At 68.9% G+C, this 57,145-nt stretch carries 55 protein-coding genes (1 of these 55 cut by a window edge); 34 read left to right on the top strand and 21 right to left on the bottom strand.

All coding sequences use genetic code 11. From position 1 onward, the window contains the following. From ABZ717_RS09635 to ccsB, 6 genes are all read left to right on the top strand, one after another. On the top strand, positions 1 to 504 hold the 3' portion of the coding sequence (locus ABZ717_RS09635) for a phosphatase (protein ID WP_358507729.1). It extends 294 nt beyond the left edge of the window; 504 of the gene's 798 nt are visible here — the last part of the coding sequence; its start codon lies off the left edge, out of view; its stop codon occupies positions 502 to 504. Positions 505 to 761: 257 nt separating this feature from the next. Continuing rightward, complete coding sequence (locus ABZ717_RS09630) at positions 762 to 965, top strand: helix-turn-helix domain-containing protein (protein ID WP_013155995.1); 204 nt, start codon at positions 762 to 764, stop codon at positions 963 to 965. Positions 966 to 1,195: 230 nt separating this feature from the next. Continuing rightward, positions 1,196 to 1,951: a TlpA disulfide reductase family protein gene (locus ABZ717_RS09625; RefSeq protein WP_358507727.1), complete on the top strand. Its 756-nt coding sequence runs from the start codon at positions 1,196 to 1,198 to the stop codon at positions 1,949 to 1,951. Further along, positions 1,951 to 2,751 carry a cytochrome c biogenesis protein CcdA gene (locus tag ABZ717_RS09620; protein WP_358507725.1) on the top strand — a complete coding sequence of 267 codons (801 nt, stop codon included), beginning with the start codon at positions 1,951 to 1,953 and terminating at the stop codon, positions 2,749 to 2,751. Before ABZ717_RS09625 ends, ABZ717_RS09620 begins: the two co-directional genes overlap by 1 nt. A 112-nt stretch (positions 2,752 to 2,863) precedes the next feature. Next, positions 2,864 to 4,363, top strand: a complete 1,500-nt coding sequence (locus ABZ717_RS09615) for a cytochrome c biogenesis protein ResB (RefSeq protein WP_358507812.1) — start codon at positions 2,864 to 2,866, stop codon at positions 4,361 to 4,363. Further along, positions 4,360 to 5,352 (top strand): c-type cytochrome biogenesis protein CcsB, encoded by a 993-nt coding sequence (gene ccsB / locus ABZ717_RS09610; protein ID WP_358507723.1) that lies wholly within the window; start codon positions 4,360 to 4,362, stop codon positions 5,350 to 5,352. Before ABZ717_RS09615 ends, ccsB begins: the two co-directional genes overlap by 4 nt. Positions 5,353 to 5,439: 87 nt before the next feature. Here the strand turns inward: ccsB and ABZ717_RS09605 are convergent, their stop codons facing one another. Further along, positions 5,440 to 6,435: a LacI family DNA-binding transcriptional regulator gene (locus ABZ717_RS09605; RefSeq protein ID WP_358507721.1), complete on the bottom strand. Its 996-nt coding sequence runs from the start codon at positions 6,433 to 6,435 to the stop codon at positions 5,440 to 5,442. Between the two features lie 228 nt (positions 6,436 to 6,663). On the opposite strand from ABZ717_RS09605, the gene ABZ717_RS09600 reads away from it, so the two are divergent. Further along, positions 6,664 to 7,995 carry a pectate lyase gene (locus ABZ717_RS09600; RefSeq protein ID WP_358507719.1) on the top strand — a complete coding sequence of 444 codons (1,332 nt, stop codon included), beginning with the start codon at positions 6,664 to 6,666 and terminating at the stop codon, positions 7,993 to 7,995. Positions 7,996 to 8,093: 98 nt separating this feature from the next. Here the strand turns inward: ABZ717_RS09600 and ABZ717_RS09595 are convergent, their stop codons facing one another. Both ABZ717_RS09595 and ABZ717_RS09590 read right to left on the bottom strand, forming a co-directional pair. Beyond that, positions 8,094 to 8,447 (bottom strand): PLD nuclease N-terminal domain-containing protein, encoded by a 354-nt coding sequence (locus ABZ717_RS09595; RefSeq protein ID WP_358507717.1) that lies wholly within the window; start codon positions 8,445 to 8,447, stop codon positions 8,094 to 8,096. A gap of 107 nt (positions 8,448 to 8,554) precedes the next feature. Then, positions 8,555 to 8,755, bottom strand: a complete 201-nt coding sequence (locus ABZ717_RS09590) for a BldC family transcriptional regulator (RefSeq protein WP_017603819.1) — start codon at positions 8,753 to 8,755, stop codon at positions 8,555 to 8,557. A 412-nt stretch (positions 8,756 to 9,167) separates the two neighbouring features. On the opposite strand from ABZ717_RS09590, the gene ABZ717_RS09585 reads away from it, so the two are divergent. After that, the gene (locus tag ABZ717_RS09585) at positions 9,168 to 9,566 is read left to right on the top strand and encodes a DUF4229 domain-containing protein (RefSeq protein ID WP_358507715.1); all 399 of its coding nucleotides are present in this window, start codon (positions 9,168 to 9,170) and stop codon (positions 9,564 to 9,566) included. 63 nt (positions 9,567 to 9,629) lie between these two features. Here the strand turns inward: ABZ717_RS09585 and ABZ717_RS09580 are convergent, their stop codons facing one another. Then, complete coding sequence (locus ABZ717_RS09580) at positions 9,630 to 10,898, bottom strand: hypothetical protein (protein WP_358507713.1); 1,269 nt, start codon at positions 10,896 to 10,898, stop codon at positions 9,630 to 9,632. A gap of 336 nt (positions 10,899 to 11,234) precedes the next feature. On the opposite strand from ABZ717_RS09580, the gene ABZ717_RS09575 reads away from it, so the two are divergent. The 17 genes from ABZ717_RS09575 to ABZ717_RS09495 all read left to right on the top strand — a co-directional run bounded on the left by ABZ717_RS09575 (position 11,235) and on the right by ABZ717_RS09495 (position 31,025). Beyond that, on the top strand, positions 11,235 to 11,945 hold the full coding sequence (locus ABZ717_RS09575; protein WP_358507711.1) for a demethylmenaquinone methyltransferase: 711 nt from the start codon (positions 11,235 to 11,237) through the stop codon (positions 11,943 to 11,945). A gap of 417 nt (positions 11,946 to 12,362) precedes the next feature. After that, positions 12,363 to 13,667 carry a geranylgeranyl reductase family protein gene (locus ABZ717_RS09570; protein WP_358507709.1) on the top strand — a complete coding sequence of 435 codons (1,305 nt, stop codon included), beginning with the start codon at positions 12,363 to 12,365 and terminating at the stop codon, positions 13,665 to 13,667. A gap of 211 nt (positions 13,668 to 13,878) precedes the next feature. Beyond that, positions 13,879 to 14,238 carry an NADH-quinone oxidoreductase subunit A gene (locus ABZ717_RS09565; RefSeq protein ID WP_067597535.1) on the top strand — a complete coding sequence of 120 codons (360 nt, stop codon included), beginning with the start codon at positions 13,879 to 13,881 and terminating at the stop codon, positions 14,236 to 14,238. A 70-nt stretch (positions 14,239 to 14,308) separates the two neighbouring features. Continuing rightward, on the top strand, positions 14,309 to 14,854 hold the full coding sequence (locus tag ABZ717_RS09560; RefSeq protein WP_067597538.1) for an NADH-quinone oxidoreductase subunit B: 546 nt from the start codon (positions 14,309 to 14,311) through the stop codon (positions 14,852 to 14,854). Positions 14,855 to 14,856: 2 nt separating this feature from the next. Beyond that, the gene (locus ABZ717_RS09555) at positions 14,857 to 15,603 is read left to right on the top strand and encodes an NADH-quinone oxidoreductase subunit C (RefSeq protein ID WP_358507706.1); all 747 of its coding nucleotides are present in this window, start codon (positions 14,857 to 14,859) and stop codon (positions 15,601 to 15,603) included. Between the two features lie 55 nt (positions 15,604 to 15,658). Continuing rightward, positions 15,659 to 16,954, top strand: coding sequence for an NADH-quinone oxidoreductase subunit D (locus ABZ717_RS09550; protein WP_358507704.1), 1,296 nt, complete (start codon positions 15,659 to 15,661; stop codon positions 16,952 to 16,954). Further along, positions 16,951 to 17,700, top strand: coding sequence for an NADH-quinone oxidoreductase subunit NuoE (gene nuoE, locus ABZ717_RS09545; RefSeq protein ID WP_358507702.1), 750 nt, complete (start codon positions 16,951 to 16,953; stop codon positions 17,698 to 17,700). Before ABZ717_RS09550 ends, nuoE begins: the two co-directional genes overlap by 4 nt. Continuing rightward, positions 17,697 to 19,019, top strand: a complete 1,323-nt coding sequence (gene nuoF / locus ABZ717_RS09540) for an NADH-quinone oxidoreductase subunit NuoF (RefSeq protein ID WP_358507701.1) — start codon at positions 17,697 to 17,699, stop codon at positions 19,017 to 19,019. Before nuoE ends, nuoF begins: the two co-directional genes overlap by 4 nt. Continuing rightward, positions 19,016 to 21,475: an NADH-quinone oxidoreductase subunit G gene (locus ABZ717_RS09535; RefSeq protein WP_358507700.1), complete on the top strand. Its 2,460-nt coding sequence runs from the start codon at positions 19,016 to 19,018 to the stop codon at positions 21,473 to 21,475. Before nuoF ends, ABZ717_RS09535 begins: the two co-directional genes overlap by 4 nt. After that, positions 21,472 to 22,845, top strand: coding sequence for an NADH-quinone oxidoreductase subunit NuoH (gene nuoH, locus ABZ717_RS09530; protein WP_358507698.1), 1,374 nt, complete (start codon positions 21,472 to 21,474; stop codon positions 22,843 to 22,845). The genes ABZ717_RS09535 and nuoH overlap by 4 nt, the downstream gene beginning before the upstream one ends. Then, complete coding sequence (gene nuoI, locus ABZ717_RS09525; protein ID WP_358507696.1) at positions 22,838 to 23,386, top strand: NADH-quinone oxidoreductase subunit NuoI; 549 nt, start codon at positions 22,838 to 22,840, stop codon at positions 23,384 to 23,386. The genes nuoH and nuoI overlap by 8 nt, the downstream gene beginning before the upstream one ends. After that, positions 23,383 to 24,330: an NADH-quinone oxidoreductase subunit J gene (locus ABZ717_RS09520; RefSeq protein ID WP_358507694.1), complete on the top strand. Its 948-nt coding sequence runs from the start codon at positions 23,383 to 23,385 to the stop codon at positions 24,328 to 24,330. The genes nuoI and ABZ717_RS09520 overlap by 4 nt, the downstream gene beginning before the upstream one ends. Then, positions 24,318 to 24,617, top strand: a complete 300-nt coding sequence (gene nuoK, locus ABZ717_RS09515; RefSeq protein WP_013156051.1) for an NADH-quinone oxidoreductase subunit NuoK — start codon at positions 24,318 to 24,320, stop codon at positions 24,615 to 24,617. Before ABZ717_RS09520 ends, nuoK begins: the two co-directional genes overlap by 13 nt. A gap of 14 nt (positions 24,618 to 24,631) precedes the next feature. Next, positions 24,632 to 26,575: an NADH-quinone oxidoreductase subunit L gene (nuoL, locus tag ABZ717_RS09510; RefSeq protein ID WP_358507810.1), complete on the top strand. Its 1,944-nt coding sequence runs from the start codon at positions 24,632 to 24,634 to the stop codon at positions 26,573 to 26,575. 1 nt (position 26,576) lies between these two features. Continuing rightward, on the top strand, positions 26,577 to 28,235 hold the full coding sequence (locus tag ABZ717_RS09505) for an NADH-quinone oxidoreductase subunit M (protein WP_358507693.1): 1,659 nt from the start codon (positions 26,577 to 26,579) through the stop codon (positions 28,233 to 28,235). Further along, a complete protein-coding gene (nuoN, locus tag ABZ717_RS09500) occupies positions 28,232 to 29,881 on the top strand; it encodes an NADH-quinone oxidoreductase subunit NuoN (protein WP_358507691.1) in 1,650 nt (549 codons plus the stop codon). Before ABZ717_RS09505 ends, nuoN begins: the two co-directional genes overlap by 4 nt. Positions 29,882 to 30,020: 139 nt before the next feature. Then, positions 30,021 to 31,025: a polyprenyl synthetase family protein gene (locus ABZ717_RS09495; protein WP_358507689.1), complete on the top strand. Its 1,005-nt coding sequence runs from the start codon at positions 30,021 to 30,023 to the stop codon at positions 31,023 to 31,025. Between the two features lie 71 nt (positions 31,026 to 31,096). Here ABZ717_RS09495 and ABZ717_RS09490 read toward each other — a convergent pair whose 3' ends face one another. From ABZ717_RS09490 to rarD, 4 genes are all read right to left on the bottom strand, one after another. After that, the gene (locus ABZ717_RS09490; protein ID WP_358507687.1) at positions 31,097 to 32,119 is read right to left on the bottom strand and encodes a hypothetical protein; all 1,023 of its coding nucleotides are present in this window, start codon (positions 32,117 to 32,119) and stop codon (positions 31,097 to 31,099) included. 194 nt (positions 32,120 to 32,313) lie between these two features. Then, positions 32,314 to 33,396: a hypothetical protein gene (locus ABZ717_RS09485; RefSeq protein WP_358507685.1), complete on the bottom strand. Its 1,083-nt coding sequence runs from the start codon at positions 33,394 to 33,396 to the stop codon at positions 32,314 to 32,316. A 231-nt stretch (positions 33,397 to 33,627) separates the two neighbouring features. Further along, positions 33,628 to 34,458, bottom strand: coding sequence for a hypothetical protein (locus ABZ717_RS09480; RefSeq protein WP_358507683.1), 831 nt, complete (start codon positions 34,456 to 34,458; stop codon positions 33,628 to 33,630). A gap of 114 nt (positions 34,459 to 34,572) precedes the next feature. After that, on the bottom strand, positions 34,573 to 35,526 hold the full coding sequence (gene rarD / locus ABZ717_RS09475; protein WP_358507681.1) for an EamA family transporter RarD: 954 nt from the start codon (positions 35,524 to 35,526) through the stop codon (positions 34,573 to 34,575). Positions 35,527 to 35,595: 69 nt separating this feature from the next. On the opposite strand from rarD, the gene msrA reads away from it, so the two are divergent. The 3 genes from msrA (at position 35,596) to ABZ717_RS09460 (ending at position 38,624) form a co-directional block, all read left to right on the top strand. Next, entirely contained in the window at positions 35,596 to 36,261 is a 666-nt protein-coding gene (gene msrA, locus ABZ717_RS09470) for a peptide-methionine (S)-S-oxide reductase MsrA (protein WP_358507679.1), read from the top strand. 188 nt (positions 36,262 to 36,449) lie between these two features. Then, complete coding sequence (locus tag ABZ717_RS09465) at positions 36,450 to 37,196, top strand: phosphotransferase (protein WP_358507677.1); 747 nt, start codon at positions 36,450 to 36,452, stop codon at positions 37,194 to 37,196. 402 nt (positions 37,197 to 37,598) lie between these two features. Then, complete coding sequence (locus ABZ717_RS09460) at positions 37,599 to 38,624, top strand: acyltransferase family protein (RefSeq protein WP_358507675.1); 1,026 nt, start codon at positions 37,599 to 37,601, stop codon at positions 38,622 to 38,624. A gap of 143 nt (positions 38,625 to 38,767) precedes the next feature. Here ABZ717_RS09460 and ABZ717_RS09455 read toward each other — a convergent pair whose 3' ends face one another. The 3 genes from ABZ717_RS09455 to ABZ717_RS09445 all read right to left on the bottom strand — a co-directional run bounded on the left by ABZ717_RS09455 (position 38,768) and on the right by ABZ717_RS09445 (position 41,942). Next, positions 38,768 to 40,318, bottom strand: a complete 1,551-nt coding sequence (locus ABZ717_RS09455; protein WP_358507673.1) for a tripartite tricarboxylate transporter permease — start codon at positions 40,316 to 40,318, stop codon at positions 38,768 to 38,770. Next, positions 40,318 to 40,884 (bottom strand): tripartite tricarboxylate transporter TctB family protein, encoded by a 567-nt coding sequence (locus ABZ717_RS09450; protein WP_358507808.1) that lies wholly within the window; start codon positions 40,882 to 40,884, stop codon positions 40,318 to 40,320. The genes ABZ717_RS09455 and ABZ717_RS09450 overlap by 1 nt, the downstream gene beginning before the upstream one ends. A gap of 65 nt (positions 40,885 to 40,949) precedes the next feature. After that, positions 40,950 to 41,942 (bottom strand): tripartite tricarboxylate transporter substrate-binding protein, encoded by a 993-nt coding sequence (locus ABZ717_RS09445; protein ID WP_358507671.1) that lies wholly within the window; start codon positions 41,940 to 41,942, stop codon positions 40,950 to 40,952. Positions 41,943 to 42,153: 211 nt separating this feature from the next. On the opposite strand from ABZ717_RS09445, the gene ABZ717_RS09440 reads away from it, so the two are divergent. Beyond that, a complete protein-coding gene (locus ABZ717_RS09440; RefSeq protein ID WP_358507669.1) occupies positions 42,154 to 43,818 on the top strand; it encodes a sensor histidine kinase in 1,665 nt (554 codons plus the stop codon). After that, entirely contained in the window at positions 43,815 to 44,498 is a 684-nt protein-coding gene (locus ABZ717_RS09435; RefSeq protein ID WP_358507667.1) for a response regulator, read from the top strand. The genes ABZ717_RS09440 and ABZ717_RS09435 overlap by 4 nt, the downstream gene beginning before the upstream one ends. 33 nt (positions 44,499 to 44,531) lie before the next feature. On the opposite strand, the gene ABZ717_RS09430 is transcribed toward ABZ717_RS09435, so the two are convergent. Next, entirely contained in the window at positions 44,532 to 44,696 is a 165-nt protein-coding gene (locus tag ABZ717_RS09430) for a hypothetical protein (RefSeq protein ID WP_358507666.1), read from the bottom strand. Positions 44,697 to 44,947: 251 nt separating this feature from the next. Between ABZ717_RS09430 and ABZ717_RS09425 the strand changes: the two genes are divergently transcribed. Further along, a complete protein-coding gene (locus ABZ717_RS09425) occupies positions 44,948 to 46,612 on the top strand; it encodes an IS200/IS605 family accessory protein TnpB-related protein (RefSeq protein WP_358507665.1) in 1,665 nt (554 codons plus the stop codon). Here ABZ717_RS09425 and ABZ717_RS09420 read toward each other — a convergent pair. Beyond that, complete coding sequence (locus ABZ717_RS09420) at positions 46,564 to 46,668, bottom strand: hypothetical protein (RefSeq protein WP_358507806.1); 105 nt, start codon at positions 46,666 to 46,668, stop codon at positions 46,564 to 46,566. The genes ABZ717_RS09425 and ABZ717_RS09420 overlap by 49 nt on opposite strands. Before the next feature lie 415 nt (positions 46,669 to 47,083). Between ABZ717_RS09420 and ABZ717_RS09415 the strand changes: the two genes are divergently transcribed. After that, the gene (locus ABZ717_RS09415; protein ID WP_358507663.1) at positions 47,084 to 47,479 is read left to right on the top strand and encodes a VOC family protein; all 396 of its coding nucleotides are present in this window, start codon (positions 47,084 to 47,086) and stop codon (positions 47,477 to 47,479) included. Positions 47,480 to 47,507: 28 nt separating this feature from the next. Here the strand turns inward: ABZ717_RS09415 and ABZ717_RS09410 are convergent, their stop codons facing one another. Continuing rightward, on the bottom strand, positions 47,508 to 48,665 hold the full coding sequence (locus ABZ717_RS09410; protein ID WP_358507661.1) for an NAD(P)-binding protein: 1,158 nt from the start codon (positions 48,663 to 48,665) through the stop codon (positions 47,508 to 47,510). Between the two features lie 4 nt (positions 48,666 to 48,669). Further along, positions 48,670 to 49,578, bottom strand: a complete 909-nt coding sequence (sigJ, locus tag ABZ717_RS09405) for an RNA polymerase sigma factor SigJ (RefSeq protein WP_358507659.1) — start codon at positions 49,576 to 49,578, stop codon at positions 48,670 to 48,672. Positions 49,579 to 49,741: 163 nt separating this feature from the next. Here sigJ and ABZ717_RS09400 point away from each other — a divergent pair, with 163 nt between their 5' ends. After that, positions 49,742 to 50,281 carry a GNAT family N-acetyltransferase gene (locus ABZ717_RS09400; RefSeq protein WP_358507658.1) on the top strand — a complete coding sequence of 180 codons (540 nt, stop codon included), beginning with the start codon at positions 49,742 to 49,744 and terminating at the stop codon, positions 50,279 to 50,281. A 96-nt stretch (positions 50,282 to 50,377) separates the two neighbouring features. On the opposite strand, the gene ABZ717_RS09395 is transcribed toward ABZ717_RS09400, so the two are convergent. The 6 genes from ABZ717_RS09395 to ABZ717_RS09370 form a co-directional block, all read right to left on the bottom strand. Continuing rightward, on the bottom strand, positions 50,378 to 50,590 hold the full coding sequence (locus tag ABZ717_RS09395; RefSeq protein ID WP_358507656.1) for a hypothetical protein: 213 nt from the start codon (positions 50,588 to 50,590) through the stop codon (positions 50,378 to 50,380). Between the two features lie 80 nt (positions 50,591 to 50,670). Next, positions 50,671 to 50,883 (bottom strand): hypothetical protein, encoded by a 213-nt coding sequence (locus tag ABZ717_RS09390; RefSeq protein ID WP_358507654.1) that lies wholly within the window; start codon positions 50,881 to 50,883, stop codon positions 50,671 to 50,673. Between the two features lie 345 nt (positions 50,884 to 51,228). Then, the gene (locus tag ABZ717_RS09385; protein ID WP_358507652.1) at positions 51,229 to 51,768 is read right to left on the bottom strand and encodes a hypothetical protein; all 540 of its coding nucleotides are present in this window, start codon (positions 51,766 to 51,768) and stop codon (positions 51,229 to 51,231) included. Positions 51,769 to 51,940: 172 nt separating this feature from the next. Then, positions 51,941 to 52,603: an NAD(P)H-binding protein gene (locus ABZ717_RS09380; RefSeq protein WP_358507651.1), complete on the bottom strand. Its 663-nt coding sequence runs from the start codon at positions 52,601 to 52,603 to the stop codon at positions 51,941 to 51,943. Positions 52,604 to 52,746: 143 nt separating this feature from the next. Then, positions 52,747 to 53,826, bottom strand: a complete 1,080-nt coding sequence (locus tag ABZ717_RS09375; RefSeq protein ID WP_358507649.1) for a 2-oxoacid:ferredoxin oxidoreductase subunit beta — start codon at positions 53,824 to 53,826, stop codon at positions 52,747 to 52,749. Continuing rightward, positions 53,819 to 55,669 carry a 2-oxoacid:acceptor oxidoreductase subunit alpha gene (locus ABZ717_RS09370; RefSeq protein WP_358507647.1) on the bottom strand — a complete coding sequence of 617 codons (1,851 nt, stop codon included), beginning with the start codon at positions 55,667 to 55,669 and terminating at the stop codon, positions 53,819 to 53,821. The genes ABZ717_RS09375 and ABZ717_RS09370 overlap by 8 nt, the downstream gene beginning before the upstream one ends. Positions 55,670 to 56,159: 490 nt before the next feature. On the opposite strand from ABZ717_RS09370, the gene ABZ717_RS09365 reads away from it, so the two are divergent. Next, positions 56,160 to 57,020, top strand: coding sequence for a M48 family metalloprotease (locus ABZ717_RS09365; protein WP_358507646.1), 861 nt, complete (start codon positions 56,160 to 56,162; stop codon positions 57,018 to 57,020). Positions 57,021 to 57,145: the final 125 nt, after the last annotated feature.

Raw genomic sequence — 57,145 nt, 5'->3', positions numbered from 1 at the left:
TTGGCCGCGGAACGCCGTGAACGCGTCATGTTCGCCACCGGTCACCCCCGCAACCTCCGGGAGACCTACGCCGCGTGGAAGGACGCCCTGGTCGAGCGCGGCTGCACCGTGCTCACCGCGGCCGGCGGGTACTCCTACGAGGTGACCACGGAACGCCCGCCCAACCGAAGGATCGTGGTCTGGCGGGACGACGTCGCCATGGTGACCGACGGCCGACTGCCCCGGCACAGCCACCATCCGTTCGCCATGCGGGCGATCCTGAACGAGCTCGGAGGCCGCGGTGAGGCATGGCCGCAGTTGGTCATCGCCGATCATGGATTCGCCGGGGCCGCGGGGGAGATGGGGGTCCCGACGGTGGGCTTCGCCGACTGCAACGACCCGGCCCTCTTCCTCGCCGAACACGAGGGAAAGCTACTGGTCACGGTGCCTTTGGACGACGGTTATCTGACCGAGGACTACGCCCCTCTCCGGGATTACGTTCTCCGCCGAGCCGGGTTCCTCTGAGCAGGGTGGGCCATTTATACCCACCGTTAAACCTCATCCGACCCGTGCTCAACGTATAACCCGGAAGCGGGCGCGAACGACCTTCCCTAGACGGGAACTCGGCTCTACTCTGAAAACGGACGTGTCAGTAGTGACAGCATGACACGCCGGCGTGTCGGTGGGACGAACACGGTTTCCGGGGTCGTCCGACCAACGTCCGGTGTGCCAGGGCTGAAGGGTAGACAATTGATCACGTCCGGGAATGAGGGCGTCGCAAGATGAACGGGAGCAAGCCGCCTCTCGAAGAGGTCAGGTTCTTGACCGTGGCGGAGGTCGCCACGATCATGCGCGTATCCAAGATGACCGTTTACCGAATGGTGCACTCGGGAGTTCTCCCCGCAATCCGTGTGGGGCGGTCCTACCGGGTCCCCGAACGTGCCGTGCACGACTACCTCCGCGAGGCTTTCGTCGAGGCCGGTTGATCGGTGGGATCCGGGTGTGGGGCGGACACGCTCGACACCCGGTCCACCACCTGAGGGACGGCGCGCCCCCGGCGCCGTCCCCCACGGTGACCTTCCCTCGTCGGCGGTCGCTCCGGGAACGGGCCGAACGGCTCTTGCCCCGGGGCGACGAAGGGCATGGCAGGGCATCTACTACACTTTGTCGTTGTTGTAGTCCGCCCTGATCACACCCCGTTCGCGAGGTTGCCTGGATGCCCAGTACCAGTACGGGTACGCGACCCGGTCGCGCCGTGCCGCGCCTGTCGGCCGCCGCTTTGGCCGCCGTCCTCGCTTTGTCCGGCTGCGCCGGGGGAACCGAGATCGAGAGCGGTGGCGAAGAGGACCGCTTCATCTCCGGTGACGGCAGCGCCACCGTCTTCGAGACCGGCGAACGCGAACCCGCGCCCGACGTCGAGGGAAACACCTTCGAGGGCGACGACCTCGCCCTCTCGGACTACGAGGGGCAGATCCTCGTCCTCAACGTGTGGGCCAGCTGGTGCGGTCCCTGCCGTGCCGAACAACCGGTGCTCGACGAGGTGCACACCGAGTACGAGGGCCTCGGTGTGGACTTCCTCGGCGTGAACATCAAGGACAACGAGACCGCCGCGCGGGCCTACACCGAGAACAAGGGCGTGGCCTACCCGAGCCTGCACGACCAGCCGGGAGAGATCCCACAGGCGTTTCGGGAGACGGTCCCGCCGCGCGCCATCCCGAGCACCCTGATCCTGGACCCGAACGGCGACATCGCCGCCCGCGTGATCGGCCCCACCACCTATGGGCAGCTCACCGAACTCCTCGACCCGCTGGTCGTCGAGTTCGACCTGGGCGACCCCGAGGAACGTCCTCGGGTCGCCGAGGAGGAGAGCGGTGACGACGGGGCCGAGGACGCGGAGAGCGCCGAGGCCACCGACGGCACGGAGGACGGCGACGAGGCGGACGCCGAGGGCTCCGCCGAGGACGATGGCTGATGGATCCCATCGGCACCACGATCCTGTCCGGTTCGCTCCTGCTCGCCGCTCCGCTGGCCCTGGCCGCGGGGCTGGTCTCCTTCCTCTCCCCGTGTGTCCTGCCCCTGGTACCCGGATACCTCTCCTACGTGTCCGGGATGAGCGGCTCGCACGTGCGGGAACGCCAGGAGGCGGCGGGAGACGGCGGAACCGTCACCGACATCGACACCGAACTCGCCTCCCGGCGCTGGACGATGGTCACCGGAAGCGTCCTGTTCATCGTCGGGTTCAGCCTGGTGTTCATCGCCGTGGGCGGGTTCATCGGCTGGCTCGGCGACCTGTTCATGGCCTACACCGACCCCATAACCCGGGTGCTCGGCGCGCTCACGATCGTGCTCGGTCTGGCCTTCATGGGGTTCATGCCGGGGATGGGCCGCGAGTTCCGGTTCCACCGCCTGCCCCGGGCCGGCCTGGCGGGCGCGCCCCTGCTCGGGATCCTGTTCGGGCTGGGTTGGACCCCCTGCATCGGGCCGACCCTGGCCGCCGTGCAGACCCTCGCCTTCGTCGAGGGCGGTGCCGGCCGCGGCATGCTCCTGTCCCTGATCTACTGCGTCGGCCTGGGGCTGCCCTTCATCCTGGCCTCGCTGCTCTACCGGCGCGCGCTCAATTCCTTCGACCGACTCAAGAGGCACACCCGCACGGTCACGATGGTCGGCGGGGTCATGCTCGTCCTGGTCGGCCTGGCCATGGTGACGGGGTTGTGGACCGAGATGACCATCGCCATGCAGGGATGGGCCGCGAACTTCCAGACGGTGATCTGACTTGACCACGACCAAGACCGACACACCGACGAACCCCGAGGAGAAGCCGCGCGCCGCCAAGGGCCTGGGCGTCCTGGGTTGGGCGCGCTGGATCTGGCGCACGCTCACTTCTATGCGCACCGCGTTGATCCTGTTGTTCCTGCTGGCGCTGGGGGCGATCCCCGGATCGATCCTGCCGCAGAACGTGGTGAGCGTCGACGAGGTCGCCTCCTACTTCCAGGAGAACCCGGAGCTGGCCCCCTGGCTCGACCGGTTCTACCTCTTCGACGTGTTCTCCTCGCCCTGGTACGGGGCCATCTACCTGTTGCTCTTCGTGTCGCTGGCCGGGTGCGTCATTCCGCGCGCCATGGTCCACGCCAAGGCCGTGCGGGCCAGGCCGGTGGCCACGCCGCGCAACCTGGGCCGCATGCCGTACGTGGCACGGTTCAGCACCGACGCCACCCCCGACACCGCCCTGGAACAGGCGCGCAAGGTTCTCAAGGGGTACCGGACCGAGCGCTACGGCGACTCGTTGTCCGCGGAGACCGGCTACCTGCGCGAGGCCGGGAACGTGCTGTTCCACCTGGCCCTGCTCGGGTTGCTCTTGGCGCTGGCCGCCGGTTCCTTCTTCGGCTACCGCGGCAACATGCTCATCGTGGAGGGCGACGGGTTCGCCAACACGCTGCCCTCCTACGACGCCATCTACCCGGGGCACTGGACCGACACCGACGAGTTCGCTCCGTTCACCATGCACCTGGACGACTTCGAGGCCACCTTCATCCAGGACGGTGACCTGCGCGGTCAGGCGGAGGCCTATGTCGCCGACGTCACCTACACCGAGGAACCCGGCGGGGAGGAGAAGACCCACCGGCTGGAGGTCAACCACCCGCTGAGCGTCGACGGCGTGCAGGTGTACCTGCTCGGCCACGGCTACGCGCCGCGGTTCGAGGTCCGCAACGCCGAGGGCGACCTGGTCTTCGACCAGGCGGTCCCGTTCCTGCACCGCGAGACCATGACCTATGCCTCCGACGGTGTCGTCAAGGTGCCCGACACCGGAGGCGAGGAACTCGGCTTCGTGGGTGTCTTCCTGCCCACCGCCGACGAGGACGCCGAAGGGGAACTGGTGTCCACCTTCCCCGGCGCGGAGAACCCCAAGGTGACACTGGACGCCTACCGAGGCGACCTCGGCATGGTCGACCCGCAGTCGGTCTACCAGATCCAGACCCAGAACATGGAGGGGCTCGGTGAGTCCCCCGTGATGGCGGTCGGCGACACCTGGGAGCTTCCCGACGAGGCCGGATCGGTCACCTTCACCGGTGTCCAGGAGTACGCCACCCTGCAGAGCAACCGGGACGGGGCACGGGTGCCGGCGCTCACCGCCGCGACCCTGGCCGTCGTGGGCCTGATCGTCACCCTGTTCGTACGCCCCCGCCGGGTCTGGGTGCGGGCCACCGAGGGCGAGGACGGACGGACCCGGGTGGAGCTGGCCGGACTCGGCAAGACCGAGGTGGCCGGCAACAACGCCGAGTTCCACGAGATCACCACACGGCTCGCCGGACGGCTCCGGAGCGAGTCCACCGACGACCCCACCAGCCCAACCGAAGAGTCGACCACACGAGGGAGTGACCGGTGACGAACACACTCGCCGCACCGGTGAACGAGAGCATGGCGTCGGCCAGTGACACGCTCATCATCGCGATGATCGTGACCTACGCCGCCGCGCTCTTCATGTTCGCGATCGAGGCCGCGTACGGCCGTCGTACCAAGCTCAAGGCCGGTCGCCTCATGCCGGTCGGCGCCGGAGCCGTCGAGGGCGGCGACAGCGACATCGAGGTCAACGTCCGAACTAGCGAGGGAGAGGCCCAGGCCTCCCAGAGCGTGCTCGGCCGCATCGCCCTCGGAGTGACCGCGCTGGGCTTCCTGTTCAGCCTCGCCCAGATCATCACCCGTGGCATCGCCGCCGGCCGCTGGCCGTGGGGCAACATGTTCGAGTTCGTCGTGGCGATGTGCCTGGTCGCCGTCGGCGCGCTGCTGTTCGCCTCCTGGCGCTACCAGGCCCGCTTCCTGGGCGCCTTCGTGCTCGTTCCGGTGCTGCTCCTGCTCGGCATCGGTGTGCGCTGGCTGTACGTCGACCCGGGTCCGCTGATCCCGGCGCTGCAGTCCTACTGGGTGCCGATCCACGTGACGGCGGTGATCATCGCGGGCGGCGCGTTCATGGTGTCCGGTGTCGCCGGTATCACCTACCTGGTCGCGCACCGGGCCGAGGGCAAGAGGGCGCTGGGGGAGAAGGTCGCCGGTATCGCCGGACGGCTGCCCAGCCCGGAGCTGCTGGACCGCATCTCCCACCGGTTCATCCTGTTCGCCTTCCCGCTGTGGACCTTCGGCGTCATCGCCGGGTCGATCTGGGCGGACGAGGCCTGGGGCCGCTTCTGGGGCTGGGACCCCAAGGAGGTCTGGTCGTTCATCTCCTGGGTCATCTACGCGGCCTACCTGCACGCGCGGGTCACCGGCGGTTGGCGCGGACCCAAGGCCACCTGGATCAACGTGCTCGGTTTCGCGACCGTGATGTTCAACTTCTTCGCGGTGAACTACATGTTCAGCGGTCTGCACTCCTACGCCTGATCGGCGGCGGAGAGCGAACGCGACTCCTGCGAGGGGCGGCCCGAGGGATCGGGTCGCCCCTCGGCCTCTTGGTCGAGGGTCGAGGCGTCAGCGAGGGTCCTCGCCGATCCCCGGAGGCGCGGTCGACCCGCGGACGATCAGTGAGGTCTCCAGGGTGACCGTGCCGGTGGATCCGGCCGCGTCCACCGAGCGCAGGAGGAGGTCGACGGCCCCGTGCCCGGCCTCGGCGACCGGCATGGCCACCGTGGTCAGGGCGGGGCTGGAGTACCGGGCCACGTGACTGTTGTCCACGCCGATCACACTGAGGTCGCCCGGAACGTCGAGGCCGAGTTCGGTGGCCCGCCGAACGAGACCGAAGGCGAGCAGGTCGTTGTGGGCCAGGACCGCGGTGGCGTTACCGGCCACGACCTCGTCGGCCACGGCGCGGCCGCCCTCTTCGGTCGGTGGGTTGGGGCCCACGCGTTGGATCAGGATCCCGTGGTCCCGCGCGATGTGCTCGGTGGCGCTCTCGATCTCCCCGCTGGTCCAGGCGCGTGAGGGCCCGCCCACCACGGCGATCTCCCGGTGGCCGAGTTCGATGAGGTGTTCCATGGCCCGGCGGGCGCCGGTACCGACGTCCATCAGGACCCCGGACACCCCGCGCAGCCGTCGGTTCACCACGACCAGCGGGATCTCCTGCGCCAGCTCCGCTATGGCCCGGTTGGTCAGACGTGGTGCGACCAGCACGGCGCCGTCCACCTGCTTGGCCATGGACCGGATGAGTTCCTCCTCCACCCGGGCCTGCTCGTCGGTGTCGGCGATGAACACGTGGTAGTCGCGGGCTCGGGCCTGGGCCTGGGCCGCCTTGATCAGGGGCGGGAAGAAGGGGTTGGCGATGTCGGCGACGATGAGCCCGAGGTTGCCGGTCCTACTGGTGGACAGCGCCCGCGCCGCCCGGTTGGGGCGGTAGCCGAGTTCCTCGGCCGCGGCGAGGACGCGCGCGCGTGTGTCGGCGTTGACCAGGTGCGTCGCGGAGAAGGCCCGCGAGACCGTGGAGACGTGGACCCCGCTCACCCTGGCGACGTCCTTGATGGTGACGGCCACCCGTGGACTCCGTTCCGCTGTTCGATCTTGGGGACGGCAAGCGTTTGCTCCAAGAGCACCCTTCGGGCCTTGCCGCTTTTGTCATCGTGACCCATCGAAGGCCCGGCTTTCCAGCATTTTCCCGCAACAACTCGATGGAGGAGGGTTGACGGGGGTCACGTGTATCGGGGACGTTCATGCAAACGTTTGTACACGGGTCCCGACCCGTCATCCCCCGGAGGAGCGCCGATGCGCAAGCCACCCCCGATTCCGTCCCTGACCTTGGCGGCCGTCCTGGCCACGACCACTCTCGTCGCCGCCGCTCCGGCGAGCGCCGAACCCGACGTCGACCCCCGCGGCATCGGTCGTGAGGCCCTCCATGAGGGCGACGGTTGGGGGTCGGCCGGACACGGAACGACCGGCGGCTCGTCGGCCGCCCCCGAGGACGTCCACGTGGTCTCCACCTTCGAGGAGTTCCGCGACGCGGTCGGCGGCAAGGACGACGACACCCCCAAGATCGTCTACGTCGAGGGGCACATCGACGCCAACACCGACTCGAACGGTGCCCCGCTCAAGTGCGAGGACTACGCGGTCGACGGATACACGATGGAGGAGTACCTGGAGGCCTACGATCCAGAGGTCTGGGGTCGGGACGACCCCGAGGGTCCCCTGGAAGAGGCCCGCCTGGCCTCCGCCGCGGTGCAGGCGGAACGGATCCGCGTCGAGGTCGGATCCAACACCACCATCGTGGGCGCGGGCGACGACGCCGTCCTCTCCGGGACGAACCTGCGCGTCCACGACGTCGACAACGTCATCCTGCGCGACCTGACCTTCTCCGACGCGCACGACTGCTTCCCCGGCTGGGACCCCACCGATGGCGAGACCGGCAACTGGAACTCAGAGTACGACCAGGTGGAGGTCTCCGGCGCCACCAACGTGTGGGTGGACCACAACACCTTCGACGACGGCGACAACCCCGGCACCGAACTCCCCGAGTACTTCGGCCGCAAGTACGAAGTACACGACGGACTGCTCGACATCGTCCGGGAGACCGACCTGGTGACGGTGTCCCGCAACCACTTCGACGGCAGGGACAAGGCGATGCTGTTGGGCAACAGCGACGGCCGGACCACCGACCGCGGGTATCTGCGGGTGACCTATCGGCACAACCACTTCGACGGGCTGGGGGAGCGGGCTCCCCGAGTGCGGTTCGGGCAGGTGCACGTCCACAACAATCTCTACACCGTCCGGGATCCGGAGCACTTCGGCTACAGCCTGGGAGTCGGCCTGGAGTCGCACCTGTACGCGGAGAACAACGTCTTCGACCTGCACGACGGGATCGGGGCCGGTGAACTGCTCCGCAATTGGGGCGGCACCGACATCGTGGAGCACGGGAACGTGACGATGTCGCAGGGCGGCGGTCGTCTCACCCCGGTGGACCTGGTCGCCGAACACAACGTGCTCTACCCGAACGCGCCGCTGGGCACCGGGCTCACCTGGGTGCCGCAGTTCACGGCCGAGGTCGAACCGGTGCACGCGATCCGCGGGCTCGCGCGGGAGGTCGGGGCCGGACTCCTGTGAGGTCCTCACCCGCTCCCTGAAACGCGTTGGGGGCCGCACCCGATTTCCTCGGGCGCGGCCCCCAACGTTGGTTCGAGCGGCGGTACCACTCGGGACGACTAGTCCTCAGGGTCGATCCGTCGGTTCAGTCGACGGAGGAACTCCGGATCGTCATCGGGTCCGAGCGGGTGCGGGCTGCCGGAGGGTTTGGAGAAGTCGGACGGGTCAAGGTCATCCGCGGACACGTCCTGGGCCGGAGAGGGCGCGTCACCCGGCACAGGAGCGGTCTTGCGTGGCCGGCCGAGGAAGAACCAGAGGATCCATCCCACGGGCACGAACAGTCCGATGACGACCAACCACAGGATCTTCGGTAGGTTCCGAGCCTCCTGGGCAGGGGTGGTCAACGCGTCGAAGAACGCGTACACCCATAGAACGATCGATACGAGCGTGATCAGGCCACCGAGCCACACCATGGTTCCAGCCTACTCTCGCTGTCCACTCCCCGTGGCCCGGCCCAGGGCTGCCGGAGACCCCGCGGAGCGGGTGCCCGGGGCCGTCGAGGACGTTGCTCTGTCTTAGGTCAGGGGGTGGTCTCGCTGGGTTCCCCGAGGAGGAGTGCCCGTACCTCGGACTCCCGGAAACGGCGGTGCCCGCCAGGAGTGCGGATGCTGCTGATCCGCCCGGATGCGGCCCAGCGGGTCACGGTCTTGGGATCAACCCGGAAGAGTGAGGCCACTTCCCCGGGGGTCAACAGGCGTTCGCTTGCTCGTTCCACCTTCACATTCCCCCAATCATGCCCGCCTTGAGTGAGGGGGCGGCGGGCGTTTGATCCCCTAGTGTGCACGAGTTGGACCGTTTCCTCCCTAGTTTTCGGAGAATTTACGGCGATCGGGGGATAGCTGGGGGATATGTGATCGGAACGTGATGTTCGGTCCCCACTGTCGGGATTGGAAACATCCCACGAATACCCGTGTCCGATGCCTTGGGTGCCCCGTTCCAGCGGCGACGGAACACACCCGGACCTGGTGCACGATGCCCGCGGTAGGCCCTTAACCTGGGGTGAGGGCCGTCTGACCGGGACAACACCCCTTCTGCCGCGCTCGTCCGGCTCGGCCGTACACGCACGTGAACGTACGTGGATGGGTGTGCTGACCAATCTAGTGCAGGTAAACGTCTGTTGTGAGGCTTTTTCGATGCGTAGCTGGTTGACCTATACCGCCGCCCGTGTGGCGCTCTTCGCGGGCGCCTTCGGAGTCGTCTACCTGTTCGGTGCGAGGTCCTGGGTCGCGCTGATCCTGGCGTGGGTGATCAGTGGTCTGGCCTCCTACGTTCTGTTGTCGAAGTGGCGCGATCAGATGTCTTCCTCCGTCACCGAATGGTCGAGGAAGCGCAAGGAGGAATCGGTGGGCGGCCGCCTGGTCGGGGGTGCCGCACGCGAGGACGAGATCCAGGACGAGATCCTGCGGGCGCAGGAGGAGAAGGCCGCCGAGAGCGTCGACTCCGACGCGACGACCGCCGATGAGAGCGCCACCGACACCGTTGCCGAAGCCGCGTCCGCGGTCGAGCCCAAGGCGGACAAACCCGTCAAGTAGCCCCCGACGACGACGGGGTGGCCGCCGCTCCACGCGGACACCACCCCGATGCGGGATCCCGCCTCAGGAGGCCGGGAACATGCCCAGACGGGCGTGGCGGGCACCCCCCAGCCGCTCGGTGTCGCTGCCCACGTACAGCCCGTCGGAGGTCGCGTGCAGGGCCTCCGCCCCGTGGCCGCGCGCCCGGCCCGGGTTCCACGCCAGCGCGCGCCCGGAGATCGGGTCCACCGCCGCGATCCCCTCGCGCTCCACGGAACCGGGGCCCGGGTTGAGGGCGCCCTCCTCGTTGTCCATCCAGCGCTGGTGGCCTCCCACGTAGACCGCGCTGGACGTGACCTCGACCGAGTAGATGGAGTCCCCGCCGGTCAGGTTGGTCCAGGTGGGTTCGGCGTTCGCGGTGGAGTCGTTCTCGAACCGGGCGGTGGACTTGCACAGCCCCGGCTTGACCCGCGGGCCGCCCGCGGTCACCACGGCGAAGTAGGAACCGTCGGGGGAGAAGTCCATCTGCCGCATGTAGGTGTGCATGCGTTCGTAGTCACAGGGCGCCTCGTAGACCGAGGTCGACCATGGGGTGAGGCCGCCGGATCCGGTGTCGATCATGGCGATCTGGTAGCGGTCCTCGCCGTCCACCTTGGTGAAGGTCCCGTTGATGGCCAGACGCCGCCCGTCGGGACTCAAGGCCAACTCCTGCACGCGCAGGCTTCCGCGCCGCTGCTCGGCGATGGTCGGGGTGAATCCGGCGTCCACTGTCCCGTCTGTGGAGTCGACACGGGCCAGCCCGGTGCGGCTCTCCCCGTTCACGGTGGAGAAGTTGCCGCCGAGGTAGACGTCGGTGCCGTCGGAGGCGAGTCGGTACACGTTCCCGTCGCCCACCGCGGCGTCGAACCCGTCGACGGTGTCGCCGTCGGTGGTGTCGATCCGGGCCACGCCCCGGCTGTCCTCCCCGTTGACCTGATCGAAGTGTCCGCCGAGGATCACCGTCCCGCCCGGCCCCTCCGCCAGGGAGGTGACGGTCCCGTCCACCGAGGGGGTGAAGTCCTCCAGGATCTCCCCGCTGCCGTGACGGAACGCGAACAGGTTGCGCCGATCGTGTGTGCCATCGCCGCTGGAGTCGGAGACCCGGTCGAACTCACCGGCGACCACGACGATGTCGCCGATCCGAAGGATGTCCTTCACCGAGCCGTTCAACACGTGCGGCGTCCAGCCCACGGGGCTTTCGCCGACCACGCCCTCGTGGGGCGCGGCGGCGGCCGGGGCGGTGGTCGCGACACCGAGTGGCAACAGGAGCAGCGACCCCATGGTCAGGGCGACGAACGATCGGGCCGATTTCACGGGGTTCTCTCCTCGGGCGTTGGACCGACTTCGGCACCCTATTCTTGCATGAAGTAGTCGATTGACCACTCATGGTGACTACAACTTCCGAGGGTGAAGCCTGATGTCGGATCGCCCCGGGCGTTGATCGACCTCGACGACCGGCTGGTCGCGTACCCGCGGGACGCGATGGAGGTTTCCGTCGTCCACTCCAGGGTGGACGACGGATGGACGTGCGTTCGGACTATCTTCCTCGGGTCCTCCTGGAGGGTGGGCGGTACGGGGAGCACCAGGTCTGATCCCGTACCGGGCGAGGGCGGTCTCGGACGCCTGTCGGGCCCCCTTAGTCTTGTTGCCATGACCCGCGCGAAGCTCGACAAGCAGCCCAAGGACGTCGCAGCGATGTTCGACGGCATCGCAGAGAACTACGACCTCGTCAACGACGTCATCTCGCTCGGCCAGGATCGTGCCTGGCGTCGGGCCGTGGTGGACGCGGTCGACGCCCACAGCGGTGAGCTGGTCTTGGACCTGGCCGCGGGCACCGGAACCTCCTCGGAGTCCTTCATCAGGAAGGGCGCTCGCGTCATCGCCTGCGACTTCTCCCTCGGGATGCTCAGCAAGGGCGCCGAGCGGCGGGGCGGCGCCTCTCGCGGTGGGGTGACGTTCGTGGCCGGCGACGCGCTGTCGCTGCCGTTCGCCGACGAGACCTTCGACGCGGTGACCATCTCCTTCGGTCTGCGCAACGTCGCCGACGTGGACCAGGCCCTGCGCGAGTTGCAGCGGGTGACCAAGGTCGGTGGCCGGTTGGTCATCTGCGAGTTCAGCCACATCCCGGTGGAGTTCGTCGACAAGCTCTACTCGACCTACCTGATGGCGGCGCTGCCCAAGGTCGCCGGCGCCTTCTCCGGGCGGAGCGAGGCCTACGACTACCTGTCGGAGTCGATCATGGCCTGGCCGGACCAGGCGGAGCTGTCCAAGTACCTCCAGGCGGCCGGTTGGTCGCGGGTGGCCTGGCGCAACCTGACGCTGGGCACGGTGGCCCTGCACCGTGGCTTCCGGGAAAAGTAAAATCCGACATAACGCCCAGGTGGCATTATTGTTCGTATAAATTAACAAAGTTCTCAAGTCCCAAGGAATCCTGTTCCTTGGGACTTTTTACGTTACCGATGAGTCACTTGGTCCCGCTTATCCGCCATGAGCTGCACTGTTGTCGTTGAGTGGCGCTTTGATGCCGGCTGTGGTGGTTATGGGTTCAATATCCGATTTCTTGAAGAACGGGCCCCGGGTGTCGCCTCTTGGCTCTTGGGGGGCTAGACTTCGGAAAAGAGGCTTGTGAAGTGCTTCACAAGCGCACGAGGCGTAGGACACATGGCCCTATGTCGGACAAGTCGGAAGTCCCGAACCGACCCATAACACCCCCGTTGGCGGGTCGAACCCGCACTGGCCCGCCACGGTAGGACCGCGCGAGTAGTCGAGGACCCACCCGTGAGTGAGACAGCCACCTCCGCTCCCAGAGGCCGTGAGCGGATCGAGTACGACGCCGACGTCATCGTCGTCGGCGCAGGCCCCGCTGGAGCCACCACCGCCTACTACCTGGCTCAGGCCGGACTGGACGTCCTCCTGCTGGAGAAGACCGCCTTCCCCCGGGTGAAGGTCTGCGGTGACGGACTGACACCCAGGGCCGTGAAGCAGCTCACCTCGATGGGCATCACCTTCGAGGACGAGGGTTGGATCAAGAACCACGGCCTGCGCATCGTCGGGGCCGGCGTCCGACTCGAACTTCCCTGGCCCGAACTGGCCGCCTACCCCGGGTACGGACTCGTCCGCACCCGCTACGACTTCGACCAGATCCTGGTCGAACGTGCGGTCGGCGCCGGGGCCAAGCTCCTGGAACGCACCAACGTCACCGGCCCGATCATGGACGAGCGCAGCAATCGCATCGTCGGTGTGCGCGCCAAGAACGCCGACCGCGAACCCGTGAGTTTCCGGGCGCCGCTGGTCGTGGCCGCCGACGGCAACTCCTCCCGGCTCTCCATCGGCATGGGCATCCGTAAGCGTGACGACCGTCCGATGGGCGTGGCCGTGCGCACCTACTTCGAGAGCCCCCGCCACGACGACGACTACCTGGAGTCCTGGCTGGAGCTGTGGGACCGCAGCGGCGACAAGGACGTCCTCCTGCCCGGCTACGGCTGGGTCTTCGGCGTGGGCGACGGCACCAGCAACGTCGGCCTGGGCATCCTCAACTCCACCACCGCCTTCCAGGACGTGGACTACCGCAAGCTGCTGCGCCGGTGGACCGACTCCATGCCCGAGGAATGGGGCTTCAGGGAGGAGAACCGGCAAGGCAAGATCCTCGGCTCGGCGCTTCCGATGGGCTTCAATCGGGTTCCGCACTACGCGCGCGGCCTGATGTTGGTCGGCGACGCGGGCGGCATGGTCAACCCCTTCAACGGTGAGGGCATCGCCTACGCCATGGAGGCCGGGCAGATCGCCGCGGACGTGATCGTGCAGGCGCACGGTCGCACCACCCAGCAGACGCGGGAACGCGTCCTGTTGAACTACCCGGAGATCCTCGCCGACACCTACGGCGGCTACTACACGCTCGGTCGCTACTTCGTGAAGGTCATCGGTCAGCCCGAGTTCATGAAGTACGCGACCAAGTACGGACTGCGTCAGCGCACCCTCATGAAGTTCGTGCTGAAGATGCTCGCCAACCTCACCGAGCCGAACAAGGGTGACGCCATGGACCGGGTGATCAACGGTTTGAGCAAGATGGCGCCCGCGGCCTGACCCGAGGTTTCTCGCGACGCCACGAAGAGCATGGGCCGAAGCCCTGGCGGAGGCCCGAAAAAGCACAGCGTTCTCGTGACGGGCGCCCCTTTCGGGTGCTTTCGAAAGGGTGCCCCTCACACCGAAAAGGATGCGGGACATGCAGGTGAAAACGTTCACAAGACCGCCGGGCGCGCGCCCCGGCGGGCCGTTCAACGGAGGAGGGTGAGCCGTGGAGCTGTACACACCGCTACTCGTGCTCGGCGGGATCGGCGCCGCCTTCGTGGTGGTGTCGATGGTCGTCGGAGCGATCGTCGGACCCAAGCGCTACAACCGCGCCAAGATGCAGGCCTACGAGTGCGGCATCGAGCCGACCCCGCAGCCGGCGGGTGGCGGCCGTTTCACCGTCAAGTACTACATGACGGCCATGATGTTCATCGTCTTCGACATCGAGATCATCTTCCTCATCCCCTGGGCGATCCACTTCGACGCCCTCGGCTGGTTCGGTCTGATCGCGATCATCCTCTTCCTGGTGAACGTCTCCATCGCCTACGCCTACGAATGGCGCCGCGGAGGCCTCGAATGGGACTGATCCGCATGCCCCACCCCCACCCCCAGGCACCACAGACCCGGCAGTTCAGCCTTGAGGAGGTCCGAAGCTGATGGGACTCGAAGAGAAACTCCCCGCGGGGATCGCGCTCACCACGGTCGAACAGGTCGCCGGGCTCGCCCGTAAGACCTCCATGTGGCCGGCCACGTTCGGTCTGGCCTGCTGCGCGATCGAGATGATGTCGGTCGGCGGTCCCCACTACGACCTGGCCCGTTTCGGCATGGAGAAGTTCGGTGCCACCCCCCGACAGGCCGACCTGATGGTCGTCGCCGGACGCGTGAGCCAGAAGATGGCGCCGGTCCTGCGGCAGATCTACGACCAGATGCCCGAACCCAAGTGGGTCATCGCGATGGGCGTGTGCGCGTCCAGCGGAGGCATGTTCAACAACTACGCGATCGTCCAGGGCGTGGACCACATCGTCCCCGTCGACATCTACCTGCCGGGCTGCCCGCCCAGGCCGGAGATGTTCCTGGACGCCGTGCTCAAGCTCCACGACAAGGTGCAGAACACCAAGCTCGGCGCCCATCGGGAGCAGGAGATCACCGAGACCGAGGAGCGGATGCTCCGTCATTCGCTGCCGCTGGTGACCAAGGACTGATCATGAGCAACGAGTACGAGCGCGACCGCGACGAGTCGGCGGAGAACCTGCCCGACCAGCTCGGGCGTGAACGGTTGGCCGCGCCGATCAAGCGAACCGGCATGTTCGGGTCGACGACCACGGGGGACACCTCCGGGTTCGGTGGGCTGAAGGTGCGGGGGAGCGCTCCCGTCCACAGCAGTCGGCCCTTCACCGACCCCGACGACCCGCGCACCGCCGACTTCGACCGGGTCGCCGACGACCTGGAGGCGGCGTTGAACGCCCTGGAACGGGCGGACCTCGTCGAGAGGGTCGTGGTGGCGGTCGGGGAGATCACCTTCCACGTCCGTCGCGAGGGCCTCCTGGAACTGGCCCGGGTACTGCGCGACGACCCCGCCCTGCGCTACGAGCTGTGCACCGGCGTGATCGGGGTGCACTACCCCGACCAGGTCGGGAGCGAGCTGCACGCGGTCTACCACTTCCGGTCGATCACCCACAACAGCGAGATCCGGGTCGAGACCACCTGCCCCGACGCCGACCCGCACGTGCCCTCCATCGTGTCGGTATATCCGACCAACGACTGGCACGAGCGCGAGGCCTGGGACTTCTTCGGGATCGTCTTCGACGACCACCCGGCCCTGACCCGTATCCAGATGCCCGACGACTGGGAAGGCCACCCCCAGCGCAAGGACTACCCACTGGGCGGCGTCCCGGTCGAGTACCGGGGCGCGACCGTGCCCCCACCGGACGAGCGGCGGGACTACAAGTGAACCGCCCGGCCACCACACGAGTGATTCGAAGGGCCATCCAGAAGGGAGGCACGGCATGACCGTCACCGAGGACTACATCGACGCCTCCGGTGGGGACTGGGACGACGTCGTCGAGAAGGCCCAGGGCAGTAGCGCCGAGCGCCTCGTCGTCAACATGGGACCGCAGCACCCGTCCACGCACGGCGTGCTCCGGCTGATCCTCACCCTGGACGGCGAGACCTGCACCGAAGCCCGAGTCGGCATCGGTTACCTGCACACCGGTATCGAGAAGAACATGGAGTACCGGACGTGGACGCAGGGCACCACGTTCGTGACCCGCATGGACTACCTGACGCCGCTCTTCAACGAGACGGCGTACTGCCTGGCGGTCGAGAAGCTGCTCGGCATCACCGACCGCATCCCCGACCGGGCCAACGTCATCCGGATCCTGCTCATGGAGCTGAACCGGATGGCCTCGCACTTCGTGGCCATGGCGACGTTCGGCATGGAGCTGGGCGCCACCACGATCATGACCAACGGCTTCCGTGAACGCGAGATGATCCTCGACATCTTCGAGCTCATCACGGGTCTGCGAATGAACCACGCCTTCATCCGCCCCGGCGGGGTGGCCCAGGACCTGCCTCCGGGCGCGGTCGGCAAGGTGCGGGAACTGCTCAAGGACATGCCCGAGCGCATCAAGATCATGCGCAAGCTCCTGGACGAGAACCCCCTCTACCTGGCCCGGACCAAGGACGTCGCCTACCTCAACCTGCCCGGTTGCATGGCGCTCGGCGTCACCGGACCGCTGGTGCGCGCCTCCGGTCTGGCCTGGGACCTGCGCAAGGCCAAGCCCTACTGCGGCTACGAGAACTACGAGTTCGACGTGCCGGTCTCCGACGGCGGCGACGTGTACGCCCGTTACCGGGTGCGCATGGCCGAGATGGAGGAGAGCCTCAAGATCGTCGAGCAGTGCCTGGACAAGCTGGAGCCCGGGCCCGTGATGATCGAGGACGCCAAGATCGGTTGGCCCGCCAAGCTCGCGCTGGGTCCGGACGGTCTGGGCAACTCCCCGGACCACATCGCGCACATCATGAGCGGCTCGATGGAGGCGCTCATCCACCACTTCAAGTTGGTCACCGAGGGTTTCCGGGTCCCGGCCGGCCAGGCGTACGCGGCGGTGGAGAGCGCCAAGGGCGAACTCGGCTGCCACGCCGTCAGTGACGGGGGCACCCGCCCCTACCGCGTCCACTTCCGCGACCCGTCGTTCACCCACCTCCAGGCCGTCGCCGCCATGTGCGAGGGCGGGACGGTGGCGGACGTCATCGCGGCCGTGGCCAGTATCGACCCGGTGATGGGAGGAGTGGACCGGTGAGCGAGAACAACGACAACGGGACCACCGAGACCGAACAGAGCGTCTTCACCGACGAGGTGGTGGCCCGCCTGGCGCAGGACGCCAAGGAGATCATCAGCCGCTACCCGAAGCCGCGGTCGGCGCTGCTGCCGCTGCTGCACCTGGTGCAGTCCGAGGAAGGGCACGTCAGTCGGGACGGCATGAGGTTCTGCGCCGACCAGCTGGACATCACCCTCGCCGAGGTCAACGCGGTCGCCACGTTCTACACCATGTACCGCCGCCGTCCCGGCGGCGACTACCAGGTGGGCGTGTGCACCAACACCCTGTGCGCGGTGATGGGCGGAGACGAGATCTTCTCCTCCCTCAAGGAGCACCTGGACCTGGAGAACGGCGAGACCACCGAGGACGGCAAGGTCACGCTGGAGCACGTGGAGTGCAACGCGGCCTGCGACTTCGCCCCCGTGGTGATGGTCAACTGGGAGTTCTTCGACGACCAGACGCCCGCCACCGCCAAGCAGCTGGTCGACGACCTGCGCTTGGGCGAGGACGTCGCGCCCACCCGCGGCCCGAAGAGCCTGTGCACCTGGAAGCAGGCCTCGCGCGTGCTCGCCGGGTTCGACGACGGGCGCGCGGGCGAGGGTGTCCAGGCGGCCACCCCGTCGCTGGCCGGCCTCAAGCTCGCCCAGCAGCGCGGGTGGACGGCTCCGGACCCCGACGACCTCCCCACACCTTCTTCCGACGAGCAGGGTGAGGAGGGCGCCAAGTGACCACCCTGACCCCGATCCTGTCCAAGAACTGGGATCGTCCCGACTCCTTCACGATCGACGGTTACCGGGCCACCGGCGGCTATGAGGCGCTGCGCAAGGCGCTGACCATGGAGCCCGACGGCATCGTCGACCTGGTCAAGGAAGCCGGCCTGCGCGGCCGCGGCGGCGCGGGCTTCCCCACCGGGATGAAGTGGGGGTTCCTGCCCAAGGACAACCCCAACCCGCGCTACCTCGTCGTCAACGCCGACGAGTCCGAGCCGGGTACCTGCAAGGACATCCCGCTCATGCTCGCCAACCCGCACGTGTTGGTGGAGGGCGTGGCGATCGCCGCCTACGCGATCAAGTCCAGCCAGGCCTTCATCTACGTGCGCGGTGAGGTCCTGCACGTCATCCGACGGCTCCGTCAGGCGGTGGCCGACGCCTACGAGGCCGGACTGCTGGGCAAGGACATTCTCGGCACCGGCTTCGACCTCGACGTGGTCGTGCACGCCGGGGCCGGCGCCTACATCTGCGGTGAGGAGACCGCCCTCCTGGACTCCCTGGAGGGCTACAAGGGCCAGCCGCGGCTCAAGCCGCCGTTCCCCGCGGTGGCCGGGCTCTACGCCTCCCCCACCGTGGTGAACAACGTGGAGTCCATCGCCAGCGTCCCGGGGATCGTCGCCAACGGCGCCGAGTGGTTCACCTCCATGGGCACCGAGAAGTCCGCCGGGTTCGGCTTCTTCTCGCTGTCCGGGCACGTCGCCAACCCCGGCCAGTACGAGGCGCCGCTCGGCATCACGCTGCGCGAACTCCTCGACATGGCGGGCGGGATGCGCGCCGGGCACGAACTCAAGTTCTGGACCCCGGGCGGTTCCTCCACACCGATCTTCACCGACGAGCACCTGGACACCCCGCTCGACTTCGAGTCGGTGGGCGCCGCCGGGTCCATGCTCGGCACCCGCGCCCTCCAGATCTTCGACGAGACCACCTGCGTGGTGCGCGCCGTCGGCCGTTGGATCGCCTTCTACGCCCACGAGTCCTGCGGCAAGTGCACGCCCTGCCGCGAGGGCAACTTCTGGATGGTCCAGGTCCTGGACCGGCTGGAGCGGGGCGAGGGCACCGAGGCCGACATCGACAAGCTCCTGGACATCTGCGACAACCTGCTCGGTCGCTCCTTCTGCGCCCTGGGCGACGGTGCCACCAGCCCCGTCATGTCGTCGATCAAGTACTTCCGCCAGGAGTACGTCGACCACTTCGAGAAGGGCGGCTGTCCCTTCGACCACTCCAGGTCCACCCTCTGGGCGGACCGGCCGACCTCTGCAGAGGGAGGGAACCGATGACCGTCACCTCCAACACATCCGGCGGGTCCTCACCCGCCCCGCCCCCGGAGGATCTGATCACCGTCACCATCGACGGTTTCCAGCTCCGGGTGCCCAAGGGGACCCTGCTGATCCGCGCGGCCGAGCTGCTCGGCATTCAGATCCCCCGGTTCTGCGACCACCCGTTGCTCGATCCGGTCGCCGCCTGCCGCCAGTGCCTGGTCGAGATCCCCGACATGGGCAACGGCCGGGGAATGCCCAAGCCACAACCCTCCTGCGCCATCACGGTCATGGAGGGCATGGTGGTCAACACCCAGTTGACCTCCTCGGTGGCGGAGAAGGCCCAGCGCGGAATCATGGAGTTCCTGCTGATCAACCACCCGCTGGACTGTCCTGTCTGCGACAAGGGCGGCGAGTGTCCCCTGCAGAACCAGGCCATGTCCACGGGGCAGGGCGAGACCCGCTTCATCGACGTCAAGCGCACCTTCCCCAAGCCCGTCTCGCTGTCGACCGAGGTGCTGCTGGACCGCGAGCGCTGCATCCAGTGCACGCGTTGCACCCGCTTCGCCGCCGAGATCGCCGGTGACCCGTTGATCGAGCTCATGGAGCGCGGCGCCCAGGAACAGATCGGCATCGCCGAGGGGGAGCCGTTCGACTCCTACTTCTCCGGCAACACGGTGCAGATCTGCCCGGTGGGCGCGCTCACCGGCGCCGCCTACCGGTTCCGGTCACGCCCCTTCGACCTGGTCTCCACCCCCAGTATTTGCGAGCACTGCGCCGGTGGTTGCGCACAGCGCACCGACCACCGACGGGGCAAGGTCACCCGCCGCCTGGCCGGCGACGACCCGCAGGTGAACGAGGAGTGGAACTGCGACAAGGGTCGGTGGGCGTTCACCTACGCCACCGAGGGCGACCGGCTCAGCCGCCCCCTGGTCCGTGACGAGGACTCCCGGGCCCTGGAGTTCGCCTCCTGGCCCGAGGCCATCGGCATGGCCGCCCAGGGACTGGCCGCCGCTCGCGGCAACGTGGGCGTACTGGTCGGCGGACGCCTCACCTACGAGGACGCCTACGCCTACGCCAAGTTCGCCCGCGTGGCCCTGGGCACCAACGACGTGGACGCCCGCGCCCGCGAGCACTCCGCCGAGGAGGCGGCCTTCCTCGCCGCGCGTGTGGCGGGCAGGCCGGTGGACGTCGACTTCACCTCGGTGGAGAAGGCGCCCGCGGTGCTGCTCGCCGGATTCGACCCCGAGGACGAGTCGGCCTCCACGTTCCTGCGCCTGCGCAAGGGCATGCGCAAGCGAGGACTGAAGGTGTACTCGCTGGCCTCGCACTCCACCCTCGGCCTGACCAAGACCAAGGGCACGCTCGTTCGGACCGTCCCGGGTGATGAGGGTCGGACCCTCAACTCCCTGGACGTGGAACATCCCGAGATCCTCCAGGCCATGGGCCAGGAGGGCGCGATCATCCTGGTGGGCGAGCGGCTCGCCGCCGCCCCCGGCGCGCTCACAGCGGCGGTCGCCCTGTCCGAACGCACCGGAGCCCGCCTGGCGTGGATCCCGCGTCGCGCGGGTGAGCGCGGCGCCATCGACGCCGGGGCGCTCCCGAACCTGCTGCCCGGCGGACGTCCTGTCGCCGACGCCTCGGCCCGCGCCGAGGTCGCCCGAGCCTGGAACGTCGGTTCCCTGCCGAGCGAACCCGGCCGCGACACCGACGCGATCATCGCCGCGGCCGCCGCCGGTGAACTGGACGCCCTGGTCATCGCGGGGCTGGAACTGGACGACCTGCCCGACCCCGAGGCGGCCCGCGCCGCCCTGGCCCGGGTGCCGTTCATCGTCAGCCTGGAACTACGCGCCAGTGACGTCACCGACCGCGCCGACGTGGTGTTCCCGGTGGCCGCCGTCGCCGAGAAGTCCGGCACCTTCGTCAACTGGGAGGGCCGTCACCGACCCTTCGGTGAGGCGCTCAAGGTGCCCGGAGCCCTCTCCGACCTGCGGGTCCTGTCCGCCATCGCGGACGAGATGGACGTGCACCTGGGTCTGCCCGACGCCACGGGCGCCCACCGGGAACTGTTGGAGTTGGGCCCGTGGGCGGGGAACCGCCCCGTCGGCCCCTCCGCGCGTCCGGTGGCCACACCCGAACCCGGCCCCGGCCGCGCGCTGCTGTCCACCTGGAAGCAGTTGCTCGGCACCGGCCGCATGGAGGACGGCGAGCCCTACCTGGCCGGGACCGCCCGCAAGGCCCGTGCCTACCTGTCCAAGACCACGGCGGAGGAGGTCGGCGTCTCCGACGGCGGCTCGCTGCGCGTCACCGGCCCCCTGGGGACGGTGACCGTGCCCGCGGTCGTCACCGACATCGCCGACCGGGTCGTCTGGCTCCCGGCCAACGCGCACGGCTGCGACATCCGTCGTGACCTGGGCGCCACCGCCGGGCAGACGGTCGAACTGGCCTCGCCCACCACCAACGGGAGGCAACAGTGACCCCCGCCGCTCTCGATCCGCGCGTGGCCGACCTGGCCGCGGAGAGCACCCTGAGCGCCTTCGGGAACGACCCGTGGTGGATCACCACCATCAAGGCGCTGGGCATCTTCGTGTTCCTGATGGTCTGCGTGCTGATGATGATCATGGCCGACCGTAAGGTCATGGGCCGCATGCAGCAGCGACACGGACCCAACCGGATGGGCCCCTTCGGCCTCCTGCAGTCCCTGTTCGACGGGATCAAGCTCTCCCTCAAGGAGGACGTGATCCCGCGCGGTGTGGACCGGTTCGTCTACATCGCCGCGCCGATGATCGCCGCCATTCCGGCGTTCCTCGCCTTCTCGGTCATCCCGATGGGTCCCGAGGTGAACATGTTCGGGGTCATGACCCCGCTACAGCTCACCGACCTGCCCATCGCCGCGCTGCTGGTGCTGGCCACCGCCGCGCTGGGCGTGTACGGGATCGTCCTGGGCGGCTGGGCCTCCCAATCCCCGTACGCCCTGCTCGGTGGTCTGCGCGCCTCCGCGCAGGTGATCAGCTACGAGGTCGCCATGGGCCTGTCCTTCGTGGCGGTCTTCATCATGGCGGGCACCCTCACCACCTCCGGCATCGTCGCGGCCCAGGAGAACCTGTGGTTCGCGGTGCTGCTCCTGCCCTCCTTCCTCATCTACATCGTCACGATGATCGGCGAGACCAACCGGCTCCCGTTCGACCTGGCCGAGGGTGAGGGCGAGATCGTCGGTGGCTTCATGACCGAGTACGGGTCCATGAAGTTCACGATGTTCTTCCTCGCGGAGTACGTGAACATGTGCACCGTCGCCGCGGTGTCCGTGACGCTCTTCCTCGGCGGCTGGTACGCGCCGCCCGGCGTCACCGCGATCATCCCCGGCGCCAACGAGGGCTGGCTGCCGCTCCTGTGGTGGCTGCTCAAGTTCGTCGCCGTGATGTTCCTGTTCATCTGGGCCCGGGGCAGCCTCCCGCGTGTGCGCTACGACCAGCTGATGAAGCTCGGCTGGAAGGTCCTCATCCCGATCCAGCTCGTGTGGATCACCGGTGTGGCCGTCGTGCGCATGCTCATCCTGGACGGCGCCTCCCCGGTCATCATCGGGGCGGTCGTCGCGGCCTTCACCGTGGCCACCATCGCCGCCTTCGCCGCTTGGGTGCGCTTCGTGCGCCGCGAGCGCGCCGAGGAGGCCAAGGTGCGTGCCGAGAACGCGCGCCGAGCCCACAAGGAACCCTCCTTCGGCGGGTTCCCGGTGCCCCCGAGCACCGCCGCCCACTACGGCAGCCGCGTGCTCGCCGAGCCGTCTCGGACGGCCTCGGCCGGCACCGTCGAACGCAATCAGAAGAAGGGGGAGGTTACCGGTGCTTGAGTGGCTCAACCCCGTCAAGGGTTTCGGTGTCACCTTCCACACGATGTTCAAGAAGGTGCCCACCGTCGAGTACCCGGAGGTCAAGCGCCCCACGGCGCCGCGCTTCCACGGACGGCACCAGCTGAACCGGTGGGCCGACGGCCTGGAGAAGTGCATCGGGTGCGAACTGTGCGCCTGGGCCTGCCCGGCCGACGCCATCTACGTGGAGGCCGGTGACAACACCGACGACGACCGGTACTCGCCCGGCGAACGCTACGGTCGCGTCTACCAGATCAACTACCTGCGCTGCATCCTCTGCGGTCTGTGCGTCGAGGCCTGCCCGACCCGGGCGCTCACCATGACCAACGAGTACGAGCTCGCCGACGACAGCCGGCAGAGCCTCATCTGGACCAAGGAGCAGCTCCTGGCGCCCCTCACCGAGGAGATGGAGCAGCCCCCGCACCCGATGCGGCTCGGCGACGACGAGCAGGACTACTACGCCACCGGGCGCGGTCAGCACGGCACGCAGGACCGGCCGGAGAACGCGGAGGCCACCCCGTGACCCCGCTCGACACGACTCCGCACGTCCTGCACTCCGCGGCGGGAGCGCCGATCGGGTCGGGGGAGACCGCCCTGTTCTGGGTACTGGGCACCATCGTGGTGCTCGGTGCCCTGGGCGTGGTCTTCTCCCGCAAGGCCGTCCACTCGGCCCTGTCGATGGCGTTGACGATGGTCGGCCTGGCGATCTTCTACGGCATCAACGAGGCGCCGTTCCTGATGGTCGTCCAGATCGTCGTCTACACCGGCGCCGTCCTCATGCTGTTCCTGTTCGTACTGATGCTCGTCGGCGTCAGCTCCTCCGACTCCGTGGTGGAGACCCTGCGCGGACAGCGGCTGTTGACGGCGATCGTCGCGATCTGCTTCATCGGCGCCCTCGCCACCGGGATCACCCGCATCACGGTGGGCGACCCGGCCGGGATCGCCGCCGCGGCCCCGGTCGGAGGAACCATCCCGTGGCTGGCCGGCGAGCTGATCATGCGCTACCTGGTCGCGTTCGAGGCCACGGCCGCGCTGCTCATCACCGCGGTGCTGGGCGCCATGGTGCTCGCGCACACCGCTCGGATCGGCAAGCGCCGCACCCAGCGGGAGATGTCCGAGGACCGCATCCGCGGCGACCACCCCACCCCGCTGCCCGGGCCGGGCACCTACGCCAGGCACAACGCGATCGACATGCCCGCGCTGCTGCCGGACGGCACGGTCTCCCAGCTGTCCCTCAACCCCGTCCTCACCGCGCGCGACCCCCAGTACCAGAAGGGCGTGCCCATGGACATCCGGGCGACTCCGCTCCAGGGCGGGGGGTCCGACGCGATCCGACCCGAGGACGACGAACCCACCGCCGGGAAGGGGGCCCGACCCACCGGCGACGGTGAGGACGGCTCCGACCCGGCGGTCGACAACGGCACCAACGGCAACGGGCAGGAGGTCGAGTCCACGTGGACCCGATGAACTACATCGTCCTCGCGGCGCTTCTGTTCACCATCGGCGCGGTCGGCGTCCTCGTCCGACGCAACGCGATCATCGTCTTCATGTGCGTGGAGCTCATGCTCAACGCCTGCAACCTGGCGTTCGTCGCGTTCGCTCGGATGCACGGGGACATCGAGGGGCAGGTCATCGCGTTCTTCGTGATGGTCGTCGCCGCCGCCGAGGTGGTCGTGGGCCTCGCGATCATCATGCAGATCTTCCGAACCCGCAGGTCCGCGTCGCTCGATGACGCCAACCTGCTCAAGCACTAGAAGGCGACGTGGCTGTGACACGACATCACGCGTACCTCGCCGCCGAACCCGCGGCGACCGCGGCCGACAGCGCGGTGCTGTCGAACGCCTGGCTGCTGATCGCCCTGCCGTTGGTGGGCGCGGCGATCCTGTTGCTGGGCGGGCGACGCACCAACGCCTGGGGGCCCCTGCTGGCCACCGTCCTACCGGTGGTCTCCTTCGTCTGGGCCGTCCTGGCCCTGTTCGACCTACTCGGACGAGGCGCCGACGCGCGCAGCGTCTCCGTTCCCGTCTACGAGTGGTTCGCGGCCGGCGACTTCTCCGCGCGGATCAACCTGCTGGTCGACCCGCTCTCCATCACCTTCGTCCTGCTCATCACGTTCGTGGGTTCGCTGATCCACGTCTACTCCCTCGGCTACATGGCCGAGGACCCGGGCAAGCGCAGGTTCTTCGCCTACCTCAACCTGTTCGTCGCCGCCATGCTGGTTCTGGTGCTGGCGGACAACTTCGTCCTGCTGTTCCTCGGCTGGGAGGGTGTGGGCCTGGCGTCCTACCTGCTCATCGGGTTCTGGCAGGACAAGCCCACCGCCGCCACCGCGGCCAAGAAGGCGTTCCTGATCAACCGGGTCGGCGACATGGGCCTGCTCGTGGCGATCATGATCATGTTCACCGCGTTCGGCGCGGTGGGCTTCAGCGACGTCTTCGCCGCCGTACCGGGCGCACACGACGGTGTCCTGCTCGCCATCGGTCTGCTGCTCCTGCTGGGCGCCTGCGGTAAGTCCGCGCAGCTGCCGTTGCAGGCGTGGTTGCTGGACGCCATGGAGGGCCCGACCCCGGTGTCGGCGCTCATCCACGCGGCCACCATGGTCACCGCCGGTGTGTACCTCATCGTGCGCGCCGGTCCGATCTTCGAGGCCTCCCCGACGGCGCAGATGACCGTCATGGTCGTCGGCGCCGCCACCATGCTGGCCGGCGGGATCATCGCCTCCGCCAAGGACGACATCAAGAAGTCCCTGGCCGGATCCACGATGAGCCAGATCGGCATGATGGTGCTGGCCGCGGGCCTGGGCCCGATCGGTTACGCGGCGGCCATCGCCCACCTGGTCACGCACGGCTTCTTCAAGGCCGGGCTGTTCCTGGGCGCCGGTTCGGTCATGCACGCCATGAACGACGACGTGAACATGCGCAAGTACGGCGGTCTGGCGTCGAAGATGCCGATCACCTTCGCCACCTTCGGCCTGGGCTACCTCGCGATCATCGGCGTCCCGCTGCTGTCGGGTTGGTGGACCAAGGAGAGCATCATCTCCGCCACCTTCGGTCTCGGCGGCAACGTCGGCCTGGTGTTCGGCTCCCTGGTCATCCTGGGCGCCGCGCTCACCGCCTTCTACATGTCCCGGATGGTCTTCATGACCTTCCTCGGTAAGAAGCGTTGGGACGAGGGCGTGCACCCGCACGAGTCGCCCGTGAGCATGACCGCCCCCATGGTGGTGCTGTCGCTCGGCTCGATCGCCCTGGGCGGATTCCTGGTGGCCGGCGACCGCTTCGCCGCGTTCCTCCAGCCCGTCACCGGAGCGGAACTTCCCCACTTCACGGTGGGCCACGCCTTCACCTCGCCCTACGGCATCGCGGCGCTGGCCGTGCTGGTCCTGGGCGTGGTCGCGGCCTGGGCGATCTACCTGCGCAAGCCGGTGGAACGCACCGCCCCCAAGGGCAACCTCGTCACCAACACGGCCCGCAACGAGCTGTACGGCAACGAGATCAACGAAGACCTGTTCATGCGACCCGGCCAGGTGCTCACCAAGGCGCTGGTCGTCATCGAGGACAAGGTCATCGACGGCGCGGTCAACGGGATCGGTGCCGGGGTCCGAGACTCCTCCACCGGGCTCGGCAAGGCACAGACCGGGTTCGCCCGCACCTACGCGCTCACCATGCTCATCGGCGCCGTGATCGTCGCCGCGACGCTGGCTGTGAGGTTCTGACATGATCCCCTGGCTCACACTCGCCATCGCCCTTCCGGCGGTCGGCGCGATCCTCATCTGGGCACTGCCCCGGGTCGGGACGAAGGCCGAGGCGGCGTCCGGCTCGGCCCGGGCCACCGCCTCCGCCGAGGCGGGCGGTGGCGGTACCGCGGTCAAGACCCGGCCCGCCACCGGGACCGGGGCGGGAACCGCCTCCGCGGAGAACGCCAAGCGCGTCGCGCTGATCGTCTCCCTGGTCACCCTGGCCCTGGTCGTGGCCATGGCGCTGAACTTCGACACCGCCACGGCGGGTGACCTCCAGTTCGAGGAGGTCTACCCGTGGATCCCCTACTTCGGGGTCCACTTCGCCGTCGGTGTGGACGGCATCGCCCTGACGATGGTCCTGATGTCGGCGATCCTGGTCCCGCTGGTCATCCTGGCGGCCTGGAACGAACACTCCGACCACCCGGACGGCGGCCGCGGCTACTTCGCCCTCATCCTCGCCCTCGAAGCGATGATGATCGGTGTCTTCGCCGCCACCGACGTCTTCCTGTTCTACGTGTTCTTCGAGGTCATGCTGATCCCGGTCTACTTCATGATCGGGCGGTACGGCCGGGGCGCCGAGCGCACCAAGGCCGCGTTGAAGTTCCTGCTGTACAGCTTCGCCGGCGGCCTCATCATGCTGGTCGCGGTGATCGGCGTGTACGTCATCGGCGGCACCTTCCTGTGGACCGAACTGACCGCGCCGGGCAGTCCGCTCGCCACCGTCGACCCGGCCACCGCGCGCTGGCTCTTCCTCGGATTCTTCATCGCCTTCGCGATCAAGGCTCCGATGTGGCCGGTGCACACCTGGTTGCCCACCGCCGCGGGCTCCTCCAGCCCCGGCACCGCGGTGCTGCTGGTCGGTGTCCTGGACAAGGTCGGCACCTACGGGATGCTCCGGTTCTGCCTGGAGCTGTTCCCGTCCGCGGTGTCCTGGTTCGTGTGGCCGGTGGTGGGGCTCAGCGTCGTGAGCATCATCTACGGCGCGATCCTCGCCATCGGACAGAGCGACATGATGCGCCTGGTGGCCTACACCTCGATCTCCCACTTCGGGTTCATCACCATGGGGATCTTCGTCCTGACCCCGCAGGCGCAGGCGGGCGCGGCCCTGTACATGGTCAACCACGGCTTCGCCACCGGCGCGCTGTTCCTCATCGTGGGCTTCCTCATCGCCCGTCGGGGCAGCTCCCGCATCGAGGACTTCGGGGGCGTCCAGAAGGTCGCGCCCAAGCTCGCCGGGGTGTTCCTGGTGACCGGCCTCGCCGGTCTGGGCCTGCCCGGACTGGCCCCGTTCGTCAGTGAGTTCCTGGTGTTCGTCGGCGCCTACGCCTTCAACCCGGTGCCCGCGATCATCTCCGTGGTGGGCGTGGTCCTGGCCGCTCTCTACATCCTGTGGATGTACCAGCGCACCATGACCGGACCGACCCCGCAGAAGCTGTCGAAGCTGCCCGACCTGTCCGCGCGTGAGACCTGGGTGGTGGCTCCGCTGCTCGCCCTCATCCTCGCGCTCGGTGTCTACCCGCAGCCCCTGCTCAACGTGATCAACCCCGCCGTCGAACGGACCGTGGAGATCGGGGCGGACACCGCCTCGGCCACCACGAACGCCGAGGGCGACACCGAGGAAGGAGACGAGGAGTGAACGCGCTCTACGTCGCCGACGGGGCGCCCCCGTCGCTCCCCGGCATCACCGAGGCGGCACCGACCCTGGACTGGTGGCTCCTCGCCCCGATCCTGGTGGTCTTCGGCGCCGGTGTGCTGGCGGTGCTGTTCGAGGCCTTCGTGCCCAAGAAGGTCCTGCGGCCGGTGCAGATCACCGTCGCCGCCGTGGCACTGCTCGTCACGTTCGTCATGATCGTCCTCCAGGTGGAGGCGGTCGGCGACGGCGTGATCGTGGCGGGCGGAGTCCTCGCGATGGACCGCGTGGTGCTCTTCCTCCAGGGCACCATCACCGTGCTGGCCCTGATCAGCCTCATGCTCATCGCCGAACGGCGTGACGGCCGCGACGCGTTCTCCGCGCAGGCCGCCACGGTCCCGGGCAGCGAGGAGGAACGCAGGCACATCCTCGCCGGGTCCCAGCACACCGAGGTCTACCCGTTGGTGCTGTTCGCGGTGCTGGGCATGTTGCTCTTCCCCGCGGCCAACGACTTCCTCACCATGTTCATCGCCCTTGAGGTGATGAGCCTGCCGCTGTACCTGCTGTGCGGGCTGGCCCGCCGCCGTCGCCTGTTCTCCCAGGAGGCCGCGGTCAAGTACTTCCTGCTCGGCGCGTTCTCCTCGGCGTTCTTCCTCTTCGGCATCGCCCTGGTGTACGGCTACGCGGGTTCGGTGAACTTCACCGCGATCCGTCAGGCCGTGGACTCGGGTGGCGCGGCGATCTTCGCCGACGGCAACGGCGAACCGCTGCTCATCATGGGCATCGGCCTGGTCGCGATCGGTCTGCTGTTCAAGGTCGGCGCCGTGCCCTTCCACAACTGGAAGCCGGACGTCTACCAGGGCGCCCCCACCCCCATCACCGCGCTCATGGCCTCCTGCACCCTGGTGGCCGCGTTCGGCGCGCTGTTGCGGGTGTTCTTCGTGCCCTTCGGCGGATCCCTGGAGATCTGGGAGCCGATGCTGTGGACGGTCGCCATCCTCACCATGGTGGCGGCGGCGGTCATCGCGGTCACCCAGCGCGACATCAAGCGACTGTTGGCCTACTCCTCGGTCGTGCACGCCGGCTTCATCCTCACCGCCGTGATCGCCTCCAGCACCGAGGGCCTCGTGGGCGCCATGTTCTACCTCGCCGCCTACGGGTTCACCACCCTGGGTGCGTTCGCGATCGTCACCCTGGTGCGCACCAGGGACGGCGGTCAGGAGCTCGGCGACCTGGAGGGCTGGGCCGGTCTGGGGCGTCGTGCCCCCGGGCTCGCGCTCGCGTTGTCGCTGTTCCTCCTGGCCTTCGCCGGTATCCCGCTCACCAGCGGGTTCATCGGCAAGTTCGCGGTGTTCGAGGCCGCCGTCGCCGCGGGCGCCACCCCGCTCGTGGTGGTCGGTGTCCTCAGCAGCGCGGTGACCGCCTTCTTCTACATCCGGATCATCGTTGTGATGTTCTTCCGGGAATCGGAGGGCGAAGGACCCACGGTGGCCCGCGCGGGCGCACTCACCGGCGGCGTGATCACCGTGGGTGTGGCGGCTACGCTGGCCCTCGGAATCTTCCCGGGGCCGGTCCTGGACGGTCTGCTTCCGGACGCCGAGGCCGGTCAGGAACCGGCGGCGGTGATGGTCCACCAGGTCACCGAGGAGTGATCACCGACCCGGGTGTGGCTTTGGACGATCATTCCGGGTCGGATACCGTGGCAAGTCGGATCATGTTCATGTGCTGAGCGTGCGGCGGCCCCCTCTCAGGGGGTCGCCGACACGCCCGTTCAACAGGTGGAGCTTTACGGTGAGCGGTGCTGTCCCGAGCGGGTTTCTCGCTCTGCCGAGAGTCGATGCGGCCCTCGCTCGTGGGGTGCAGGACGACCTTGAGAAGGTGGAGGAGCTGCTGCGGGAGTCGGTGCGGTCCAGTGACCCGTTGCTGACCGAGGCGGCGTCCCACCTGCTGGAGGCCGGTGGCAAGCGCTTCCGCGCCATGCTGGTGCTGCTCGCCGCCCACTTCGGCGACCCGAAGGTCCCCGACCTCATCCCCGCGGCGGCAGTGGTGGAACTGACCCACGTGGCGACGCTCTACCACGACGACGTCATGGACGAGGCGGAACTGCGTCGCGGCAGGTCCAGCGCCAACCAGCGCTGGGGCAACACCGTCGCCATCCTCACCGGCGACTACGTGTTCGCCAAGGCCTCCACGATGCTGGCCGACCTGGGCACCGAAGCGGTCCGGCTGCAGGCGGAGACCTTCGCGCGCCTGGTGCAGGGGCAGATCCTGGAGACCTCCGGTCCTCGTGACGGCGTCGACCCGTTGGACCACTACCTCAACGTCATCGACGACAAGACGGCGTCGCTGATCGCCTCGTCGGCGGAGTTCGGCGGCATGTTCGGCAAGGTCGACCCGGAGACGGTCGGCACCCTGACCCGTGCCTGCGACGCGCTGGGCATGGCGTTCCAGCTCGCCGACGACATCCTGGACGTGGCGAGCGAGAGCGCCGACTCGGGCAAGGTCCCCGGTACGGACCTGCGCGAGGGCGTGCTCACCCTGCCCATGTTCTACGCGATGCGCTCCGAGGACCCGGCCGACGAGCGCCTGAAGTCCCTGCTGGGCCGGCCGCTCGACGACACGGAGGCCGAGGAGGCGCTGGCACTGCTGCGTCCCCACCCGGCCATGGCCGAGGCCGACGCGACCCTGCGCAACTGGGCCGACAAGGCCCGGGGAGAGCTGAGCACACTCCCGGACATCCCGGCGCGGGACGCCTTCCTCTCGCTGTGCGACTACGTGGTGGAGCGCTCCGGCTGACCCACCGCACGACGACTTCACGCGGGCCCTTCCTCGGATCGAGGGAGGGCCCGCGTCGTGTCCGGGTGGGTTCAGACCCTGGGGAGGGGGACGAGCAGCCTGGCCCGAGTTCGGGCGTAGTAGGCCGGAGAGTGGGAGTCCAGGAAGCGCCAGAGGTGGGAGCCCGACTCCGGGACCAGGGGGCCGGCCAGGGAGAGGACCGCGGCGGCACGCTGGTGATCACCGGCGACGTGCAGCGCCGAACCGAACGTATGCGCGTCTCGTGCGGCCAGGGGGTAGGTGATCGGACCCGCTACCCAACGGTCGGCGGCGTCGATGATCTCGGCCCTCACCGAGGGGTCTCGGTAGTAGCCCTCCAAGACTCCACTGACGGCACCATAGGTCTCCAGGCCCTCCTTTCCGATCATGACGCTGAGGTTCTCGTAGTGCGCCTGCGCGATCAGTACGAGGGAACGATCACCCAGGGGAGCCCGGGCCACCGCCTCACGGGCGAAGGAGAACATTTCGTCGTGAGAGCCCCGCCACTTCGGGCACAGGACCTGGAGTCTGCTCTCCTTCGAGGCGTGGTGGTCGGGATCCAGCTCCATGATCCGTTCCCAGACCGCGTCCAGTTCCTCGCGGGGAAGATCCATTCCCAGGCAGTACCACTGGAGCTGGTCCAGGGCAGTGGGGGAGAGGCTGATCCGGGCCGCGTACATGAGCGGGTCGGCCGCGGGTGCCAACATCTCATGGAAGCGATGGAACCGTTCCGCGTCGACGTCTTTGGCCCAGGCCCCGGTGCGGATGGCCCAGGCGGCCTTGGTGCGGGCAGCACCCGCCCACATCAACAGGTCCGGCTCGGGGTCTGGAAGGTCCATCCCCGACTCCAGCTTCTCCAACAGGGAGATGGTCTCGTTGGAGAGGATGTGCAGGCGAAGGGAACGGAGCTGGGGGTCCGGGGTGTCGAGGAGAGCCAGACCGGCGGTGAGGTCGCCCGCCTTGATGGAGGGAAGGACAGCGGCGAGGTCAGGGTCGTGCCAGGGGTCGCCCCAGACGACGCCGTACTTCCGGGCAAGGCGATCATCTGCGTGAGCGAACAGTTTGCTGAGAACCATTCTTTGATTCTGCCGACGAATCATGCTCCCGAATGAGATTTAGAGGACCAAAACGGCAACGGTTTCGTCTGTTGCCACCGCCCCTGCGCCGGCCCTGGCCACCGGACGTGGAATCGTCCCCGCGAACAAGGGACGGCGCCGCCCCTCATACACCGGGGCGGCGCCGTCGACACGGGGAGTGCCGTCAGATGGCTTTAGGAGATCACGGGGAGCGCCTCGGAGCCGGGCAGGTCCATGAAGGTGGGGTGCTCGACCATGCCCTCGGGGGTCTCCTGCTCGGCGGTGCCGCCCTCGATGGCGACCAGGTCGCTGGTGTCCAGGTCGTGGACCAGGTCCGTGCCCCGGCTCAGGCCGGCCACCAGGTCCTCGGCGGCGGTGGTGTCCAGACCGTCGGCGACCTGGGGGAGCTGCGCGTCCGCCAGGGGGCCGTTCACGTCGATGGGCTTGGCCTCACCGGAGGACATGCCCTCGGCCAGGCCGTCGGTGAGGTCGGTCAGACCCGGGACCTGGGGCGAGCTCTGCGGGACGGTGGTGACCTCCTCTTCCCAGGCCCGGTTGCCCACCATGCCCAAGACCTCCTGCTCGCCCAGGTCCACGTAGTTGTCCGCGGTGACCGGGTTGGACTCGACGACGTCCTGGAGCCGGTCGGGGGTCCGCACACCGAAGCCGGCGGCCAGGTCCCACACGTTGGGCGCCGTGGGCAGCGCGGACTCGGAGTGGCTCATGGGCAGGGTGGGGCCCTCCAGCTCCGGCAGCGTGAGCGTCTCGTCGCGCAGGTCGGTGACGGCCACCACGGTGTGCGGCACCACTTCCCGGGCCTTGTCCTCCACGATGCCACCGGCCCCGCGAGCGGTGTCCTCCACCACGACCCCGGCGTCTTGGGCGCCGGCCTCCAGCGACTCGCCTGCGGTGTGACCGATCGTGTCGTGCGGGTCCCCGTCCAGACCGGTGGCGTCCTGGGTCTCGGTGACGGCGTCGGCGAGCGGGGAGTCAGGGAGGGCGGCACCCAGGTCGGGGGCGCCGTGCTCGGGGTCGTTGGCACTGGCCTGCAACTCCTCCAGAGCGGTTCCGGCGATCGGGCCCACGCCCTCGGGAGCGATCTTGTTCATGGTGGGCGCCACGCCTTCGACGAGGGCCCGCTCGACGGTGGGGGCGATGTCGTGCATGGGGGTCTGCAGGTCCTCGGCCCCGGCGATACCGGCGCCGAGGGCCACGAATCCGGCTGCGCCGGCGGCGAGGATCACGGTTCGGGCGGTCAGGCGCTTGGGCTGGGTCATGGGTTTCCTTCCTGAAGCTGCTGCTGGGGCGGCCGCGGGAGGCGGCCTGATCGAGCCGGGGTGGACCACCGGCTGACGTGAATCACGTGTGCGGAGCACGGGACTCAGGTCAGCTCCCAGACGAAGAAGGTGGGGGCGGGCTGGGAACGGGTCCGAGGGGCGCACGGAAGGCGCACGGGGGCACGCGGGCAGGCGTGGGAACACGCGCCGAACGTGCGGTCGGGCCGTTCGCTAGTCGGGGGAGACCGTGGGGTCGTCCGCCGGGTCCGCGGGTGTGGCGTGCGGGGACCGGGCGTGCACGAGCGCGATGGCGGCGTCGGGGCCGGGCAGCGCGGCGGTGGCGAGGTAGCCGGCGACGGCGGCGGGCGCCGAGGTGGGGGCGTTGGCGGAGGAGACCGCGGAAACCACGGAACCGGCGGAAGTCTGAACCTCGGGTGGGTCGACGGGATCGCCGGTGAGCGCCCCGGCGGACTCGGGATCGTGTTCGGGGTCGGCGGCCCGGTGCTCCTCGACCGTGGGTCGGAACGGTGCCGGGATGGCTCGGTCCTCGCCGGCCTCGGTGGTCTCCTCGGCGGACGGCTTCGCCTGGTCCGAGGAGTCCGTTTCCGGCGCGGTGATCGAGTCGTCGGTGGCCGATTCGTCGTCGGGATACGAGGACACGACCGGTTCGACGAGGGCCGGAACGAGGCCCTGGTCGGCGGCCTCTTCACGGGTCCGATCGATCCCGGTGACGACCCCGCGCACCTCCCCGCGTACTTCGGCGACGGCGGGTTCGGGCAGGGCCACGGCGGACGCCGCGGCCTCGCCGGTTCCCCGCTCCACCCGCTGGTGGACGGTGCCGAGGGTGTCGGTCACCGGAGCGGTCACCGGGCCGGTGACCTCGTCGACCCGCTCCAGCCCCAGGCCCCCCAACGGCTCCGAACGGGTCTCGGCCTGAGCGGGAGCGGAGAGCAACCACAGGGCCGCGAACAGCACACCGAGCAGGAACAGGAGGGCGAGTGCCGCCGCGCGCAGGCCCGAGGCGGCACGGAGCGTGCCGATCGAGCTGAGGCGAGGCTTCACGAGGACCCTCCAGGGCAGGCGGCCGGTTCGGGGTGGGGGCAGAGCCCGACACCCACGACCAGACGTTAGCACAGGGTCACACAGTGTAGTTTCGGTTCGCCGGAACCGGGGAACTCATTCTCTTGGCGCGGGGGCCGGGGGAGTCGTGGGCGCGTCGGGGAGATCGCCCGCCGCGGTGCGCTCGGCGGAACGGCGACGGGACGAACGCACCTGGTCGTAGGCGAACACGCACACGGCCAGCCACACGAAACCGAAGCCCGCCCAGCGGCTCGGGGGCATCTCCTCGCCCTGGAGCAGCCAGCCGATGAGGAACATCATGGTCGGCGTGATGAACTGGAGCATCCCGATCACGCTCAACGGCACCCGGCGCGCGGCCATCCCGAACAGCAGCAGCGGCAGCGCGGTCACCAGGCCGCCCCCGATCAACAGGGCGGTGTGCCCGGGCGAGACCGAGAACGTCGTACCGGCCCCGGTGACCTCCAGGTGGATCACGTAGCCCAACGCGGGCAGGAACATCACCAGGGTCTCGATGGTCAGACTCTGCAACCCGTCCAGGCTCACGTACTTCTTCACCGCGCCGTACGCGGCGAAGGAGGAGGCCATGAGCAGGGAGAGCCACGGGGTGGAACCATAGGCGACGGTCATCACGACCACCGCCGTCGCGCCCAACCCCACGGCGACCCACTGTGCGGCGCGCAGACGCTCGGAGAAGAACACCACACCCAGGCAGACGGTCATCAGCGGGTTGATGAAGTAGGCCAAAGAGGCCTGCAGGGTCTGGGTGATGGAGACCGAGTAGATGAACCCCCACCAGTTGAGCGAGATGAGCACGGCCGCGGCGGCCACCGGCAACAGGCGCCTGGGACTGCGCAGGATGGGGAGCAGCCACGCCCAGCCCCGCCGCGCCAGCAGCAGGAAGACGCACATCGCGCCCAAGGCCCACACCATGCGGTGGGCGAGGATCTCGGCGGGTTCTGCGGCGGAGAGGAACGGCCAGTACATGGCCGCGAAGCCCCACAGGATGAAGGCGCTCGCTCCGAGGGCGACACCACGGTTGGATTCCGGCACAACGGCAATCGTAGGACGAATCGTGCCTCCTGTCGTCCCCTTTCTTGTGCCCGTGGATAGGCTGGGGACATGTTCGGTAGAAACGCCACCATGGTCGAACCCGCCCGCGCCCTTCCGGGCCGGGACACACCGATCGAGCCGCCCTTCGGTCACACGGTCCTGGGCACCTCGCTGACCCCGCCCTACCCGCAGGGCAGTGAGGTCGCCGATCTGGGCATGGGCTGTTTCTGGGGCGCCGAGCGCGTGTTCTGGCGATTGGGTGCCGAACGCGGCGTCATCACCACCGCCGTGGGCTACGCCGGCGGGTACACGCCCAACCCCACCTACGAAGAGGTGTGCTCTGGGCTGACCGGTCACACCGAGGCCGTGCGCGTGGTCTTCGACCCGAAGCTGATCTCCTACGAGGAGATCCTCAAGATCTTCTGGGAGGGCCACGACCCGACACAGGGTCTGCGCCAGGGCAACGACGTCGGCAGCCAGTACCGGTCGGCGATCTACTTCCACTCCGAGGCCCAGCAGAAGGCCGCCGAGGCCACCCGCGACGCCTTCCAGCCCGCCCTGTCCCGGTCCGGCTACGGTGCGATCACCACCGAGATCGCCCCGCTGAAGACGTTCTACTTCGCCGAGGACTACCACCAGCAGTATCTGTCCGACGCCAAGAACCCCAACGGTTACTGCGGCATCGGCGGAACCGGCGCCAGCTGCCCCATCGGTGTGGCCACCGCGGACGACTGATCCAGAGCCCGAGCGACGAAGGCCGGAGTGGAACACCCACTCCGGCCTTTTCGCGTTCTGGCGCTCCCCTCCACGGGTTCGAATGATGGTCGGCGTGCACGAGGCCGCCGGTGGGACGCGGTCAACCGCGTGATCCCAGGCGAAAAACCCGGCGACGTCGGCGATCGTCCCGGGGATACTGGTCTCCCATGGATGAGGTCGAAGTCGTCGTCGCCCATTCCGAACGTGCGACTCTGCGCGTCGGCGACGTGTTCCTGAAGGTCGACTCCGATCAGGCGCGCGTCGACGCCGAGTTCGAGGTGATGTCCCTGGCGCCGGTTCCTACCCCCGAGGTCCTGTGGCGCAAGCCGCACGTGCTCGCGACCGCCGCACTCGCGGGGACGACGCTCGGGCGCCTTGGTGGGCCGTCGACCGGGTCGCCGGCGGCGTGGGCGGCGGCGGGCGCCGCCATCCGGAAGCTGCACGACGCGCCGCCGCCCTCCCGGCTGGGACGGGCCGGTCGGAGCATCGTCGCGCTGGCGGCGGAACTCGACAAGGAGTGCGAGCTGCTCGTGACGAACGGTGTCCTGCCCGCCGACCTGGTCACCCGCAATCGCCAGGTCGCCGATGCCGCGCTCCGGCCGTGGACCCCGGCGTTCACGCACGGCGACCTACAGATCGCACACGTCTTCGTCGACGGCGACGAGGTCACGGGCATCATCGACTGGTCCGAGGCGGGCCGGGGTGACGCCCTGTACGACCTCGCGACCTTCACGCTCGGACAAGAGGAGCACCTCGACGACGTCATCGCCGGCTATGGCGCCGACATCGACCTCGACGTGATCCACGCGTGGTGGTCGTTGCGAAGCCTGCTGATAGTTCGCTGGCTGAGCGAGCACGGCTTCGACCCCTTCGAACCGGGCTGTGAGGTGGACGTGCTCAGGGCCCGGATGTGAGGCCGCGCGGGCGGAACCGATGCGGCAGCGCGATTTCTGATCCGTGCTGATATGGCCGTTTTCGACTATCGCTTTCCGGTGCCGGACTGACTCCCGCATCACCGACGCCCTGACCGACGGAGGTCCCTTCCTCCGGGCCAATGACGGAACCCACCTGCTTTCCGAGTACTGAGGCGGCACGCCGGCGCCCCGATTCGGCGGCGTGTCGGGGCGGTGATCGAAGAATTCACAGAGGGTGTCGACGACCAGGTCAGGCGGTGTACCTTGGCCTGCGGGTGACGTATCTCGAACCTATTCGGGTTGATTCCACGTATAACGAAATGGTATCGGTAGTGTGTGCGAGTAGAGACAGCCCCCGCCGGTAGACAGGCGCCCTCACAGTCCTCCTCGTCCACTTCGTGGATGGGGTTCGCCCGTGTGGCCGCGATGGCGGCGGTCATCGGCGTGCACGCCTACTCACCACTGGTGAGTACGGTCTACGCCGAACTCGGCGGCTACACATGGTGGTCCGCCAACCTCCTGGACGCGGGCACACGCTGGTGCGTCGCGGTGTTCGTGATGATCAGCGGTGCCCTGTTGCTGCGCCCGCGCGAGGAGGGCGTGGGTACCTTCTATCGCAAAAGATGGGCCAAGATCGGCATCCCGCTGGTGGCCTGGACCGCCATCTACCTGGTCTGGCAGCACTGGCGTGACGACCTGGGCACACCCGACGCCGCGACACAGGCCGCGTCGGGAGCCCCCTCGATCCACCTGTACTTCCTGTACGTCATCGCCGGCCTCTACCTGTTCACCCCGTTCTTCCGGACGGTGGTCGCGCACAGTTCGCGCACCGCGCTGTGGTGGTTCGCCGGAGCATCGTTCGGGGTGGGCGTCTTCGACCAGCTGCTGTCCCTGATCGACGGGGCGGGCGGAGTGAGCGCCGCCACCCGCTTCCTGCCGTTCCTCGGCTACTACCTGGTGGGGTGGCTGCTGCTGACCACCGAGAACAGCCCTCGCACCACCCGCTTCGGGATCGCCGCGCTCACCCTGGGCGTGGCCGGCACCGCCCTGGGCGCGGGGATCGCGGCCCAGGTGGAGGGGGAGTGGGGCGCTGGAGGCGAGTACTTCTACGCCTTCCTGTCCCCGCCGATGATCGTCGCCGGAATCGGCGCCTACCTGACGCTGCGCGCCGCCGGCGAGCGCCTGGCGGTGGCGGAGAACCCGGCGGCCCTGGCCACCAAGAACGTCGTTCGCGTGGTCTCCGGGCTGAGCTTCGGGGTCTACCTCGTACACGTCATGGTGATGTACACGCTGCGCGACCTGGGAGGCATGCCCGAGGGTTACCTGGCGCTGTTCGCGGCGGCCGGGTACGCCGTGGCCACCGCGGTGATCAGCCTGATCCTGGTGGCCATCGCCCAACGCGTCCCGCTCGTGCGCACCATCGTCTGACCCGGGACTCCTCACGGGAATGACAAAACCCCGGGGCCCGACCCCACGTCCCCATGACCGGCGGCGAACTCCATCCGACGTCTGAACGACGGTGGCCCCCGGCGGACGGACACCGGGGGCCACGAAGGGGATGGTGTGAGGGGTCAGACCCGCTCGGCCGGCTCCTCGACCTCCGCGGCACGGGCGGCGGCGCGACGTCGACGCAGGGACGCGATCAGCGGCAGTACCGCCGCGACCAGTACCAGCACGTACAGGCCGATCGAGATGCCACTGCTCACCAGGATCGACGGGTCGCCCGAGGAAGCGGCCAACGCACGACGGAACTCCGTCTCCGCGATCGGGCCCAGCACCACGCCGATGAGCGCCGGCGCCACCGGGACCCCGAACGTCCGCATGACCAGACCCAGCACCGCGACCGCCAGCAGCATCACCAGGTGCGTCACCGAGGTGTTGATCGCGTACACGGCCAGCACCGAGAACAGCGTGATGCCCGCGTACAGGTACGGCTTGGGCAGCTTCAGCAGCTTGGCCCACAGCGGAGCGAACGGCAGGTTGATCACCAGCAGCAGGACGCTGCCGATGAGCAGCGACGCCAGCAGCGTCCACACCAGGTCGGCGTTGCGCTCGAAGAGCACCGGCCCTGGCTGCAACCCGTACTGCTGGAACGCCGCCAACATGATCGCGGCCGTCGCCGACGTGGGCAGCCCCAACCCGAGCAGCGGCACCATGGTGCCCGCGGCGCTGGAGTTGTTGGCCGACTCCGGGCCGGCCACACCTTCGATGGCGCCCTGCCCGAACTCGTCCTCCTCACCCTTGCGGCGCGCGCGCCGCGCGGCGAGCTTGCGCTCCAGGCCCAGCGAAAGGAACGTGGGGATCTCCGCGCCACTGCCGGGGATCGGACCGAAGGCGCTGCCCAGCGCGGTGCCGCGCAGCCACGGCTTCCAGGAGCGGCGCAGGTCCTTGCGGCCCAGCCACGGACGCCCGGTGCGGATCGCCGCGAAGTTCGGCGCGGACTTGCCACGCGCCGCGATGTACAGCACCTCGCCCAGGGCCAGCAGACCCACGGTCACGATGACGATGTCGATGCCGTCCATCAGACCGGCGGCACCGAAGTCGAACCTGGCCGTGCCGCTCTGGGCGTCGATGCCCACCATGCCGATGGCCAGACCGATGAGCAGCGACGTCACACCGCGCAGCACCGAACCCGACACCACCGCGGCCACCGCCACGAACGAGAACACGGTCAGGGCGAAGTACTCGCCGGGACCGAAGTTGAGCGCGAACTCCACCATGACCGGCGCGAACAGCGCCACGACGAGCGTGCCGATGACACTCGCCACGAACGAACCGATCACCGCCGTGCCCAGTGCCTGCGCAGCCCTGCCGTTGAGCGCCATCTTGTGGCCCTCGTAGGTGGTGGCGATCGACGACGCCTGTCCAGGCGTGTTCAGCAGGATCGACGTGGTGGCGCCACCGAACATGCCGCCGTAGTACACACCGGCGAACAGGATGAAGGCGCTGGTCGGGTCGAGCCGGAAGGTCACCGGCAGCAGCAGGGCCACCGCCATCGCCGAGCCCATGCCCGGAAGGACGCCCACGGCGGTGCCCAACAGCACGCCGAGGAAGGCCCACATGAGGTTCTGCGGGGTCAGCGCCGCGGCCAACCCGTCCATCAGGTTGATCAAAGTGTCCATCACAGCACCAATTCCAGGAAGCCGCCCGGCAGGTTGAGCCCGAGCCCGAGCGAGAAACCGACCTGCACGGCGGCCGACATCGACAGCGCCACGATCGCGTCACGCAGATAGGCGCGTGCGCCGAACGCGTAGGCGACGACCCAGAACAACAGGGCGCCGGCGAGCAGCCAGCCCACGAGTTCCAGCAGGGCGGTGTGCACCACCAGGCCGGCGAGGACCAGCAGAACCGGTCGGCTCTCGAACCAGGCCAGTGGGGAAGCGCCCTTCCCGCTGCCCAGGTTGCGCAGGTTCACCACGCTCATGCACACGGCGGCGATCAGTAGCAGCCCGCCCACCGCGCCGGGGAAGGCGCCCGGGCCGGGACGGGTGGCGTTGGGCGGGGCCTCGATGGTGACCGCGCCCCACACGGCCACCAGGCCCAGGATCGCGGTCAGCGCGGGCACGACCCACGCCGACGGTCCCCTCCACACGGTGTTCTCGGGGTCCGGGGCAGAGGCCACCGCCTCGCTCCCGGTGTTCGTTTCCGTCTCCGGGGCCTGGACGGCGTCCGTGGTTCGAGGGGACATGGTGCCGTCGGTGGTCTCGGCCGGGTCGTCGCCCGCCGTGTTCTTCTCTTCTGTTCCGTTGGCGCTCACAGTCCCAGCTCCTCCACGGTCTCCTGGGTCAGGGCGATCTCCTCGTCCAGGAACTCCTCGAACTCCTCGCGGTCCTGGTAGGTGTCGGTCCACCGGTTGCGTTCGAGGGTGTCGGCCCAGGAGTCCGACGCCAGCAGCTCCCGCACCAGCTCCTCCAGCGCTTCGGTCTCCTCCTCGGTCAACCCGGGCGGGGCGATGACCCCGCGCCAGTTCGACATCTCCAGGTCATAGCCGAGCTCGGTCATGGTGGGGATGTCCACCCCGTCCAGACGTTCGGGTGAGGAGACCGCCAGCGCGCGTAGCGGACCGTCGTCCTCGATCTGGTCGCTGAAGTCGCCCAGGGTGCCGAACCCGATCTCCGAGGTGCCGGAGAGCAGGGAGGTCAGGGTCTCGCCGCCGCCCGAGTAGGGCAGGTAGTTGATCTCGCTCGGGGAGATGTCCAGGGACTGCGCGACCTGCGCGGCGAAGATCTGATCGACGCCGCCCATGGAGCCGCCCGCCACGGGCAGGGTGCCCGGGCGCTCGCGCCAGTCCTCGGCGAGGTCGTCGAGGGTCTCGTAGGGGGAGTCCCGCGGGACGACGATCGCGAGGTACTCCGAGGCCAGCTGGGCGATGGGGGTGGAGTCGGCCATCGTGTACGGCGACCCGGTGGTCTCCACCGCTCCCACCATGCCGAGACCGGTCATGGTCAACACGTTGTCCTGACCCTCGCGGTTCGCGGTCTGGGCCAGACCGATGGTGCCGCCGGCGCCCTCGGCGTTGCGGACCTCGACGTTGAACCGCAGGTCCTCGTCGCGCAACCCGTTCTGCATCTCGCGGGCCAAGGTGTCCCAGCCGCCGCCGGGTCCGGCAGGCGCGATGAGCAGGAGTTTCTCCTGGGCACCGTCACCGGAGGCCGCGCTCTGGCGAACGTCGTACAGCGCCGTCCCGACCAGCAGGAGGGCGCACAGCCCACCCACCAGGCGGAGCACCACGCCACTATTGCGCATGGGTCCTCTCCTTCCTTGATCGTCTGTGCACGTCCCCCGGTGCGCAGACGCAGGGGAGATCCAGGACACAGTGTGACCCGCGGCACGGAGAGATGAGGGTTTTGTTAAAACTGGCGTCATATTGGTCGTATTGTTCGTGAAGCGCGTTACGTCCCTCGACGACCTGCGCCTTCGGCCGGACCACCCGCGCTCCCCGGCCACTGGAGTACCCATGACCTCACCGCCCGCACGAAGCCGGCTCACGCTCACCGGATCCCTGTTCATCGGCTACGTGTGCCTGTTGGCGGTGGCGCTCACCGGGGTCGGAGTGCTCTGGATGCTCCAGGCCGACCGGGCGACCGACCGCCAGTACGCCGAACGCGTCCTCTCCGTGGCCCGATCCGTGGCCGTCATGCCCGCGGTGGTCGAGGGCATGCAGGGGGCCGACCCCAGCGCCGAACTGGACCCCCTCGCCGACCGTGTCGCCGCGGCCACCGGCGCGGACTTCGTGGTCCTCGCCACCCCCGACGGAACCCGCCACACCCACCCGAACAAGGACCTCATAGGTCGGACGGTCTCCACCCCGCCCGGCCCCGCGGCTCGGGGCGTGGAGTGGACCGGGGTCCAGGACGGAACCCAGGGCCGCACGGTCCGCGCCAAGGTTCCCGTCTTCTCCGAAGGCGGATCGATCAGCGGCGGTGACGCGCGGGGAGACGTCATCGGCTACGTGTCGCTGGGAATCCTCACCTCCAGCGCGGCCGGGGACGCACGCGCCGCCATCCCCGCCATCCTCGCCACGACCGTGCTCCTCCTCGCCGTGGGCGTGGTCGGTTCCTGGGCGCTGTCTCGCCGGCTGCGCGCCAAGACGCACGGGCTCGAACCCGCCGACATCACCGCGCTGCTCGAAAGCCGAGAGGCGCTCCTGCACGCCGTGCGCGAGGGTGTCCTCGCCGTCGACACCAACGACCGGGTGGTCCTGGTGAATCCGCCCGCCCGCGCCATGCTCGACCTGCCCGAGGACGCCGAAGGCCGGCACCTGGACGAACTCGACCTGCCCGAACGGGCCCGCGACATCGTCTCCGGAGTCGATCCGGGAGGAGACCTCATCCTGCTGGCCGGTGACCGTGTCCTGGTCGCCAACCGCATGCCGGTGCGCATTCGCGGCGTCGAGTCCGGGGCGGTGGTCACCCTCCGGGACCGCACCGAGGTGAACCGACTCACCGGAGAACTCGACGGAGCCCGCACCGTCACCCGAGGGTTGCGGGCCCAGACCCACGAGTTCGCCAACCGGGTGCACACCGTCGCGGGCATGCTGGAGTTGGGCGCCCACGAGGAGGCCCGCGACTACCTGGCCGACCTCACCGCCACCCATACCCGCACCACGAGCGGCGTCGCCGAACACGTGCGCGACCCGGCGCTCGCCGCCCTCACCCTGGCCAAGTCGGCGCAGGCCTCCGAGATGGGGGTCGACCTCGGCCTGTCCCCGATGACGAGTGTCCCCGAGTGCCTCCAGGGCGAACTACGATCCGACGCGCTGCTCATCCTCGGCAACCTGGTGGACAATGCCCTGGACGCGGTCGCTCATGGCGGATGGGTCGAGGTCCTGGTGCGACTGCACCGATCCGCCGACAGTGACCTGTCGCACGACCTACTGGAGATCCGGGTGATCGACTCCGGGCACGGGGTCGCGGACGACGTCGCCGAGGAGATCTTCCGATTCGGGTTCACCACCAAGGCGTCCCGGGACGGTGGAAGCAGGGGTCTGGGCCTGGCCCTGGTCAAGCAGGTCTGTGAGAGCAGAGGGGGAAGCATCGAGATGGAGGCACCCGACGCGGAGGAGGGCGCGGTCTTCACCGCCTGCCTGCCGGTCGCCACGCCGACGGGGGTGGCCGGGTGATCCGTGTCCTGGTCGTCGACGACGACGTGCGGGTGGCCCGTAACCACCAGGAGCTGGTGGAGTCGGTGCCCGAGTTCACCGTGGTCGGGGTGGCTCACACCGCCGCCGCGGCCCTGGCCCAGGTACGCGGACACCGTCCGGACCTGGTCCTGCTGGACCTGCACCTGCCCGACGGCTCGGGGATCTCGGTCATGCGCGCCCTGCGATCGGCCGGCGAACCGGGCACGCCCCAACCCGACTTCCTGATGATCACCGCCGTTCGCGACATCGCCCAGGTCCGCTCGGCGGTGCACGGCGGTGCCGTTCACTACCTGCTCAAACCCTTTCCGCTCAGCGCCCTGCGCGACCAGCTCGAACGGTTCGCGGTGGCCCGGCGGCAGATGCAGGCCCAAGGGGAGGCCACCCAGCAGGACGTGGACCGGTTGTTCGGACTGTTGCGTCCGCCCGCGGCCCGTTCCCTGCCCAAGGGCCTGACCGCGGCCACCGTCGACCTGGTCGCGGGTGTGCTGCGCGAGGCAGAGGGAGAGCTGTCCGCCGCGGAGGTGGCCGAGCGTTCCGGGGTGTCCCGGGTGACGGCCCGCCGCTACCTTGAGCACCTGTGCGCCGATGGTCGGGCGGAACTGCGCATGCGCTACGGTTCCGCCGGCCGTCCCGAACACCTCTACCGCTGGGTCGCCTGACCCCGAACGTGCCTCCCCGACGCCGCCACCGGGTCACTCGGTCGGGGGCGCCCCGCCGATGCGTTCCCGCCATGGGCCACTCGCCACGAGCCAGTGCGGGATGAGTCTCATGGGAAAGGGGGAGTCGGTCTCGAAGAGTTCCTCACCCTGACTCTGACCGATCTCCTGGTAGCCACCGTCCTCCAGACGGAACTCCACGATGCCGGGCTTCTCCGGATGGGGATTCTCATCTATTCGTGTGCGCGGTCATATGAGTGTGCGTGGACGTCCATGAGTGAACTCATCGAACCACTCCTGTCGTGAAGGGCACCGGAGCCGGATTCGAGCGGTACGCACCCTCACCCCCGGGCGGAGGAGTTTTCCGGTTCGTGCCACACCCGCCCCGGGGCGCGGCTAGCGTCGTGTTCGAGCACGGGGATCGAACGCAGTCAGGGGGTGAGGAGCGGGTGGTGGGCACCGATCAGCGGGGTTTGCGGTCGATCGCGGCCCCCTATCCGGTTCCGGGGCCCACCGGTGTGGCCGTGCGCACCCGCCTCAAGTGCCTGACCCTTCAGGATGAGAAGGTGCTGCGGCTGGTCGGTTCCCATCTGGGTTCGTTGGCCGCTGCCGATCTCAAAGCCCGCTGTGCTGATGGCCTGGACCATGACAGCCACACGTGGGCGGAGCGTAAACGCCGACTGACCCCGGAGTGCTCCTCCCGGTGGGCGGGGGCGATCACCAAGGCCACCCACGACCAGTGGGCACTGGCCCGACGCGGACAAGCCGCGCACCTGCGTTCTTTGGAAGCCGGGGCCGCGATGGTCCGGTCCCGGTTGTCGTCGCCGGTCGGGGCCAAGGGCACCAGGAAGAGGCCAGGCGGCTACCGATCCAAGCAGGAGTGGCACGCCAAGTCCCGACGCCTGGCCACCCTGCAAGACCGGCTCGCCACGGTTCGGGCCGACTTCGAGGCTGGCTTGGTGCGCGTGGTGCGTGGCGGTAAAAGTCTGTCCCGTAGCCGTCATCACCTCGATGCGGCTCAGCTCACCGAGACCGCCTGGCGTGAGCGGTGGCAAGCGGCCCGCTGGTTCCTCCAAGCCAACGGGGAAACGGGGAAGCGGTTCGGCAACGAGACGATCCGCATCACCCCGCAGGGAGAGGTGTCGATCAAACTCCCGACCCCGCTCAAGGAATGGGCGAACGCCCCGCACGGCCGATATGTGCTCTCGGGCACGGCGGTTTTCGCGCACCGTGGCCGGGAGTGGGCCGAGCGGGTGGCGGCGAATCGGGCGGTGGCCTACCGGGTGCACCTGGATGTGGAGCGTGGGCGCTGGTATGTGACCGCGTCCTGGCAGATCGTGGCGCCATCGCGGGTCCCTCTTCGGTCCGCCCTCACCGAGGGGGTGATCGGGGTGGATATGAACGCCGATCATCTGGCCGCCTGGCGTTTGGATGTGCACGGCAACCCCATCGGTGACCCGCGCCGGTTCGACTACGAGTTGTCCGGCAGCGCTTCCCATCGTGACGCCCAGGTGCGCCACGCGCTGACCCGGTTGTTGCGCTGGGCGCACGGTTGTGGTGTGAAGACGATCGCGGTCGAAGATCTGGACTTCACCACCTCCAAGTCGCGGGAGAGGCACGGCCGAAAGAAGCGGTTCCGGCAGGTCATCTCCGGTATGCCCACGGCCAGGCTGCGTGCCCGGCTGACCTCGATGGCCGATGCCACCGCGATCACGGTCATCGCCGTGGACGCGGCCTACACCTCCAGGTGGGGTGCCCAGCACTGGCAAAAACCCACCACCACCGCCAAGAGGAAGACGTCCCGGCACGATGCGGCGAGCATCGCGATCGGGCGACGCGCCCAAGGGCACCCGATCCGGCGTCGGACGGCACCGCCCCGCACCCACCAGAGTGATGAGTGTGGGCCTCGGACCGTCCAGGCCGGACCGGGCGCTCGTGGGGGTGAGGGAATCCGCCACCCGGTCACGGAGCGCGCACACGATGCGCGCACCCAGACCTTGGGGAAGGAGAACGCGGAGGACCAGCGCATCCAACACCGTTCGGGACGCGCGCAGGACCAGGGGCGGCATCAGATGTCACCCCTGCACTCTGCTGAGGAACGGTTGATGATCCAGTAGGAGGGGATCCCGAACACGGCGTACTCGTACCGTTTCGTGTGGTTGTCGCGGAGCACGCTTTCGGGGGAGAAGATCTCCACGGCCAAGAGCGGGGGAACGGTGTAGTAACCCTCCTCCGGCGGTTCCTGGCCGAAGGCCGGTGCTTACCCGGGTCTCCGTTGAGGGTGATGCCGGGGCCGTCCCCGATCTCCAGATCCTCGGGAGCATGGATGCCGAGAAGGAAACCCAGACGGTAACTCACTCGTGTGTGCAAAGGCTTGGGCACGGGCGACACGTCAAGCCTCTCGTCGACCAGTTCATACCGCCGTTCGTTGTCCAGCGTGTTCTTCAGGTCGTTCATGGGCCTCCCTCTGAGAGACCAGTATTCAGCGTCACCCTGGGTTACCGGCGGGTTTCCACAGGACGGATTCGGGTCGGTCGAACCGGGGTGGTGTGCTTCGGAGGGACGTGTCCCATCGAGGAATGTCAGTGATGGGTGTCACACTCGGGGCATGTTGGATCACCTCGGAATCCAGGTCGCCGACCCGACCGCCGCCGCCTCCTTCTACGACGCCGTCCTCGCGCCCCTGGGACACCGCCGCATGCTCCAGTTCGGGGAGGTCATCGGCTACGGCTCCGACGACCCCGCGTTCTGGATCTCGCCCAGCGAGACGGACGGCCCCCCCGCGCGAGTCCCACATCGCGTTCACCGCGGCCGACCGGGCCACCGTCGACGCCTTCTTCGCCGCCGCCGTCGAGGTCGGGGCGGAGGTCCTGCACGAACCGAAGGAGTGGCCCGAGTACCACGAGCACTACTACGGCGCCTTCGTCCGCGACCCCGACGGCAACAACGTGGAGGCCGTCTCCCACGTCCCGGCCCGGGGCTGACCGGACACCGCCGGGCCCCGGGCCGGGTTCACCGGGAGTCGGTGACGGCACGCGAGTGCCGAGCGGTGGCCAGCTCCGCGGCCCGTACCGCGCTGGTCACCGCCACCTCACCCAGCAGACCCGGTGCGGCGACCTGGTCCCCGGCCAGGTACACGCCCTCACCCCGGTCGATGGCGGGACGGTCCCGCCAGGTGGTGCCCGGCAGGTCCAGCGCCCCGGTGCGCCCCCGCGCCACCTGGTCGCGCCGCCACGTCAGCCTCTCCCGCCACTCGGGCAGTGCGGTGTCGAGCAGGACCTCCAGCCGGGCGTTCGTCTGCGCGCGGCCCTCACCCGGGCGGATCGGAAGCTGTGCCTGGACCAGGTCCTCACCCTCGGGTGCGAGCGTGGGGTCGACGACGGTGTAGCGCTCCAGGAAACCGCACTCGTCGGAGTCGAACACCAGGAACGGATCGCCGTGGCGCCGTGTCAGCCCCAGGTCCACCATCAGGGTGTGTCCGCCCTCCCAACGCAGCGTGTCGTCCCCCAACAGGGTGCGCGCCGCGTCCAAGGACGTGGCCACGACGGTCGGGCCCTGCGGAGGGGCGTCCACCCGACTCCGCGTCTCGATCCGCACGCCCATCTCCCGGGCGCGCGCGGACAGGTGTTCCACCCAGGCGCCCCAGCCCCCGATCAGGTACCGGGGCGCGGGCCATCCCGGGGTGGTGACACGTTGGAACCGGTCCCAGACGAAGGCGGCCGACAGGCGCTCCGGCTCGGCGTGGAAGAGCACGACCCCCATCATGTTGCCGACGGCTCGGGCCGACTCCGCGCCCAGGTGCTCGGTGCCCCAGGTGCCGAAGTCCACGTCGTCCGGGGCGCGTAGCCGCCGGCGGGCCGCGGCCCGGAGCACCCCGCTCGGAGGGCCGCCGATCCGCTCCCGGTACCGCCACCGGGTTCCGAGCGCGGCCCTCAACGGCAGAGCCTTCGACGGTGGGACCAGGCCGCGTCGCTCCAACCAGACGTAGGGCGCCCCGTCCGAGTACAGGACGTGCGGTCCGTCGTTGGCCACGTACGGGGGCTCGGTGGAGCGGGCCCGTCCGCCCAGCGTGGCGTGGGATTCGTACAGGGTGACCGTGGCGCCTCTCTCGGCGCCGGCGATGGCCGCGGTCAGTCCGGCGAGGCCACCGCCCACAACGTTGAGTTCCATGTCCCTAGGACGGGTCGACCACGCTCAAACGTGACAACTTGTCGGGGTTGACCAACAGATACACGTGCTGGACCCGCCCTTCGAAGACGTCCAGGGAGATCATGAGCACCGCGTCCCCGGCCGCCGAGATCAGCACCCCCGGACCGCCGTTGACCTCGGTGACCCTGATGTCCAGGGCGTCCATGCCCTCGACGCCGACCGAGGCGAGGAACCGGGTGGCGTTGCGCTCCTCGGTGACGGCCGCGAGGAAGCGACCCACCTTGTGCGCGCTGCGCAGTACCCGTAGGGGAGCCCTGGCCTTGCCACCGCTGTCGCTCACCAGGGTGGCGTCGTCGGCGAGCAGGCCCTTGAGCCCGTCCAGGTCCCCTTCCAGGCAGGCCCGGAGGAAGCGTTCGGTGATCCGCCGTCGTTCGGCCCGGTCGGCCTCGAATCGGGGTCGGCGATCCCGCACGTGGTCGCGGGCGCGTTTGGCCAACTGTCGGGTGGTGGCCTCACCCCGCCCGATGACCTGCGCGATCTGGGCGTAGGGCAGTTGGAAGGCCTCGTGCAGGACGAACACGGCACGTTCCAACGGACTCAGCGTCTCCAACACCACCATCAGGGCGAACTCCACCGAGTCGGCGAGTTCGGCCCGTTCGGCGCCGTCGGGCAGGTCGCTGACCGGTTCGGGAAGCCACTCGCCCACGTAGGACTCACGTCGGGAACCGGCCCGCCGCAACCGGTCGATGGCCACCCGCGAGACCACGGTGACCAGGTAGGCACGCGGGTCGTCGACCTCGGTGGGATCGACCCCGGACCAGCGCAGCCAGGCCTCCTGGACCACGTCCTCGGCGTCGTTGGCGCTGCCCAGGACCCGGTAGGCGACCCCGTTCAACAGGGAGCGATGCTCTTCGAAGACCTCTGTCGTCGTCATGACAGGGAAGACGTACCACCGTGCGCGGTCCGTGACACGTCCCCGTCCGATATTCTCCGAAACGCCTCTCAGACCGCGGAGAGGGACCGAACGGTGACCCCCGACCGACGCGGAACGCGCTCCAGGTCGGCGCGGTCGGTGGATTCGAGGAGGGGAAGCGTCGTTGTACCGACTGCGTGAGTGGAACCGAGGGGACGTCGACCGACTGCTGGAGGCCTTCGCCTGGGAGGAACTGGTCTGGCAGGAGCCCGGCGACCTCCCCCGAACCCCGGACCAGGCCCGAGAGTGGATCGAGTACCGGACCGAACTGGCCGGGAAGAGCGACGTCCACGGGTTCGCCGTGGTGGATGACCGGGACAAGGCGTTGGGGCACGTGCAGATCTCGGTGACCAGCCGCCGACACGAGCTGGGCTGGTTGTCCTTCTGGACGCACCCGGCGGAACAGGGACGAGGGGTCGCGACGGCCGGGGCGAGATTGGCCTCGCGCTTGGCGTTCGACCGGCTGGGCCTGTTCCGGGTGGAGGCGGGACACCGACTCGACAACCCGGGCTCGTGCCTGGCGCTGGGCCGCGCGGGGCTGCTGCCGGAGGGGACCGAGCGCGCCAAGCTGCGGTACGGCACCTCCCGTTATGACACCGCTTCGCACGCGCGCCTGGTGACCGACCCGGACACCTGGAGCCCCGAGGGGCCCTGCAAGGGCTGAACCGGTTCCGCGTGCGCGGGGCGGTGAGGGAACAGAACGCGGGGCACGGCGATGGATTCGCCGTGCCCCGCGTCGTCGCCGGAGGAGCGTGGACTACTAGTCCATGACGCTGATGCCGGAGTTGAAGTCGTTGTCGATGACGTTGCAGCCCTCGGAGCTGAAGCCCGCGAAGCTGATGACGTCGGCGCAGACGGGCACCGTGATGTTCTGGATGTCGGCGTTGTTGTCGGCCGCGGCGGTGCCGGACATGGCGCCCAGGGCGAGGCCGGTGGCGAGGATGAGACCGGAGACGGCGGTGATGCGCTTCATGGTGAGTGTTCCTTTGCGGTTCGCTGTGTGCAGGTGGTGACGGTGGCCGGATGGAGCCGACCCGGATGACTACCGGGTGATCAGTCGTCGACCGAGATGCCCGAGGTGGCGTTCCAGTCGACGACGTTGCAGCCGCTGGCGCTGACGCCGGAGGCCTTCAGGACGTCCAGGCAGATCGGGATGGTGACGTTCTGGACGTCGGCGTTGTTGTCGGCCGCGGCGGTGCCGGTGAAGGCGCCGAAGGCGAGGCCGGTGGCCAGAACGAATCCGGAAAGCTTGGCGATACGGGACATGTGAGTCACCTTTCGGAAGTACTAAAACGGGTTGGCTGCGGCCGCCGTAATTAACTTAGCGTAGCCGGATGCATGCCTGAAGTAGTTTCCGCGAAGATTCCAGAGTTTCCCCAGAGTTTCCTCGGCTTCCCGGGCGGTATGACCGACATGTCACCGCATGGAACCCCCAGTGCGTTACACAACCGAAAGCACGACTAGAACAGGCTTCTGGCGAATGCATCGGAATCCGTGGCTGTCCGCTCATCGAGAGTCATGTCGGACACGGTGCGGGGGTGCGAAGCGCATGGAACGCACAAAAAGGCCCGTACGGCGGATCCGCCGTACGGGCCCGAGGACCTGGTGGGACTACCAGCCCTGCTGGCCGTAACCCGGGTACTGCTGGCCGTAGCCGGGCTGCTGCCCGTACCCCGGCTGCTGCTGCCCGTATCCGGGGTATTGATGCTGGTCATAGCCCGGGTACTGCTGCGGCTGCTGACCGTAACCCTGGCCGTAACCCGCGTACGGGTCCGGCTGCTGCGCACCCGTGGGGTGCTGCGGGTAGGCGGCCTGCTGCCCCGTCCCGTCCTGCGGATGCTGGGGTTGTTGCGGCTGCTGGGCCTCGGCCTGCGCCGACTCCTTCGCCTTCAGCGCCTCGGCGTCGGGGCGGAAGATGAACAGGCGGGCGGCCTGGGACTCCCCGTTCTCGCTCGGGGTGATCAGGTCCAGACGCCAGCCGGCCTCCTCGATCCCCTCAAGGATGCGGGTCAGCCCTGGACGCAGCTTGCTCGAAGCCTCGTCGTAGGCGTTGACGTCCAGCTGGATGATGAACATCCGGCGCTTCTGCTGCGCGGCGACCTTGGCGTGTTCGACGACCGTGCTATCCCTGACGACCTGTGTGACGCTCATGAAAACCGTACCCATCTGCTCTGCGGAGCTGATTCACCCGTCGGGGCGTTCCCGGTCGTCCGCGTCCACCGTGGCGGGATTCCGCCGGGCTCCGAAACCATCATGCCTTCTATAGGTGCATCTGGCCACAGAGACCGAACGGATCCCCGCCCCCGCGATACGCGGTCAAGGATCAGCCGGCGGCGGCGCGGACGGCTTCGACGACGGGCGTCTCACCGTTCACCAGGTTGAGAACCCGGCCGACGGTTCCTGGTTCGTCCAAAAGTGCGACGATCACGGCGGCGACGTCGTCACGGGTCACCGTGTCGCGCTCGACCTCCTCACCCAGGTCCACCCGACCGGTTCCGGCGTCGTCGGTCAGACCTCCGGGACGCAGGATCGTCCAGTCCAGGTCGAGGTCGCGCTGACGGAGGTCGTCGTCGGCGGCCTTCTTCGCCGCCACATACGCCTTCCAGACCTCACCGGTGTCCTCCGGAACCGGCTTGTCCACGTTGATCGCCGACACCTGGACCAGGCGACGCACCCCGGCGAGGGCGGCGGCGTCGGCGGTCAGCACCGCCGCCTTGTGGTCGACGGTCTCCTTGCGCTCCGCGCCGCTGCCCGGTCCGGCGCCGGCCGCGAACACCACGGCGTCGGCGCCCATGATCTTCTCGGTCAGCTCGGTCACGGTGGCCTGCTCCAGGTCGATCACGACCGGCTCGGCCCCGGCGTCGACGATGTCCTGGGAATGGTCGGGGTTACGGATGAGGCCCACGGGGGTGTCGCCGCGGTCGGCCAACTGCCTGGCCAGTCGCAGCGCGATCTTCCCGTGTCCTCCGACGATGACGATTCGCATGGGGGCAGCGTATTGCCTTCACCCGCGGTGGACCGAGGGCCGCCCCGGACGTCGCCTGTGAACTTCTCGACGCCGTCCGGGGGAATACCGGAGCGACCTGACGATCGGCCTCGTGATCGGGCGACCACCGGGCCCCTATCCCACTAGTCCACGGTCCAGGTGTCACCGCCGGCCAGCAACGCGGCCAACTCACCGTCGCCGCGTTCGGACCGCGCGTCCTCGATCTGCTCGTTCAACAGATCGTCGTAGGTGGGCCGGCGCACGTCCCGGAACACCCCGATCGGCACGTGTTCGAAGGCCGGCCGATCCAGCCTCGACAGCGCGAACGCGTAACCCGGGTCCTCCCGGTGCGCGTCGTGGCGGATCAACCGCTCCTCACCGACCTCGGCCACGTCGACGACCTCCAGGCCGCCGAACTCGCCCGCGACCACACCGCGATCCGGCCCCAGCCGCAGCGGCTCGCCGTGCTCCATCCGCAGCAGTCTCAGGTCCCGCGAGGACGCGTCCTTCAACGGCTCGAAGGCGTCGTCGTTGAAGATCGGGCAGTTCTGGTAGATCTCCACGAACGAAGCGCCGGGGTGGTCGGCGGCGGCCCGCAGCACCGACGTCAGGTGCTTGCGGTCCGAGTCCACGGTCCGGGCCACGAACCCCGCCTCCGCGCCCAGCGCCAACGACAGCGGATTGAACGGGTGGTCCAGCGACCCCACCGGTGAGGATTTGGTGATCTTCCCGGCCTCGGAGGTGGGGGAGTACTGGCCCTTGGTGAGCCCGTAGATGCGGTTGTTGAACAGGAGGATGTTGATGTTGACGTTGCGACGCAGCGCGTGGATGAGGTGGTTGCCGCCGATCGACAGTCCGTCGCCGTCGCCGGTGATCACCCACACCGACAGGTCCGGCCGGCTCGTGGCCAACCCCGTCGCGATCGCCGGGGCGCGCCCGTGGATCGAGTGCACGCCGTACGTGCTCAGGTAGTACGGGAACCGAGAGGAGCAGCCGATCCCGGACACCATCACGATGTTCTCCCGCGGCACCCCCAGCTGCGGCAGGAACGATTGGAACGCGGCCAGGATCGCGTAGTCACCGCAGCCCGGGCACCAGCGCACCTCTTGGTCGGACTTGAAGTCCTTCATCTTGTACGGGGCGTCGGTCTTGGGCACCAGTCGCAGTCCGGCGAGGCCGTCCTCGTCGTGAACGTGCCCGGTTCCGTTCGGATTCTCAGTCACGGTCGATGACCTCCTGCAGCACACCCGCGAGCTCCTCCGCCTTGAAGGGAAGACCACGGACCTTGTTGTAACCGATGACGTCGACCAGGAAGCGGCCGCGCAGCAGCAGCGCCAGCTGGCCCAGGTTGATCTCGGGCACCACCACGCGCTCGTAGCGCCCGAGCACCTCGCCCAGGTTCGCGGGGAACGGGTTGAGGTGGCGCAGGTGGGCCTGGGCCACACGGCCGCCCGCCCGCCGTACCCGTCGCACCCCGGCGGTGATGGACCCGTAGGTGCCACCCCAGCCCAGCACGAGCACCTCCGCGTCCCCGGTGGGATCGGACACCTCCAGTTCGGGGATGTCCCGCGCGATGGCGTCGATCTTGGCCTGCCGGGTGCGGACCATGAGGTCGTGGTTGCCGGGGGTGTAGGAGATGTCGCCGCTCTGGGCGTGCTTCTCGATGCCGCCGATGCGGTGTTCCAACCCGGGCGTGCCCGGAACCGCCCACGGGCGGGCCAGGGTGTCCTCGTCGCGCAGGTAGGGCAGGTAGGTGCCGTCCGGACCGTTCGGTTCGGTGGCCAGGTCCGGTTCGATGACCGGAAGGTCCGCCACGTCCGGCAGTCGCCACGGCTCGGAGCCGTTGGCGAGGTAGCCGTCGGAGAGCACCACCACCGGCGTGCGGTACTTCACCGCCAGCCGGGTGGCCTCGATCGCCGCGTCGAAGCAGTCCGCGGGGGAGGAGGGCGCCACCACCGGGACGGGGGACTCGCCGTTGCGCCCGTACATGGCCATCAACAGGTCGGTCTGCTCGGTCTTGGTGGGCATGCCGGTGCTCGGGCCGGCCCGCTGCACGTCCACGATGAGCAGGGGGAGTTCCGTCATCACGGCCAGCCCCACGGTCTCCTGCTTGAGCACCATGCCGGGCCCGGAGGTGGTGGTCACGCCGAGCGATCCGCCGAAGGAGGCGCCCAGGGCCGCGCCCACCCCCGCGATCTCGTCCTCGGCCTGGAAGGTGCGCACCCCGAACCGCTTGTGCTTGGACAACTCGTGCAGGATGTCCGAGGCCGGGGTGATCGGGTAGGAGCCCAGGAACAGGGGGAGCCCGGAACGCTTGGACCCGGCGATGAGCCCGTAGGCCGTGGCCAGGTTCCCGGTGATGTTGCGGTAGGTACCCGAGGGCAGCCGGGCCGGTTTGATCTCGTAGGAGACCGCGAAGTCCTCCGTGGTCTCCCCGAAGTTCCACCCCGCCCGGAAGGCCTTGAGGTTGGCGTCGAGGATGTCCGGCTTGCTCGCGAACTTCGACTTCAGGAACGAGGTCGTCCCCTCCGTCGGGCGGTTGTACATCCAGGACAACAAACCCAGGGCGAACATGTTCTTCGCGCGCTGGGCGTCCTTCTTGGAGATGTCGGAATCGGCCAGGGCCGCCACCGTCATCGAGGTCAGCCCCACCGCGCTCACCTTGAACCCGTCGAGGGTCCCGTCGGTGAGCGGGTCGGAGACGTAGCCGACCTTGGTCAGACTGCGCTTGGTGAACTCGTCGGTGTTGACGATGATGGTGGCGCCCTTGGGCACGTCGCCGAGGTTGGCCTTGAGCGCGGCCGGGTTCATCGCCACCAATACGTCCGGGGCGTCCCCCGGGGTCACGATGTCGTGGTCGGCGAAGTGCAACTGGAAGCTGGAGACACCGGGAAGGGTGCCGGCCGGAGCGCGGATCTCCGCCGGGAAGTTCGGCAGGGTCGACAGGTCGTTGCCGAACGACGCGGTCTCCTGGGTGAATCGGTCACCGGTCAACTGCATGCCGTCGCCGGAGTCGCCGGCGAAGCGGATGATGACGCGGTCGAGCTGTTCGATCTGTTTGGCCACTGAGATCGACGACCTCCTCGGTGAGCCGCCGGTCGTGGAGGCGGCGGCGCTCGGGTGTTCCACCCCCGGCCGGACCGCACCGTCGCGGGCCGGATGCCATGGTCGGGGGCGGGGACTTCGGTCGTGGCCCCCACACGCGCCGGGTGCGCCAACCCGGTGCGGCGTGTGCGGTGCGGGTACCGCGGCCGGATCGCGCGTGGCTGCCGACCTTCGACGACACGGCCCACCACCCACCACGAGGACGGAGTTCTTCCGTCCCCTCGGTGCGCGTAGTGACGAGGACCACGTTCGCACTATAGGTCGTCGATGCCGGTCGGAGGCCGGGCGGGTGGCGATTGTCACACACGCCCGTTCGGCCCGTGTTCGCGCGCTGATGGCGCGGACCGCGACACCGACCGGTCACATGGGGAACGCGAGACGCCGACCCGCACGTTTGTCACCATGTACGCATCAAAAGCCGGACACCGGCGAACACCGGAAGGGAGGGCGCGTGCACGTCAACGCGGTCCGCGCGGTCGGCCTGTTCGCCGGAGCCTCGGCGCTCATCGTCGTGGTCGGCTGGTTCTGCGGTGCCCAGAAGGGCGTCCAGATCGCGATCGCCCTGGTGCTGTGCGCGGGGATCCTCGTCTACCTGTTCGGGGAATCCCTGGCGTTGCGGGCGATGCGGGCCCGACCGGTCAGCGAGATCGAGCGCCCGGAGCTGTATCGGATCGTTCGGGAACTGGCCACGGCCGCCAAGCAGCCGATGCCGAAGTTGTACCTGGCGCCGGTGCGCACGCCCAACGCCTTCGCCACCGGGGGCAGTCCGCGCCGGGCGTCCCTGTGCTGCACGACCGGGTTGCTGCGCGTCCTCGACGAACGTGAGCTGCGCGGCGTGATCGCCCACGAGTTGGCGCACATCCGCTCGCACGACACACTGCTCAGCTCGGTCGCGGCGACCTTGACCACCCTCATCACCGCGCTCACCCTCGTGACCTTCCTGCTGCCGTTGGGGGAGTCCGAGGAGACGGACATGCCCAACCTCCTGGGAGGGCTGATGCTGGCCGTGCTGGCGCCGCTCGCGGGCGTGGTCGTCTACTGCGGCGTGGGACGGGCCCGAGAGTTCCGTGCCGACGAGCACGCCGCCGAACTCACCGGGGACCCGTTGGGGCTCGCCGACGCGCTGCGCAAGCTGGAGTCCGGCAACCGGGCCCACCCGCTGCCACGGGAGCGGGTGCTGTTGGCCACGGCGCACCTGATGACGACCAACCCGTTTCCCGGGCCGGTGGGCCGGTTGTTCTCGGCGCACCCACCGATCGCCGAGCGGATCCGACGCCTGCGCGAGCTGCGCCGCAAGTGGGACCTGGGCTGAACACGACGACGGCCGCCCGCCGATGGCGGGCCGCGATCTGGACCCCGGCCTGGCCGGGGCGTTGGCGAACATGGCCGGCCCTCACATGCAGCCCACCGAGGATCACCGGGTTGGGGCGGGCCTTG

Source organism: Nocardiopsis sp. NPDC006832 (genome assembly GCF_040635885.1).
GTDB lineage: Bacteria > Actinomycetota > Actinomycetes > Streptosporangiales > Streptosporangiaceae > Nocardiopsis.
Note: the sequence above shows the minus strand (reverse complement) of the source record. Positions and strands in the feature narration are given on the sequence as shown.

Coding starts and splice junctions, on each gene's coding strand:
- ABZ717_RS09630 (WP_013155995.1), top strand. CDS start 762: ATGAACGGGAGCAAGCCGCCTCTCGAAGAGGTCAGGTTCTTGACCGTG.
- ABZ717_RS09625 (WP_358507727.1), top strand. CDS start 1,196: ATGCCCAGTACCAGTACGGGTACGCGACCCGGTCGCGCCGTGCCGCGC.
- ABZ717_RS09620 (WP_358507725.1), top strand. CDS start 1,951: ATGGATCCCATCGGCACCACGATCCTGTCCGGTTCGCTCCTGCTCGCC.
- ABZ717_RS09615 (WP_358507812.1), top strand. CDS start 2,864: ATGCGCACCGCGTTGATCCTGTTGTTCCTGCTGGCGCTGGGGGCGATC.
- ABZ717_RS09600 (WP_358507719.1), top strand. CDS start 6,664: ATGCGCAAGCCACCCCCGATTCCGTCCCTGACCTTGGCGGCCGTCCTG.
- ABZ717_RS09595 (WP_358507717.1), bottom strand. CDS start 8,447: ATGGTGTGGCTCGGTGGCCTGATCACGCTCGTATCGATCGTTCTATGG.
- ABZ717_RS09585 (WP_358507715.1), top strand. CDS start 9,168: ATGCGTAGCTGGTTGACCTATACCGCCGCCCGTGTGGCGCTCTTCGCG.
- ABZ717_RS09575 (WP_358507711.1), top strand. CDS start 11,235: ATGACCCGCGCGAAGCTCGACAAGCAGCCCAAGGACGTCGCAGCGATG.
- ABZ717_RS09560 (WP_067597538.1), top strand. CDS start 14,309: ATGGGACTCGAAGAGAAACTCCCCGCGGGGATCGCGCTCACCACGGTC.
- ABZ717_RS09555 (WP_358507706.1), top strand. CDS start 14,857: ATGAGCAACGAGTACGAGCGCGACCGCGACGAGTCGGCGGAGAACCTG.
- ABZ717_RS09550 (WP_358507704.1), top strand. CDS start 15,659: ATGACCGTCACCGAGGACTACATCGACGCCTCCGGTGGGGACTGGGAC.
- ABZ717_RS09535 (WP_358507700.1), top strand. CDS start 19,016: ATGACCGTCACCTCCAACACATCCGGCGGGTCCTCACCCGCCCCGCCC.
- ABZ717_RS09505 (WP_358507693.1), top strand. CDS start 26,577: ATGATCCCCTGGCTCACACTCGCCATCGCCCTTCCGGCGGTCGGCGCG.
- ABZ717_RS09490 (WP_358507687.1), bottom strand. CDS start 32,119: ATGGTTCTCAGCAAACTGTTCGCTCACGCAGATGATCGCCTTGCCCGG.
- ABZ717_RS09485 (WP_358507685.1), bottom strand. CDS start 33,396: ATGACCCAGCCCAAGCGCCTGACCGCCCGAACCGTGATCCTCGCCGCC.
- msrA (WP_358507679.1), top strand. CDS start 35,596: ATGTTCGGTAGAAACGCCACCATGGTCGAACCCGCCCGCGCCCTTCCG.
- ABZ717_RS09465 (WP_358507677.1), top strand. CDS start 36,450: ATGGATGAGGTCGAAGTCGTCGTCGCCCATTCCGAACGTGCGACTCTG.
- ABZ717_RS09460 (WP_358507675.1), top strand. CDS start 37,599: ATGGGGTTCGCCCGTGTGGCCGCGATGGCGGCGGTCATCGGCGTGCAC.
- ABZ717_RS09455 (WP_358507673.1), bottom strand. CDS start 40,318: ATGGACACTTTGATCAACCTGATGGACGGGTTGGCCGCGGCGCTGACC.
- ABZ717_RS09450 (WP_358507808.1), bottom strand. CDS start 40,884: ATGTCCCCTCGAACCACGGACGCCGTCCAGGCCCCGGAGACGGAAACG.
- ABZ717_RS09445 (WP_358507671.1), bottom strand. CDS start 41,942: ATGCGCAATAGTGGCGTGGTGCTCCGCCTGGTGGGTGGGCTGTGCGCC.
- ABZ717_RS09440 (WP_358507669.1), top strand. CDS start 42,154: ATGACCTCACCGCCCGCACGAAGCCGGCTCACGCTCACCGGATCCCTG.
- ABZ717_RS09415 (WP_358507663.1), top strand. CDS start 47,084: ATGGGTGTCACACTCGGGGCATGTTGGATCACCTCGGAATCCAGGTCG.
- ABZ717_RS09410 (WP_358507661.1), bottom strand. CDS start 48,665: ATGGAACTCAACGTTGTGGGCGGTGGCCTCGCCGGACTGACCGCGGCC.
- sigJ (WP_358507659.1), bottom strand. CDS start 49,578: ATGACGACGACAGAGGTCTTCGAAGAGCATCGCTCCCTGTTGAACGGG.
- ABZ717_RS09395 (WP_358507656.1), bottom strand. CDS start 50,590: ATGAAGCGCATCACCGCCGTCTCCGGTCTCATCCTCGCCACCGGCCTC.
- ABZ717_RS09390 (WP_358507654.1), bottom strand. CDS start 50,883: ATGTCCCGTATCGCCAAGCTTTCCGGATTCGTTCTGGCCACCGGCCTC.
- ABZ717_RS09385 (WP_358507652.1), bottom strand. CDS start 51,768: ATGAGCGTCACACAGGTCGTCAGGGATAGCACGGTCGTCGAACACGCC.
- ABZ717_RS09380 (WP_358507651.1), bottom strand. CDS start 52,603: ATGCGAATCGTCATCGTCGGAGGACACGGGAAGATCGCGCTGCGACTG.